32 protein-coding genes, 1 rRNA gene and 3 pseudogenes (1 of these 36 cut by a window edge) are annotated in these 41,685 nt (G+C 49.2%); 19 read left to right on the top strand and 17 right to left on the bottom strand.

What is annotated here, in order from left to right:
• The 5 genes from rrf to D6024_RS20160 form a co-directional block, all read left to right on the top strand.
• Positions 1 to 79: ribosomal RNA gene (rrf, locus tag D6024_RS27720) — 5S ribosomal RNA — on the top strand; the annotation flags it as partial.
• A 141-nt stretch (positions 80 to 220) separates the two neighbouring features.
• Positions 221 to 1,144 carry a sugar phosphate isomerase/epimerase family protein gene (locus D6024_RS20175; RefSeq protein WP_121356563.1) on the top strand — a complete coding sequence of 308 codons (924 nt, stop codon included), beginning with the start codon at positions 221 to 223 and terminating at the stop codon, positions 1,142 to 1,144.
• Positions 1,145 to 1,245: 101 nt separating this feature from the next.
• Positions 1,246 to 2,946 (top strand): GMC oxidoreductase, encoded by a 1,701-nt coding sequence (locus tag D6024_RS20170; RefSeq protein WP_121356562.1) that lies wholly within the window; start codon positions 1,246 to 1,248, stop codon positions 2,944 to 2,946.
• 321 nt (positions 2,947 to 3,267) lie between these two features.
• Positions 3,268 to 3,648 (top strand): hypothetical protein, encoded by a 381-nt coding sequence (locus D6024_RS20165; RefSeq protein WP_121356561.1) that lies wholly within the window; start codon positions 3,268 to 3,270, stop codon positions 3,646 to 3,648.
• Between the two features lie 240 nt (positions 3,649 to 3,888).
• Positions 3,889 to 4,644, top strand: coding sequence for a 3-keto-disaccharide hydrolase (locus tag D6024_RS20160; protein WP_205573331.1), 756 nt, complete (start codon positions 3,889 to 3,891; stop codon positions 4,642 to 4,644).
• Positions 4,645 to 4,660: 16 nt separating this feature from the next.
• Here the strand turns inward: D6024_RS20160 and D6024_RS20155 are convergent, their stop codons facing one another.
• Entirely contained in the window at positions 4,661 to 4,903 is a 243-nt protein-coding gene (locus D6024_RS20155; protein WP_121356559.1) for a hypothetical protein, read from the bottom strand.
• 162 nt (positions 4,904 to 5,065) lie between these two features.
• Here D6024_RS20155 and D6024_RS20150 point away from each other — a divergent pair, with 162 nt between their 5' ends.
• Entirely contained in the window at positions 5,066 to 5,920 is an 855-nt protein-coding gene (locus D6024_RS20150; protein ID WP_121356558.1) for a phytanoyl-CoA dioxygenase family protein, read from the top strand.
• Positions 5,921 to 5,976: 56 nt separating this feature from the next.
• On the opposite strand, the gene D6024_RS20145 is transcribed toward D6024_RS20150, so the two are convergent.
• From D6024_RS20145 to D6024_RS20125, 5 genes are all read right to left on the bottom strand, one after another.
• Entirely contained in the window at positions 5,977 to 6,780 is an 804-nt protein-coding gene (locus D6024_RS20145; protein WP_121356578.1) for an SIMPL domain-containing protein, read from the bottom strand.
• Between the two features lie 209 nt (positions 6,781 to 6,989).
• Positions 6,990 to 8,396 carry a c-type cytochrome domain-containing protein gene (locus D6024_RS20140; protein WP_121356557.1) on the bottom strand — a complete coding sequence of 469 codons (1,407 nt, stop codon included), beginning with the start codon at positions 8,394 to 8,396 and terminating at the stop codon, positions 6,990 to 6,992.
• 17 nt (positions 8,397 to 8,413) lie between these two features.
• Positions 8,414 to 9,346, bottom strand: a complete 933-nt coding sequence (locus D6024_RS20135) for a sugar phosphate isomerase/epimerase family protein (protein ID WP_121356556.1) — start codon at positions 9,344 to 9,346, stop codon at positions 8,414 to 8,416.
• A 17-nt stretch (positions 9,347 to 9,363) separates the two neighbouring features.
• Complete coding sequence (locus D6024_RS20130) at positions 9,364 to 10,872, bottom strand: DUF1501 domain-containing protein (RefSeq protein ID WP_121356555.1); 1,509 nt, start codon at positions 10,870 to 10,872, stop codon at positions 9,364 to 9,366.
• Positions 10,873 to 10,887: 15 nt separating this feature from the next.
• Positions 10,888 to 13,656 (bottom strand): DUF1553 domain-containing protein, encoded by a 2,769-nt coding sequence (locus D6024_RS20125; protein WP_121356554.1) that lies wholly within the window; start codon positions 13,654 to 13,656, stop codon positions 10,888 to 10,890.
• A 488-nt stretch (positions 13,657 to 14,144) separates the two neighbouring features.
• Between D6024_RS20125 and D6024_RS20120 the strand changes: the two genes are divergently transcribed.
• From D6024_RS20120 to D6024_RS20110, 3 genes are all read left to right on the top strand, one after another.
• Positions 14,145 to 17,285, top strand: a complete 3,141-nt coding sequence (locus D6024_RS20120; RefSeq protein WP_240410102.1) for a SusC/RagA family TonB-linked outer membrane protein — start codon at positions 14,145 to 14,147, stop codon at positions 17,283 to 17,285.
• 19 nt (positions 17,286 to 17,304) lie between these two features.
• Positions 17,305 to 19,101 (top strand): RagB/SusD family nutrient uptake outer membrane protein, encoded by a 1,797-nt coding sequence (locus D6024_RS20115; RefSeq protein ID WP_121356553.1) that lies wholly within the window; start codon positions 17,305 to 17,307, stop codon positions 19,099 to 19,101.
• Positions 19,102 to 19,267: 166 nt separating this feature from the next.
• Positions 19,268 to 21,676 carry a DUF4982 domain-containing protein gene (locus D6024_RS20110; protein ID WP_121356576.1) on the top strand — a complete coding sequence of 803 codons (2,409 nt, stop codon included), beginning with the start codon at positions 19,268 to 19,270 and terminating at the stop codon, positions 21,674 to 21,676.
• Positions 21,677 to 22,037: 361 nt separating this feature from the next.
• Here D6024_RS20110 and D6024_RS20105 read toward each other — a convergent pair whose 3' ends face one another.
• Positions 22,038 to 22,742: an NUDIX hydrolase gene (locus D6024_RS20105; RefSeq protein ID WP_121356575.1), complete on the bottom strand. Its 705-nt coding sequence runs from the start codon at positions 22,740 to 22,742 to the stop codon at positions 22,038 to 22,040.
• A 1,076-nt stretch (positions 22,743 to 23,818) separates the two neighbouring features.
• Here D6024_RS20105 and D6024_RS20095 point away from each other — a divergent pair.
• The gene (locus D6024_RS20095) at positions 23,819 to 24,070 is read left to right on the top strand and encodes a hypothetical protein (RefSeq protein ID WP_121356551.1); all 252 of its coding nucleotides are present in this window, start codon (positions 23,819 to 23,821) and stop codon (positions 24,068 to 24,070) included.
• 97 nt (positions 24,071 to 24,167) lie between these two features.
• Here D6024_RS20095 and D6024_RS20090 read toward each other — a convergent pair whose 3' ends face one another.
• From D6024_RS20090 to D6024_RS27465, 4 genes are all read right to left on the bottom strand, one after another.
• Entirely contained in the window at positions 24,168 to 24,431 is a 264-nt protein-coding gene (locus D6024_RS20090) for a hypothetical protein (RefSeq protein WP_162944901.1), read from the bottom strand.
• A gap of 290 nt (positions 24,432 to 24,721) precedes the next feature.
• A complete protein-coding gene (locus D6024_RS20085; protein ID WP_121356549.1) occupies positions 24,722 to 25,036 on the bottom strand; it encodes an ArsR/SmtB family transcription factor in 315 nt (104 codons plus the stop codon).
• A 75-nt stretch (positions 25,037 to 25,111) separates the two neighbouring features.
• A complete protein-coding gene (locus tag D6024_RS20080) occupies positions 25,112 to 25,504 on the bottom strand; it encodes a hypothetical protein (RefSeq protein WP_121356548.1) in 393 nt (130 codons plus the stop codon).
• Between the two features lie 310 nt (positions 25,505 to 25,814).
• Positions 25,815 to 25,946, bottom strand: coding sequence for a hypothetical protein (locus tag D6024_RS27465; protein WP_262670735.1), 132 nt, complete (start codon positions 25,944 to 25,946; stop codon positions 25,815 to 25,817).
• A 2-nt stretch (positions 25,947 to 25,948) separates the two neighbouring features.
• On the opposite strand from D6024_RS27465, the gene D6024_RS20075 reads away from it, so the two are divergent.
• The 6 genes and pseudogenes from D6024_RS20075 to D6024_RS27325 form a co-directional block, all read left to right on the top strand.
• The gene (locus D6024_RS20075) at positions 25,949 to 28,543 is read left to right on the top strand and encodes a BamA/TamA family outer membrane protein (RefSeq protein ID WP_121356547.1); all 2,595 of its coding nucleotides are present in this window, start codon (positions 25,949 to 25,951) and stop codon (positions 28,541 to 28,543) included.
• Between the two features lie 289 nt (positions 28,544 to 28,832).
• Positions 28,833 to 29,036, top strand: a pseudogene (locus D6024_RS27335) (family 43 glycosylhydrolase); the annotation flags it as partial.
• Positions 29,021 to 29,776 (top strand): family 43 glycosylhydrolase, encoded by a 756-nt coding sequence (locus tag D6024_RS27330; protein ID WP_317125279.1) that lies wholly within the window; start codon positions 29,021 to 29,023, stop codon positions 29,774 to 29,776. The pseudogene D6024_RS27335 and the gene D6024_RS27330, both read left to right, overlap by 16 nt.
• A 396-nt stretch (positions 29,777 to 30,172) precedes the next feature.
• The gene (locus D6024_RS20065; protein WP_121356546.1) at positions 30,173 to 32,209 is read left to right on the top strand and encodes a glycoside hydrolase family 127 protein; all 2,037 of its coding nucleotides are present in this window, start codon (positions 30,173 to 30,175) and stop codon (positions 32,207 to 32,209) included.
• 22 nt (positions 32,210 to 32,231) lie between these two features.
• Positions 32,232 to 32,288, top strand: a pseudogene (locus D6024_RS27635) (hypothetical protein); the annotation flags it as partial.
• A 44-nt stretch (positions 32,289 to 32,332) separates the two neighbouring features.
• A pseudogene (locus D6024_RS27325) lies at positions 32,333 to 32,497 on the top strand (L-arabinose isomerase); the annotation flags it as partial.
• 405 nt (positions 32,498 to 32,902) lie between these two features.
• On the opposite strand, the gene D6024_RS20055 reads toward D6024_RS27325, so the two are convergent.
• From D6024_RS20055 to ligD, 4 genes are all read right to left on the bottom strand, one after another.
• A complete protein-coding gene (locus D6024_RS20055) occupies positions 32,903 to 33,751 on the bottom strand; it encodes an SRPBCC family protein (protein ID WP_121356545.1) in 849 nt (282 codons plus the stop codon).
• A 177-nt stretch (positions 33,752 to 33,928) separates the two neighbouring features.
• Positions 33,929 to 35,161: a pyridoxal phosphate-dependent aminotransferase gene (locus D6024_RS20050; RefSeq protein ID WP_121356544.1), complete on the bottom strand. Its 1,233-nt coding sequence runs from the start codon at positions 35,159 to 35,161 to the stop codon at positions 33,929 to 33,931.
• Positions 35,162 to 35,213: 52 nt separating this feature from the next.
• Positions 35,214 to 36,098, bottom strand: coding sequence for an SMP-30/gluconolactonase/LRE family protein (locus D6024_RS20045; RefSeq protein ID WP_121356543.1), 885 nt, complete (start codon positions 36,096 to 36,098; stop codon positions 35,214 to 35,216).
• A gap of 2 nt (positions 36,099 to 36,100) precedes the next feature.
• Positions 36,101 to 38,833 (bottom strand): DNA ligase D, encoded by a 2,733-nt coding sequence (ligD, locus tag D6024_RS20040; RefSeq protein ID WP_121356542.1) that lies wholly within the window; start codon positions 38,831 to 38,833, stop codon positions 36,101 to 36,103.
• A 78-nt stretch (positions 38,834 to 38,911) separates the two neighbouring features.
• On the opposite strand from ligD, the gene D6024_RS20035 reads away from it, so the two are divergent.
• Positions 38,912 to 39,115 carry a hypothetical protein gene (locus D6024_RS20035; RefSeq protein WP_121356541.1) on the top strand — a complete coding sequence of 68 codons (204 nt, stop codon included), beginning with the start codon at positions 38,912 to 38,914 and terminating at the stop codon, positions 39,113 to 39,115.
• Between the two features lie 92 nt (positions 39,116 to 39,207).
• Here D6024_RS20035 and ku read toward each other — a convergent pair whose 3' ends face one another.
• Entirely contained in the window at positions 39,208 to 39,990 is a 783-nt protein-coding gene (gene ku, locus D6024_RS20030) for a non-homologous end joining protein Ku (protein ID WP_121356540.1), read from the bottom strand.
• Positions 39,991 to 40,000: 10 nt separating this feature from the next.
• Positions 40,001 to 40,495: a pyridoxamine 5'-phosphate oxidase family protein gene (locus D6024_RS20025; RefSeq protein ID WP_121356539.1), complete on the bottom strand. Its 495-nt coding sequence runs from the start codon at positions 40,493 to 40,495 to the stop codon at positions 40,001 to 40,003.
• Between the two features lie 216 nt (positions 40,496 to 40,711).
• Between D6024_RS20025 and D6024_RS20020 the strand changes: the two genes are divergently transcribed.
• Positions 40,712 to 41,338 (top strand): YciE/YciF ferroxidase family protein, encoded by a 627-nt coding sequence (locus D6024_RS20020; protein ID WP_121356538.1) that lies wholly within the window; start codon positions 40,712 to 40,714, stop codon positions 41,336 to 41,338.
• A gap of 94 nt (positions 41,339 to 41,432) precedes the next feature.
• Positions 41,433 to 41,685, top strand: the 5' portion of a protein-coding gene (locus tag D6024_RS20015) for a low affinity iron permease family protein (RefSeq protein WP_240410101.1). The gene runs 287 nt beyond the window's last position; 253 of the gene's 540 nt are visible here — the first part of the coding sequence; it begins with the start codon at positions 41,433 to 41,435; the stop codon falls past the right edge of the window.

Raw genomic sequence — 41,685 nt, 5'->3', positions numbered from 1 at the left:
CCATTCCGAACAGAGAAGTTAAGCCCCTCATGGCCGATGGTACTGCACCACAATGCGGGAGAGTAGGTAACTGCCATATTTATTAAAAAAAAGCCTTTCAGAAATGAAAGGCTTTTTTTATGCACATCACCGAAAAATGAAAAGGAAGGGTGACTTTCTTTGCCTCGCATTCAAAGGTCATTCTGTATCTTGGTTGGACTTTAAATAGTCACATTCCGCAATGAACCCCATTTCCCGTAAACAGTTTCTGCAGAATTCTTCATTTTTTTTAGCAGCGTTGGCTGCAGGTCCAGTTCTTGGCTTTAGTAGAAAACCAGAGCCTGTTTTAGCTTTTTCCACATTGGGTTGCCCCGACTGGTCTTTTCAGCAGATTACTGATTTTGCTGCACAACATGGCTACAAAGGCATTGAAGTGAGAGGCATTCGCCGCCAAATGGATTTGCCACTCTGTGAAGAATTTCGTTCAGAAGAAGCGAGGAAGAAAACGCTTGCAATCATGAAACAGAAAGGCTTGCTTTTTGTGAATTTAGGTTCTTCCACAACATTGCACTTTCGCGAAGGAACTGAACGGCAAAAGAATTTGGCAGATGGAAAACGTTTCATCGATCTTGCCAACCAACTCGATTGCCCTTACGTAAGAGTGTTTCCGAATAATTTTCCAAAAGAGCAGGAAAAAAACGAGACCATAGATTTAATAAGTAAAGGATTGTTGGAGCTAGGCGATTATGCCAGGGATAAAAAAGTAACGGTGCTCCTGGAAACCCATGGTGATGCGGTCAGGGTAGACGATCTGGTAACCATCATGCAAGCTGCTAAACATTCGAATGTTGGTTTGATTTGGGATGTGGCAAACATGTGGACGATCACCAAAGAGCCGCCGGATGAAGCCTACAGACAATTAAAAAATTATATCAGGCACACGCATATCAAGGACGCCAAACTGATAGATGGCAAAATCCAATACACGTTTCTCGGAGAAGGCGACGTTCCTATTTTTGAAGCGATCGATGCACTGGCAAAAGGTGGTTATAAAGGGCATTACAGCTTTGAATGGGAAAAGCTGTGGCACCCGGAAATTGCCGAGCCGGAAATCGCATTCGCCGACTACCCCGTTAAAATGAAAAACCATTTCAACAGTCGGTAGAATGGTTAGTTTGTGGTTTACAGCTAAACTATTTTTTTACAACAAAGCCAAACGAAAGGAGCAGCTAATATCCTTCTATAAATACCTTAAATTATTTTTCGATGCCTGGCGACTCAACACGCATCAATATAAAAGCAAGGAAGCAAAATACCTATGACGCTATAGTTGTTGGTTCGGGTATCAGTGGCGGCTGGGCAGCCAAAGAATTATGTGAAAAAGGGCTGAAGGTATTACTACTTGACAGGGGCCGCAACGTGACCCATGGCGAGTATCCCACTGCTACCAAAGCGCCATGGGAATTCCTGCACCGACTGAACTTAAGTGAAGCAGATAAAAAGCAAAACTTTATACAGAGCCGCCATTACTCTTACCGCGAGGACAACAAACATTTCTACATTAACGACAGCGAGAATCCTTACGAAGAGATCAAGCGTTTCGACTGGATACGCGGTGACATTGTAGGCGGCCGTTCGCTGCTTTGGGCAAGGGCCTGCTATCGATGGAGCGATCTTGATTTTGAAGCCAACCTGAAAGACGGTCATGGCGTAGATTGGCCAATCCGGTATAAAGACATCGCTCCATGGTACGACTATGTCGAGTCCTTTATTGGCGTCAGCGGTAACAGGGACGGCATATCTGTGATCCCGGATGGGCAGTTTCAACCTCCATTTGAAATGAACTGCGTGGAAAAGCATTTCAAAGTGCAGGTGGAAAAATCCTTTCAAGACCGGAACGTGATTATAGGCCGAACCGCCAACCTAACCAAGCCAGTGAAAGGCCGTGGGCAGTGCCAGGCCCGTGATCTTTGCCACCGCGGCTGCCCTTACGGCGCTTATTTCAGCACCAATGCCAGCACCATTCCGGCCGCTTACGATACGGGCAATCTTACCGTACGGCCGCATTCGCTGGTGAACCGGGTACTGTACGATGAGCAAAAGCAAAAAGCAAGTGGTGTTGAAATCATCGATACGGCGACCAAACAAACCGAGGAGTTTTATGCAAAGCTTATTTTCCTCAATGCTTCCACGGTAGCCACTGCTTCCATCTTATTGAATTCAATCTCTTCCCGTTTTGCAACCGGGCTTGGGAACGGCAGCGACCAGGTGGGCCGCAACCTGATGGATCACCACAAAGGACTTACGTTTTCGGCGCAGGTCGATGGTTTCGAAGACAGTTATTACTATGGCCGCCGGCCTACCAACATTTACATTCCACGCTTTCGAAATGTGGCAGCTCAGCACCCGGGTTTTGTTCGTGGTTATCATTTTGGTGGCAACGCCTACCGTTCGCGGCATCAAAGCGACATTCCGGTTGGCGCAGCGCTGAAAGAAACCTTATCTGAATTAGGGCACTGGCAAATGAGCCTGTATGCCTTTGGCGAATGTTTGCCGTACCAGGAGAACCGCATCACCTTGAACAAAGACAAAAAAGACCAATGGGGGCGTCCGCTGATTGCCGTCGACTGTGCGTTTAAAGAAAACGAGAAAGCCATGCATGCAGATGTGGTGGAAACAGGCAAAGAGATACTGGACGCGTCTGGCTTCAAAAACGTTTCCGTCAGGGGGAGTATTTCGTTTCCCGGCAATGCCAACCACGAAATGGGAATTGCCCGCATGGGAAACGATCCCGGTACCTCGGTACTGAACAGGTTCAATCAAATGCACGAAGTGCCCAACGTCTTTATTACAGATGGATCCTGTATGACGTCAGGATCTTGCGTCAATCCCTCTCTTACCTATATGGCATTGATCGCCAGGGCCTGTGATCATGCCGTCAGGGAAATGAAGAAGATGAACCTGTGAACGCTAGGCATGCAATCCCTTCCTGTAACCCGATTGTTGGCAATGTTGATCTTCATGAATTCCAACGCAAACAGCAAGACAGTTCTGCTTCAAAAACGATGTCAAGTCCTTCCATTTTCTGCGCAGATTTAGTTCCTACTTATTGAAAGGCACTGTTCGCTTTCCTCCCATTTTGCCGGCAAACAAATACGGCACAATTTGTGGCTTTACAAACTATAGCCAGCGATCTTTTTGCTGCATTTATTGCAGCGATCTCCACCACATTACCGCCCCGGTTATTAAGAGGTATTATTTTATTGATAAACCTTTAAATATTGAACGATGGAAGAAAAGAATAGAAAAAACAGAATCGAAGAGCGCAGAACAGCTGACCAGGACGATCCAATGACAACAAGGGAGGTTATTCGTGAGGTGCAGGGCAATCCGGATATGGATTTGAATGATTTAAAGGACACTGATCAACAGACAAGTAGCAGCGGTGAAAGTGGTCCCGGTGCGTTTGGTACCGACAGAACAAAAGGGATGAATTACACACCCAATGACGCATCGGGTGTTCGCAGTGGCGGCTTCGCCGATATGGATGACCAGGCAGCCGGCGGCGCCGGGCATAATTCGGGTTTCCGGCATGGAATGGGTTCGGACCTCCATCCAAAGAAAGGTGTTACAGGAAGTGATTATGATGGGCAAAATCCCACCTCCTAGGTCACCTGCGAGGCGATAATTGATAGACACTTTGAAAGCAGTTCCTTGCCCGTAAGCATACGGGACAAGGAACTGCTTTTTTATGAATCGTTTCGTTGATGACAGCGGTTCTATGGTGCCTTATCCTTTACCGTCACCTCATTATGCGAAAACAAAATACCCGTATTTTACCTCTGCAATCTTATTCGCCTGTAAGAACTGTTTTGCTGCCGGTTGCAGATAGAATTCTAAAACGTTGATATGAACAGAATGTACTCAGGTACTTTGTCTGGTATGCTTTGCCTCGTCCTGCTATCCGCGTTCAACTCAGGGCCGAGTGAAGTTATAAAGGAAAAAGAAAGCAGGAGCGTTGGTCTCGAAAAGACGGTTTCGAATACCGCTGCACAGGGCTGGCGGCCATTATTCAACGGAAAGGACCTCACCGGCTGGAAGCACGTCGGCAAGGGCAGCATGTCGGTGGAGGATGGTCTTATCCGCGGCCACGGCGGCATGGGCCTGCTCTACTACACAGGCGAAAAATTCAGCAACTGCACCATTCGCGTGGTGTACAAAATGCAAAAGGAAAACAGTAATTCCGGCGTGTTCATTCGTATCCCGATCGAGCCCAGGGAAGAATGGATGCCGGTGTTTTACGGCTACGAAGTGCAGATCGACAACAATCCCGAAGCATCAAACGAAGACGATACCCACGCCACCGGCTGTCTCTACTCAATGACGAAAGCGTTATCCAGACCCGGTAAGCCCGGACCGCAGTGGAACACGATGGAGATCACACTGGATGGTCTTCGCACCATTGTAACTGTTAATGGCGTTAAAGTCACGGATTACAAAGAAGGCGACCCGGTACCGGAGCGCAAATTTGACTTCGAACCTTTTCGCGGTCCCCGTCCGCTTGCCGGATTTATCGGCCTTCAGAATCATGGCGAGGATGATGTGGTGTACTTCAAAGAAGTATCGGTTAAGCCGCTCGCCGGCAATAAAGCTAAAGGGAGATAATTGCCATCGCTATCGCTTATTTTACGATGCTCTCAATCGCTTCTGCAATGGCTTTTAAAAGATCGGTTGGAACAGAACCGGCCGTTTTCTCCGGGTCAACAATCGCCCGGTAATTTCGCTCTTCGTCGGGCTCAAACGCCACGTCTATGCCATTGACATTGACCAAAATGCGATGGGTGTAGCCAAGCTGTTGCAGCTGCGCCGGGAAAAGCCGTTCTTCTCCGTTGAATAGAACCGGCAGGTCAAAAGGTTCGTCCATTCTTCCTGTTTCTTCAGTCGATGCAAATGCTTCGCCAGATGCTCGGAATGAGTCATTTTTTTTCACGAAAACAGACATTTACGGGCCGTTCAGAAGGCTTGAACATAAGCCGGAAAGTTGTAGTTTAGCCATCCTTAATTCACTTAACAAACTTCTTGCTATATGTCTTTTCAATTAACACCGGAACAGGTTTCTGCCTACCATCGTGATGGATTTGTCTTTGTGCGCAACTTCTGTTCGTCAGGGGAAATTGAGCGTTTGTACGGCACGGCACTCGAAGACGACGCCATGCGTAAAAATGCACTTGATTTGAATGATCAAAGTGGAAAAAAAACCAAACTCTCGCTTTGGTTCACACCGGGCAACGACGTGTTTGGCTACCTCACCCGCAGCGAAAAAATGGTTCACTCTGTGGGCCAGCTACTCGACAGCGATGCACCGGTCTGTCATTTTCACTCCAAGCTGATGCAAAAGGAGCCGCGGGTGGGCGGTGCCTGGGAGTGGCACCAGGACTATGGGTACTGGTACAAAAACCAGTTCATGTTTCCCGACCAACTGATTTCGGTGATGGTGGCGCTGACGCCAGCCAACAAGGAAAACGGCTGCCTGCAGGTGATTAAAGGTTCGCACAAATTAGGACGCGTCAATCACGGTTTTTCCGGCGAACAGGTAGGTGCCGATATGGTGATGGTGAACAATGCGCTTAAAACAATGGAACTGCTTTATTGCGATTTGCAGCCCGGCGATGCCCTGTTCTTTCATCCCAATCTTTTGCATCGTTCGGAAGCTAACTTATCCGATCAGCCGCGCTGGTCGATCATTTCCTGCTATTGCTCGCAATCCAATCTTGCCTACAATGAAACGTCGACGTCGTGGAAAACGCCTGTCTCCATTGTACCCGATGAGTCTATTTTGAATTGGGCCGCCGAGTCGCTTTCCAACGCCGATTTTCTGAAAAAGGAAAATGACCCGGCACTAAAAGAAACAGGGTGGGAGAAGGAAGTGGATGTGAAATAACATCCGCTTCACCGATGTGAAAACGGTGAAGAAACAAAGGGTTTGAATGATCAATTTCAGTTCGCGATCTCGTATTCAGAGATCACCTTCCGCTTAAATTCCAGGACCTCGGGGGAGATTTTGAAGCCTCTTCCACCGTAGGCTTTTGAATAGGTGTTGATCTGTTCGCCGGAAGAAAACGTTTCTTCATCACCGTTTGTGCCAACGGTGTTGCTCATATAGACCAGCTTTCCCAATTGCACATTGGCACGGCTGCAAAGTTTGTTGGCCGATTTCAGCGCATCATCATAAGCCAGGAGATCGGCTTCCCTGAACAAACTGTCGGATTTTGAATGCCCGAACTGTATGCCGGAAATGCTGTTGATCTTTGTTTCCAGCAGCTTGCCGGTAAGTTCTGTAAATTTCTCAATGTCGTTCAACACAAAGTCGATTGACTGCGAGGCCTGGTAGCCGGTAAATACCGGCCTTCTGCCATCGTAGTTGTAGTCTTTGTTGGCAGAAATGCTGCTGGTCTTGATGTCGTTTTCTTTGCTGCCATAGTGCTCCAGTATACTGACAACCGAATCGACTGTTCCCTGGGTCATCCGCACGGCATCAACCATTCTTGGCTGGGTAAAAGAAACGTTGAGGGTAAGGATAACCAGGTTTGGCTTGACCCTGATCTTGCCTTCACCGGCCACTTTGATCGTTTCTTTTTTTGTTTCTGCAGGGTTGCAACAGGCAAGGAAAACCAGCGCCGCAAAAAACAGGCAGGTTGTAAAATAAGGGGGACGTTGACCGACGTTTTTTCTTTTTAAATAGCCTGTTTTCGTAAACGGGGAACTGTGAAGTAAGCAGTGGGGAGCAATTGGTTGGTGCATGTGGTTTTTTAGGTGAGATGCATTGCTTTTTTTATTCCATAGATTTTCCAAAATTGTTTGTTCAATTTTCTGCATCTCTGGTAAAAGTGTTTTCGGCTTCAAAAGTCCTGGGCACTGTTTCGTCGACGCTTTTTGGATAAAGCTCCCTTCTTAACACTCCCGAGGTTTTTAAAACCCGCAGTGCCCGAACTCTTGAAAAACAGCCGGTCTTATTTTACCTGTGGTTTGCTAAGTCTTGTCGTATCGCTTTCGAGGAAGGGAATCGAATAGCCACCAATGTCGATCAGCGCTTTGGAAAAGCGCTTGCGCAGCAGGGCCGTATCTTCTTTTCCAATACCGGTTCCATACAGGTAAAGCGACTGCAGTTTTTTCAACGAATCCAGTTGTGAAACGCCGGCCGCCGTCACCTTCGTGCCGACCAGCGATAACACCTGGAGATTGTGTAACCCGTTCAGCAACGCCAATCCTTTGTCCGTAATGGCCGTGTTGTTCAGGTAAAGCAAGGTGAGATTTGTGCATCCGCTAATGGTGGCCAACGCTTTATCGGAAATTTTTGTGTCACTTAGTTTTAGCCAGACCAGTTGCTTCTTCAGCGGCAGCAATAAGTTTACCTGTTCATCCGTCAGGTTCGGAGCAGTCACGAAATTGGCCTGCAGGTAATTACTCTCCTGCGCTACCGGCACCACTACCACACCTGCTTCCCTCAGTGCCCGAATGGCATTTTCATCTCCCTTTTCAACCGACGCTGCCGGCACAGTAGCGGGAGCTTTGGGCTGCAGATGGTTGCTTTGCAAGGCCAGCAAAACAGGCTTCAGCTTTTCGGGTTGCGGCAGGTCCTTAACCTTTTTTGTAAAATCGGCACCCTGGTCAATCCACCAGTGGATCAGGGCAAGTTCCCTTTCGTTTACCTGTGGCTTTGCCTTCGGCGGCATGTGGTGTTCGTCTTCCCGTGGCAACAAAAGGCGCTTGACCATTTCACTTTGGTCGGATTTGCCTGCCAGGATAATTTCGCCGTCTTTTCCACCCTTCATCAGCAATTGTGGATCATCCATGCGAAGGCCGCCTTTCTGCCTGCGGGCCGAATGGCAACTATAGCATTTGGTTTGCAGCACGGGCTGAATGACGTCGTTGTATACGTTTGCTTCCTGGATGTTGGCGATCGGTTTTCTTTTGGGAAGTGTATCGCTAATGGGTTCCAGGCTTGCGGTTAAATAATCGCTACCGTGAGTCAGTGAACCTCCAAGGTGTCCTGTAAGAATGATCAGCATGAGCAGAGAGATGGAGGTGGCTTTCGTGACCATGTCATTTTTCTTCACCAAAATCCGTTGCATGAAGAGGAGAGATGCCGCTGCCACACCAATGCCCATCCACATATGCCAGCTCACCAGGTCGTCGTCATAATCGCCGCTTCCCGAAAGTAAAAAGCCGGTTATGCACGACAGGATAGCCGAGAACGTGCCGATCAGCAGAACAATCTTGATAACCGGCTCGGAAACGTTGTATTTGGGATAGGCCGAAAGCCATTGAAGTAAAATACCAATCAGCAGGATGCCGATGGGCAAGTGTACCAAAACGGGATGAAAGCGTCCGATGAATTCAGTGACGGTGAGCAGCACAAAAACTGGTTTAGGATTCAGGATGCATAACGCTTGCGCAAGGTATGCATCATATAGGCATTGATCGCCCACTGGTCGGCCAGTGGCTGGCGGGTATAGGGCGTGGTGGGCATATAATCGGGCGGACCAAACTCCGTTAGAATCGTCAGACGGCCGCCGCTTGCTTTTTTTCGTTCGACAATTTTATCCCACCAGTCGAAATGCGCTTTTACAGCCGCTTCCCATTCCGGCGCTCTCGGATCATTCACCTGCGGGCCTTCCGGATGCCCAATGCGGGCATGAATGTGTTCGGTATGGGCCAGCGCCAGCGCAATGTTTTCCGGCTGGTCCTGCAGCAGCGATTCGCTGACGTTGCACCAGTGCGATACGTCGAACGTGATCTTGAGGTCAGGATTTTTTTGCAGGTATTGTTTTGCTACAGGTGCCGCAAACAGCATGCGTGAGCGATGTGTTTCGTGGCAGATAAGAATGCCTGTTTGTTTTGCCAGCGTAGTGGTGTGATCTATAAATGCCTGGTTTTCGTCCACGCTAAAAAAATCCTTACCGGAGTGGCAGTTGATATAAAGGGGCCGTTGAATCTTGTTGGTCGCAGCGGCATCAATCATTTTTTTGAAATAGGGAAGGTGTTCCTCGAAGGTGCTGTGATAAGCACCTACCAAAAAGCCCACCTCGAGGTTATATTTTTTTAAGGCGGCAAACAGTTCATCCTGGCCTTTTTGTTCCATCGGCCACCAGATCTCGATGCCGTCGTAACCTTCTTTTTTTACCTTATTGCAATACGCATCTAGCGTGCCTTCAAACCCCCAGTTGGTAGCCAGGATTTTCAGGTCAAAATTTTTATTTTCCATATTCGTTGACATAGGCGTGGCAAACGTATTAAAAGATGAAAGAAAGAATGCAGAAGATGCCGATACGGTTGTCTTGATAAATTTTCGTCGGGTATTGTGCATGTTGTTTTTCGCTTGGGTTACGTGATGATTTCTTCAATGACCTTTCCCGAAACATCCGTTAAACGGAACGGTCTGCCCTGGTATTGATAGGTGAATTTTTCGTGATCGAAGCCCAACTGGTTGAGCAGGGTTGCCTGGATATCATGTGGCGTGACCTTGCCGCTGATGGCGCTATAGCCGATTTCATCGGTCTCGCCGTACGTCACGCCTTTGCGGATGCCGCCACCCGCCATCCACATCGTAAACGCTTCCACGTGGTGATCGCGTCCTTTAAAAGGGTTTTGCTTGCCTTCGCGGTTTTCCATCATTGGCGTACGGCCAAACTCGCCGCCCCACACCACCAGTGTTTCTTCCAGCAGTCCACGTTGTTTCAGATCGAGGATCAGGGCCGTCATGGCGCGGTCTACTTCGCGGCATTTGTTGATGAAGCCAATGTCAATGGCAAGCGATGCATCGGTACCGTGGCTGTCCCAGCCCCAGTCGAAGATCTGTACAAAGCGGACGCCTTTTTCCACCAGTTTCCGGGCTAAAAGAATGTTGTTGGCCAGTGCTGCCTTGCCCGGTTTCGTCCCATAGAGGTCGTGAATGTATTGCGGTTCGTTGTTGATGTTCATCACTTCCGGAGCCGCGATCTGCATTTTGTAGGCCATTTCGTACTGCGAAATGCGGGAGAGAATTTCCGGGTCGTTGTATTCTTTGTACTCTTCTTCGTTCACCTTGTTGATGGCATCGATGGAGGCCTTGCGCAGGTCGCGGTCCATACCTGCCGGATCTTTGATGAACAGCACCGGGTCGCCTTCGCTGCGGCATTGCACGCCCTGGTAAACCGAAGGCAGGAAGCCGCTGCCCCACACGCTTTTGCCGGCATCAGGAAACTTACCACCGGAGGTCAGTACCACAAAGCCGGGAAGGTTTTGGTTTTCTGTTCCCAATCCATAGGTAACCCACGATCCGATGCTTGGTCTGCCCAATCGTGCGCCACCGGTTTGCATCAGCAGTTGCGCCGGCGCATGATTGAACTGGTCGGAACTGCAGGCTTTCAGAAAACTGATTTCGTCAACGATTTTGGAAAAATGCGGCAGGTGCTCGCTCACCCAGGCGCCGCTTTGCCCATACTGCGCAAACTTTGCCTGTGGTCCCAGCATCTTCGGTACACCACGGATAAAGGCAAACCGTTTTCCTTCGAGCAAAGAAGGCGGGCAATCCTGGCCATCCAGCTTCATCAGCTCCGGTTTGTAATCGAACATTTCCAGTTGCGAAGGAGCACCGGCCATGTGCAGGTAAATAACGCTTTTGGCCTTGCCGGGAAACATGGGCAGCTTGGGTGCCAGCGGGTGTGCCGGGTCGAAATCAACCGCTGCCGGCTTTCCCGCACCGAGACTACAGGATTGCAGCAGTGAGCCCAGGGCCAGTCCGCCAAAGCCCATCGCACATTCCTTCAGGAAATGGCGCCGCGTGTGCATGCGGATCATCGCTTCCTCTGCCTCTTTCACCAACCGCTGGTTATGGATTTCTTTTTGCGTCATGCAAGCGTTTTGACATTAATTTTTGGTAATGACTTCATCCAGGTTCAACAGGGCATTTGCCGTTACGACCAGTGCGGCCGTTTCGGGATTGTTATGCGAGTCGTTCACGCCAATCATCTCGCAGGTTTTCACCGGGTCGCTTTTAAATTTGGAATACGCTGCGGTATAAAGCATTTGCAACGCTGCCAGCTTCGCCGCATTGATTGGCCTGAACAAAAGCAATTCGTAGCCCTTGCTGATCGCTGTCTTTACATCGCCTGTTTTTGCTTCCTGTTGCATCCGGTAAGCCAGTTTTCGCGACAGGTCAAGATAGGCGGAATCGTTCAGCGTAACCAGCGCCTGCAGCGGTGTATTGGTTCGAATTCTGCGCGACACACACACTTCTCTTCCCACCGCATCGAACGTAATCATCGAAGGATAAGGGGCTGTACGTTTCCAGTATGTGTAGAGTGCCCGCCGATACTGTTCTTCACCCTCGCTTCGTTTCCAGTACTCGCCATTCCAGGGCGACATCCAAATGCCTTCGGGCTGCCAGGGCATGTTGCTGGGGCCATAAAGTTTTTTACTCAGCACGCCACTGGCCGCGAGTGCCTGATCGCGAACCTGCTCTGCCGATAAACGGACACGCATGCCGCGTTCGAAATATTTATTGGTAGCATCTTTTTCCAATGCTTCTTTGCTCACTTTCGAATCCTGCCGGTACGTCGCGGAAAGAACGATTTCTTTCAACAGCTTTTTTACACTCCAATTGAAATCGTACATGAACTGCCAGGCAAGAAAATCCAGTAATTCTTTATGCGTGGGTTCGGCCCCCTTCGTGCCCATGTCTTCCAATGTTTCCACCAAACCGGTTCCAAACAATTGCTCCCATAAGCGGTTCACCATTGTTCGTGCGGTCAGCGGATTTTTCTTGTCGGTAAGCCAATACGCAAGGCCCAGGCGATTTTTTGGTGCGTTAGACGGAAACGGGTTCAGTGATTTTGGTACGCCGGCTTCCACTTCTTTTCCCTTCACGAGCCAGTTGCCCGCTACAAAAACATTCGTTTTACGGTGAAGGGATGAAGGATTGTCCACCATGATCGGCGTGGTGGGCACATCTTTCGTGAGCAAGGTCCACCAGGTTTGCCGGATCGAGTCATAGCCCGCTTTTTCCTTCCCGGGAAAGTTTTTTGTGAAGTAAAACCAGTCAAATAACATCCCGTTATCCGTTGGTTTTTTCAGGGTTGGGTTGATGTAGGCAAAGTAGAGGTCATGGGTGCCTTTTTGTGCAGGAATATCGATGCGCTGTATCTGCCATCCCTTTGTTTGCGGAACCGAAATGGTTTTTACAACCGGGCCGTTCGGCTGATCCAATCGAATCGTCCACACACCACCGGGAGCAAAACTCATGTACCGGACCAACAACTGGTCGGCATCCTCCAGGTCAACCTGTGAAAGCCGTGCGGATGCCCTGTTGCGAAAAGCCAGCCATTTGGTATCACTCAATTCACTGTTCACAAACTGGTCGGCGCGAATGGAATTGATCGCAGGCTGCCATGTTTTTAGAAACCGGGAGATTTCTTTTGCCTTTTCGCTGTAATTGTTTTGCTGCAACCAATGCACGACCGTTTTGATTTTTGCACTGTCCTCTGCAGAATAGTGGCGAAGAAGCGGATAGTCGGCATTGGTGTCTTCATCCCGCGTGTCGTTGAAAAAGGCCATGAATTGGTAATATTCCTCGTGGGTAAACGGATCGTAGGGATGGCTGTGACATTGCACGCAGGCAAAGGTGGTGCCCAGTAAACTTTGCCAGGTTGTATTCACACGGTCGATGACGGCTGCCGTTCTGAATTCTTCATTATCGGTGCCGCCTTCATCATTTGTCATCGTGTTGCGATGAAAGGCGGTGGCAATGAATTGTTCGTCGGTGGCATCGGGCAAAAGATCGCCGGCCAGTTGTTCGATGAGAAACTGGTTATACGGTTTGTCTTCGTTAAATGCTTTGATCAGCCAGTCGCGGTAACGCCAGATGCTGCGGCCTGCATCGCGTTCGTAACCCTTGGTATCAGCATAGCGGGCCAGGTCAAGCCAAACAGCGGTCCAGCGTTCGCCATAGGCAGGCGATGCGAGTAAGGCATCGACCAATCGTTCGTATGCCTGTTCATGATTGTCCTGTAAAAATTGCTGCGCCAGTTGCGGAGAAGGAGGGAGGCCGGTCAGGTCAAGACTAACCCGCCGGAGAAGCGTTGCTTTGTCAGCTTCCGGCGATGGCTCCAGCTTGTGTTCTTCACGTTTTTCTGCAATAAAATAATCAATGTCGTTTTTTGCCCAGGCTTTTTTCCCTGAAGAAAAAAGTCCCAGTAAAGAAGTCGTCGGGTTGGGCACCTCCACTTTTTGCACTGGTGCATAAGCCCAATGCACACCCCACGTTGCTCCCTGCCTGATCCACTGCGTCAAAGTTGCAATTTCATCCTTGCTAAGTGGCTCGTGCTGGTACGGCATGCGTTCCTCGGGATCCGTTAACCGGAGCCGCCGGATCATCTCGCTTTGGTCGGGCTTTCCGGGTACGATTCCATAATGACCCGACTTCAATTTCGCCACGGCTTCTTCACGGAACAAAAGACTAAAGCCACCTTGCTTTTTCACGCCGCCATGGCAGCTGATGCAACTCCTGTTCAGGATCGGTTTGACCTGTGTATTGAAGTCGACTGCAGGCCGGTGTGTACTGAAAACGGCAAGGGCACCAAGGGCCAGCAAGGTGATCGGTAGGATAATCGTTTTTCGGTTGGCAAGCAAATGTTTCATGTCTGAATTGCAGTGGCGCAGAAGTAGGGAATGTACTAAAAATACAAGAAATGCTTTTCCGGCAGTGTTTAAAACTTTTTACAAAAAATTTTGGTTATCTAAATTGGAGCGTTTAGTTTTATTAAGTGTAAAATCGACGTTTATTGTGGGTGATTGCCTGATTGTTTGACTTTTTAAACTGCTGTATGGAAAGGACAACTGTAACACCATTCAACGATTGCATTCCATTTCGATTCTTATCTGTTCCCCTAAAACATTGTTGATTATCCGTTACGCTGTCTGAGCAGTTCGCCTCGGCCGGTTTGCTGTGTCTTTTCGGATTCAAAGAAGACGGCCGTGGTTGTTGTAAACATTGATGATTGCAATGCTTTGTTATGCAGAAAAACCAAACCCAAGCGTCCATACGTCCACCGACCTAACGATTTGTTTTTCCTTTCGGGAACGGTCGGTTCAACCTCTATTTTCTTTCTTCAAAATCACCTATTCATATGAATCATTTCCACACACAACAAAACCAGTTTTTGCTCCGGCGCCTGCACCGGCAAACCGCTTTGCGGGCTATGTTCCTGCTTTGCTTTGCAGCCACCTCTATGCTGCTGTTTGCACAGCAAACCATTCGCGGTAAAATTACCGGCGAAGGTGGTACGGCCATCCCGGGTGCCACAGTGCAGGTAAAGGGAACCGCAACGGCCACACAAACGGATGCCGGCGGACAGTTTACCATAACAGCGCCGGGCAATGCGACCCTGGTCGTTTCCTCGGTGGGCTTCGAACCACAGGAAATCAAAGTCAACAACCGCTCCAGCGTGAATGTTGAAATGCGTTCCACGTCCGCTGAATTGCAGCAGGTCGTTGTCGTTGGTTACGGAACGCAGCGAAAAGCAACTTTAACCGGGTCGGTAACAGCCGTAAAAGGTTCCGAAATCACCAAGTCGCCGACCATCAATGTGAGCAACAGCCTTGCCGGACGCTTGCCAGGATTGGTGACTGTTACACCGAGTGGCGAGCCGGGTTATGATGGCACAGTGCTGCGCATCCGAGGCATCAACACCCTTGGCAACAACGACCCGCTGGTGGTGGTAGATGGTGTTCCCGGCCGATCATTAGAGCGCCTCGATCCAAACACGATTGAAAGTATAACAGTGTTGAAAGATGCATCGGCCGCCATCTATGGAGCACAGGCTGCCAACGGTGTAATCCTTGTTACCACCAAGCGGGGAAAGGTCGGCAAACCCACGATTACCGCTTCTTTCAACCAGGCTTATAGCCGTCCCACCCGCCTCCCGAAGATGGCCGATGCCGCCACCTATGCCATTATGCTGAACGAAATCAACGATTACGCAGGCCGTGCGCCGAAATTTTCTAACGAGGAAATCCAGAAATACCGCTCCGGTGTTGATCCCTGGCGCTATCCCAACACGGATTGGTTCAGCGAGGTGCTACGCCCCTGGTCGGGACAAAACCAGGCCAATGTCTCCATCAACGGAGGCTCGGAGGCAATGCGGTATTTTGTTTCACTGACAAAGCGTTCGCAGGAGGGTTTTTATTACAACAGCGGAACCAAGTTTGGCCAATACGACCTGCGTACCAACCTTGATGGCAATATCAACAAGAACATTAGCTTCGGCTTCGATGTTGCCGGCCGCATGGAGGACCGCAACTTTCCCACCCGCTCTGCCGGAAGCATTTTCCGTATGGTCATGCGGGGCAAGCCCAACGAGATCGCCTACTGGCCCAATGGTCTTCCGGGTCCCGATATTGAATATGGCGACAACCCGGTGGTGGTGAGCACAAAGGCCACTGGATATGATCACGATAAGCGCTATGTGGTAAACACCAACGGCCGGATCAACATCAAGGTGCCGCAGGTGCCTGGTCTTTCACTGACCGGTAATGCGGCAATTGATAAGACCTTCCAGTTTCACAAGCTCTGGCAAACGCCATGGACGCTGTACTCATGGGATGGAACCACGGTTGACCAGGCCGGCAACCCTGTTGTAAAACCGGCATCGAAAGGTTTTGCCAGCCCTGCGCTTACAGAAGAAATGAATGACCGTCAAAACATCTTACTGAACGGCCTTGTGAATTACGAGCACCGTTTTGCTGGTGGCCACAATGGAAAAATCCTTTTTGGTGCGGAACGTATTTCTGGCAACGGTGATTACTTCAGTGCGTACCGCCGTAACTTCCAGACAGCTGTTATTGACCAATTGAGCTTTGGTGCTCAAGACCAATTCATGTCAAACAGCGGGACAGCTTACCACCAGGCACGCCTGAACTATTTTGGTCGTGTGAACTACGACTTCAGAGAAAAGTTCCTGGCAGAATTTGTTTGGCGTTACCAGGCCTCTTACATCTTTGAGAAGAGTCACCGTTGGGGCTTCTTCCCGGGGGTGTCGCTGGGATATAAAATTTCAAATGAAGATTTCTTCCGCAACAATGTTTCATTCATCAACGACCTGAAATTGCGGGCTTCCTGGGGAAGAACAGGTAATGATCAAATTCCTGAATGGAACTATCTCACCACGTATGCAGAAGGTGGCATGCGGGCACAGTCCTGGAACCCACCGCTGCCGTTTATCACCAATGGCAGCACGGAAAACAAAACCTTGTATGAAGTGCAGGTGCCCAATCCCATGGCAACCTGGGAGTCGGCCGATCAGCGCAACGTTGGCTTTGATGCACAACTCCTAAAGGGGCGCCTCTCCGTAACCGCCGATTATTTTGTGTACAAGCGTTCGGACATCCTGATCAAGCGCCGCAATTCCATTCCGGGTACGGCAGGCTTTGAAGCACCGGCCGAAAACATCGGCAAAACATCCAACCGCGGTTTTGACTTTTCCATTAACTACAACAACAATGCGGGCAAGCTGTCTTATACCGTTGGCTTTAATGGCGGTTATCAAAAGAACCGCATTGATTTTTGGGACGAGGCCGATGGTGTTCCTGCCAATCAAAAAACCACGGGCTATCCGATTGGAAGCAGCCTTTATTACAAAGCCATCGGCATCTTTCACACGCAGGCCGATGTTGAAAAATACCCGCATTGGAGCAATGCCCGCCCGGGAGACGTGATCTTTGAAGATCTTTCCGGTCCAGATGGGAAACCTGACGGCAAGATTGACGGTTGGGACCGGATTCGCATTTACCGCAGCGATATTCCCCGCTTCACCGGCGGCATTACGGGTAACCTGCAATACCTCGGTTTTGAACTGTCGCTGCTGATCCAAGGCGCTGCAGGTGCTGTCCGTTACATCAGCACCGAGTCGGGCGAGATTGGAAATTTCCTGCAGTCGTTTGCTGAAAACCGCTGGACAAAAGATAACCCCAATGCCTCGGGACCCCGCACCTTTAACAGGGGAAACGAGTACTGGGTAGGACAAGGCAATACCAACTGGCTGCAAAGCACCGATTACATCCGCCTGAAGAACATTGAGCTTGGCTACAACCTGCCCGCTTCTTTGTTAAGCAAGGCCGGTATGCAAGGCCTCCGGGTGTATGTAAATGCTTACAACCTGCTGACGTACAGCCCCAAGTTCAAGGACTTTGATCCTGAATTGGGCACGGGCAGCGGTCAGGGTTACCCCCTGCAAAAAACCATCAACCTGGGTGCTTCTGTAACATTCTAAAAACACAACTTTGTCAATCATGAAACGTATCATTTCCTGGATTTTTTTGGCAGCGATTGTGTCAAGCGCTGCTTCGTGTAAAAAAGATTTTTTGGATATTGCGCCGCTGGACAGGTATTCCGACGAGCAGGTGTGGAAAGACCCCGCGCTGGCGCAAACGTTTGTCAACAACATCTACCTCGGCATACCGCATGGCTTCAGCAACATCATGATGTCTTCGATGGTGGATGAAACAAGTTATAATGCCGATTTTGGGACCAGCAACGTCACCAAAAGCCTGCTCACGCCATCCGATATTGGCATTTTTGACCAGGGTTTCTGGACTGCCAACCGCCAGCGCGGCGTGCAATGGAACGCGGTGTACAAGTTTGTCCGTGCGGCCAACTTATTCTTCGAAAAAATTGAGGCTTCACCCATTGCCGATGCGGATAAAAACCGACTGAAAGGGGAAGCTTATTTTCTCCGGGCTTACCTGTATTCAAACCTGGTGTCCATGTACGGTGGCGTTCCCATCATTAAAAAAACATTCGGCCTTGGTGAGGATTATTTTGTTGCCCGTAACTCGTTTGATGATTGTATAAAATTTATTGTCTCCGACCTTGACGAAGCCGCAAATCTGTTGCCGCTGACACAAAGCGGTGTTAACAAAGGCCGTGCAACCAAAGGCGCCGCCCTGGCCCTGAAGTCAAGAATGTTGTTGTTGGCAGCCTCTGATCTTTACAACACCGGCAGTGCCTGGGCCGGTGGCTATGCCCACAAAGAATTGATCGGTTACGTTGGTGGCGACCGTACAGCACGCTGGCAGGCAGCAAGAGATGCGGCAAAAGCGGTGATTGACCTGAAGCTTTATGATCTGTACAAACCCGATCCGGCAAATGCGGCCGAAGCTACCAAAAACTATGGTGACATCTTCCTGCAGAAAGAAACAACGGAAGACATTTTTGTCCGCTATTTCACGGCAAAAATTGACGAAAACTGGGACGGCTATAACCCGGGCCTGTACAACAACCCGAACGGCTGGCATGGCTGGGGTAGCAACACGCCGATCGGCCAGCATGTGGATGCCTACGAAATGGCGGATGGCTCCAAGTTTGACTGGAATAATCCCGCTCATAAAGCAAAGCCTTACGAGAACCGGGATCCGCGTTTTTATGCATCTATCAACTTCGATGGCGCCAAATGGAGGCCGCGTCCTTCCGATGCCGCCGGCCGCGACCCGGTTGGCATTGTGCAAACAGGTTATTATGAAAAGCCTGACGGTACATTGATCCCCGGTTTGGATACACGAAACAGCCCGCTGGAAGACTGGAACGGTACGTACACCGGTTACTACATGCGCAAGTTCATCGACCCTTCCATCAATGCACAGTATGACAAACAGGAGCAGCCATGGCGCTACATCCGCTATGCAGAAATTCTGTTGAACTATGCCGAAGCTTCCCTGGCTTTGGGTGATGAAGTAGAGGCAAGAAAATACATCAACATGATCCGGAAGCGGGCCGGCATGCCGGCTGTAACCGAATCCGGTGCTGCGCTGGTTGAGCGTTACCGCAACGAACGCCGCATTGAACTGGCGTTTGAGGATCAGCGTTTCAGTGATGTGCGCCGCTGGATGATTGCGCCGCAAGCCTATCAGAATGCGCAAGGTATCAGCATCCGGTACAAAGTGGATGCAGCCGGTAACGTCATTTCCGCACCTGTTTACACGGTGATCAATGCACAGGACAGGGCCTGGAATCCACGGTTCTATTTCCTGCCGATTACGATGGATGAAATGAACAGGAACAAGAACCTGATTCAAAACCCGTTGTATTAACAGTTTTAAACGATAAAGTAAGCTGCCGCAAAGCAGCTTACTTTTTTTATGAGGTAAACCAAACAACAAAACAATCCATTGATATTACCTGCAGTGTATGATAAAAATGTTTCGTGGCTTTTTCTTTTGCTTGGTACGTAATGGTTTTGCCAAAAATCACTATCAGATGAACAAGAAATTTCTCATCGTTTTCCTGCTGCAGATCCCTATCAGCACGTTTGCACAAAACACAAACGGCACGTTTCTTTTCGACAACGACTGGCGCTTTTACCGCGGTGGTGCACAGGGTGCCGAAAGCCCTTCTTTTGTCGACAAAAACTGGCGCAGGATAGATCTTCCACACGATTGGAGTATTGAAGACCTGCCCGGTACTTCCTCGCCTTTCAGTCCGGCTGCCATCAGCCAGGTGAGTGGAGGATTTACCACGGGAGGAACAGGATGGTATCGCAAAACATTTCGCGTGCCGGCGGCGCAGAAAGGCAGGCGGACGATCATCCAGTTTGATGGCGTGTACATGAACGCCGATGTATGGATCAATGGCAAAAGCCTGGGAACGCATCCCTATGGATATACGTCGTTTTGGTACGACATTTCTGACCAGTTGAACGTTGATGGCAAAAATGTGCTGGCCGTGAAAGTGCGCAACGAGGGGGAAAACAGCCGTTGGTACAGTGGTTCGGGAATCTACCGGCACGTATGGCTGATTGTGACCAACCCGGTGCACCTGGCCCACTGGAACACCTTCGTGAATACGCCGCAGGTAACAGAAAATTCTGCCGCTATCAATATAAAAACAACCGTTCGCAATGACGGTGAGGCGGATGCCGCGGCAACGGTCGTCACGCGGATCATCGATCCAAAAGGGACGGAAGTTGCACGGGCCGAGACCAAACGCTCTGTGGGCAAAAAACAATTTACTGAGGTGGTACAGGATGTTTCCGTCAATCGCCCGCAACGCTGGTCGATTGACACGCCAAACCTTTACAAAGCGGTTATAGAGGTTCAAACCGGAACTGGAATAACAGATCGCACCGAAACGGCCTTTGGTATCCGATCCCTTTCGTTCGATGCAAAAAACGGTTTTCAACTAAACGGTCATCCCCTGAAGATCAAAGGCGGTTGTGTGCATCACGACAACGGGCCTTTGGGCGCAAGAGCTTACGACAGGGCAGAAGAACGCAGGGTGGAGCTGCTCAAGGCCGCCGGTTACAATGCCATTCGTTCGGCGCACAATCCGCCATCACCAGCCTTCCTGGACGCCTGCGACCGGTTGGGCATGCTGGTGATCGATGAAACGTTTGATATGTGGAGCGAAGGAAAAAATCCTGCAGACTACCATCTTTTTTTCAAGGACTGGTGGCAGCGCGACGTGGAAAGCATGGTGCTGCGGGACCGCAATCATCCGTCTGTTTTCCTGTGGAGTATTGGAAATGAAATTCCCGAAAGGGGACGGCCGGAAGGCGTGCAAACTGCACAAATGCTGACCGGTTACATCAAAAAGCTGGACCCGACAAGGGCAGTAACGTCGGCGGTAAACGGGCTTCAGCCGGATAAGGACCCTTATTTCGCTGCCCTCGATGTAGCGGGCTATAATTATGCGTTTGGTGGCGATCACAATACCAACAGTTTGCACGAAGTGGATCATGAGCGGGTACCGCAGCGGATCATCGTTGGCACAGAATCCTACCCGCTGGAAGCCTTTGGCGCCTGGATGGAAGTCGTAGATCACCCGTACGTGATTGGTGATTTTGTATGGACAGCCTTTGACTATATCGGTGAAGCGTCGATTGGCTGGCGGGGGTATTTCCAATACGCTAATTTTTACCCTTGGAATCTTGCCTATTGCGGCGATATCGATATCTGCGGCTGGAAGCGTGCGCAGTCCTATTACCGCGATGCCTTGTGGAAAGAAAACCAGGTTTCCCTTTTCGTAAAACCGCCGCAGCCATCGTTCGAGCCAAATCCAAACCGCGAATCCTGGAGCAAATGGCATTGGGACGATGTAGTAGCCGACTGGAACTGGAAGGGTTATGAAGGCAAGCCACTGCAGGTGAACGTGTACTCTTCCTGCGACGAGGTAGAATTGTTTTTAAATGGAACGTCGATAGGCCGGAAACGGACCGACCGCTCAACCAGATACATGGCAGTGTTTGATGTTCCTTACAAGGCTGGCGTATTGAAAGCGATCGGCTACCGAAATGGGCAGCAGGTAAAGACAATGGATTTGAGCACTGCAGCAACACCGGACCGAATAAAGCTGACGGCGGACCGCACAAAACTGGTGGCCAACAACCAGGACCTAGCCTATATAACTGTTGAATTGCTGGATAGTAAAGGGAAACGGAATCCGAAAGCAACCAACCTGGTTCAGTTTACTCTCAGCGGGCCCGGAAAAATTGTGGGTATTGGCAATGCCAATCCGGTTAGCCTCGAAAGCTACCAGCAACCGAAACGGAAAGCATGGCAGGGCCGGTGCCTGGTTGTGGTAAAAACGGAGAAATCCAAAGGCACAATCAGCCTGACTGCAAAGGCAGCCGGCTTGCCACTGGCCACAATTGCCCTTCAATCCAATTGAGATAGGAGAAGACGCTTCTGCCGTTTCGCTTCGGTAGCCTGTTGGGGATTGCGATATTGGGACTGCGTGATAGCAGAAATATCCTAGAATCTTCCTGTCAAATGGGTAACAACGATAGATCGTAATGTGAAGAACGGAACGGAAAGGAAAAAAGAATGCCTGCTGTGGAAACAGCAGGCATTGACTGCTTTAAGAAAACTGCTTCATGAGAAAAGTCTCTGTAAGTTTAAATATACGGCTTTCAAATAAAAATGTCAATTCTACAGTTAAATTTTTCCGAACGAAAAGCGTGTCCAACGGTTTCCGTTGCAATCGTTCAGGCAAAACGAGGGCTTTCCCTTTTAGTCTTGTGTGAAAACGGTTAAAGAAATTTGTCGGCCTTCGGAACAAAATTCAGGAAAGCCGCCTGCTTTACCTTGTATTTGCGTTTGTCGAGCTTGTAATAAAACGCTCCCTTTTTGGATGTGGACTTGTCTTTTGCCGCCTGCTTAACAAAAAGGCCGGTCGACAACAGTTTACGGGTGAAGTTCCGGTTGTCAAAAACCGTATCATAAACGCCTTCGTACAGGTTCTGGAGTTGTGGAATCGTGAATTTGTCGGGCAACAGTTCAAAAAGAATTGGATGAAGTGCCGCCTTGTAGCGGAGTTGTTTTTGCGCCAGCGCGACCATTTCATCGTGGTCGAAAATCAGCTTTGGTTTTTGCGAAAGCAAGAACCACTCGGCATGGTATTGATCGGAGATTTGTTTTTCGTATTTATGAATATCGATTAGGGCAAAATAGGCGACGGAAATCGTTCGCTCTTCGGGGTCGCGGTTAACTGCACTGAAGGCATTTAGTTGTTCGAGGTAGACGCCTTCGAGGCCCGTCAACTGTTTCAGGATCCGGTTGGCCGCCTCGTCAAGCGTTTCATTGGGAAGCAAAAAGCCTCCCATCAGGCTCCACTTGTTTTTTGCCGGCGCAAAACCTCTTTTAATAAGCAGCAGTTTGATGTCATTTCCATCAAATCCGAAAATGATACAGTCGATGGCAACCAGTATTGGGGAATGTTCGGCGTAATTTGTCATGAGAGAATAGGCGCTTGTCGGGTAAAGAAAATTCAATGTTCAGCCAATGTTGTAAACATAAGTAAACGTTGCAAAGAAGACATCATTCTTTGAAAAAATACATTCTTTTTGTCAAATAATCCTACAGGTTGTCGTTTTTGGATAACAAACAACGGCACTGGCCATGTTGTAATACATGACTTTATTCAGGCACCTGGTTTTTGGCACACGGAAAATGAAATTGAGCGATTGGCATTTCGGGGATTGGAGAAATTGCTTGGTGATTCAAATCGAACAGAATGGCCGGAAGCCGCACAGTTGGACAGCCTTTAAATATGCAGCCTGTTCTCTCCGAAACCATTCGGACGCTGACCTCCAGGCTCCACGACGGATTATAGAAGTTGGTGGAGGTGATTGCTGCTTTGAAAGCGGGGCCATCATTCAACCTGCGGGGGCGTAAAAACACGTTTCTAAAAGGAAATTATACAGGCGATTAAACTTTTTTGCTGCTTGCCCTTCTTATTCCGTTAGAAGCCCGTTTTTTGTGTCGTTGCCCCGTGAAAACGTTTAAGCCCGCTTCATATATAGTTTCTGACCCTGTAAAAGCGGCAACCATTTATTCATTCCGTAGCCATTCGAAAAGATTAACCCAGTCTGTCTATGACTGAATGTCCCCTCTCTGCCAGGGGACTTTTTTTTACAATTGTATGTGCAAATTTTTTTATAGCCGCGCAGCCTTTGCAAAACGGGTCGTATGGCCTTGGGTGGAAGGTAAAGGATAATCTTTTCAATTAAATTTCATCAACTAAAAATTCAATGTGAAAAAAATGATCGCGGTTAAGCAACTTTTATTCTTTTTTACAACGAACAAACAATACCTTTGTCTTATCTTATAAGCAGTTAGTTTTGGTTGCGCCCTTTGTTTCTACAAAGGGCTTTTTTTATTCCCCGAAATATCTGTCAAATTTTTTTCTTTCTTCATTTGTTATTCATTAAACAAAAACATTATCTTTAAAAACTTATTGTTGTTTATCAACCTTTTCTGTGTATCGAACGCAGGGTCCGTGGCTTCCGTGAAGACTTGCTAAACGTGAAAAATGACAATTGAACAATTTCGTGCGGTATCGCACAACGTGCAGGAAGTGCTCCTGAAACTCCGTGGGATACTCTTATTAAACCAGCAGGTCGAAGACATCCAATTGCTGCTTTACCAGGTAGATGGCTTTTATGTGAAAGTGACCTGTACAACTCCCAATCGCATCCGGTTGATCAAATCCTGCACACTCCAGGAAATCGATGATTTTCTGGCTTCTATCGACATCAGCAGCATCACCAAATTGGTGAGGTGATAAAAATAGACTTGTTCCGGTGAAAGTAATTTGCTTATGAGATCTCTCCAGTAGAAGGCGACGAATGCGTCGCCTTTTTTATGGCTTCTAAACGGGATTATTGCGTAGATGATCCGGAAACGACTTCCGCACCAAATTTTTCTATGGCTTGGGAGATTTCTTTTTCCGAGCAGTTGCAGGTGATTGTACAATTTCGCAGGTTGATTTCAACGTCCTGGGCCTTAATTCCCTGTTTAAAGTCCCAAAGCTGTTTGCTTGACTTAAACTTGAGTGTTACCTTTTGCATGGTGAGACCTGTTTGCGGACGTTCTTGAAAATGGTTTGAACAAGCAGAAGAAAAATTATTTTTTCCGTTGTTCAAACCATAGGCAAAAAGTATCGCATAAAAATAACCTTCTCCAATAACAAATGCAACAGCCGGCTGCCGGCTGGTTAGGGTAGTACTGTTTTCGAAATTAGATAAGGCTGTTGTCGGTTCAATTGGTCACCTACAAATAAGCCCTTTTTGCCGATTGTCGAATTTGGAGTAATAGAAAATGACGGCCAGATAGAAACAATGGCCAATAAGAAGGTATTGCCATGCGATGGCAAATGGGCTTTCTGCAACGATTTACTCGTTCGGTGATCGGAAAAAAAGCGACCGCTTGCGGATCATTTTTTTGTGAGCTGTGCGGCTACCTTGTGAAGCTTTTCTATTTCCTGGTAGTTGACACTGTAAAAAATACTTTTCCCTTCTCTTTCTGAATTAACCAGCTTTGCCCTCCGCAGAATGGCAAGGTGTTGCGAGGCAACCGATTGTTCTATGCGAAGTTTGACATAAATGTTGGTCACCATCATGCGTCCATTCTTATGGAGAAGCTGCAGGATTTGCTGGCGAAGTTTATGGTTAATGGCCCTGTAATGAAGGGCTGCTTTTTGGAGAATCAATGTCTCAATATCCAGTGGCGTCGGATTGTTCGCTTTCATAAACAGTACGTTTTCGGGCTGTAAATAAAAGCGGCATTTTTTAATATTACAAATCTTTCTGTATCACTACGAAAATTACCTGGCTGCCGGCTGTTTGTAATTGGCCGGTCCACAATCTTTCAACCTAAGAAACAGTGCCGCTCCATCGTCCGATAAAAGACATCCAGCAATGGTCCAGATGGTAGTCTTTCCGTTACAATTTTTATTCAACATCGCATTCGCCGTGCACGTTGGATTTGCTTTACCGGGTTTTTTCTTCCGGGTTGCAATAGCTGGGGATATTGATGGCGAACGTTGTTGACGAATTTTCCTTTTTGCAGTTACCATTTTTATTGCCGACACGGGAGCCGTTGCCTGAAGACCTGTGGGTTCGTTTTCGTTTTGCTTGTGGGATTCAGCATGGTAAACCGTATGGCTAAGTGCACTGATGGCGGTGACAGCCATCGCCTGAAATGCTTTTGCAGGCATAAACTATAGGTTTAAGTGACAGAACTACGGTCGTTTTTTGACCCTGACGCTGATGGTTGTTAACCCGGCTATTGATAAAAATCCTGAAGTCGTCCGCCGCTTGTTTTCTGTCGTGCTCTGTCCCTATAGGCAGATGGCGGAAAAAAATTAATTAGCAGGGTAGCAAGGACAGAAGGGGTAAAGCCGTTTGTCTCCAGAGATTGAAAACGTGCATATCGCGGTGCGTCGTTGGCAGGTGGCATTACGATCTGCATTCATCCGTGTCGATTATCGCAAATTAGTGTAACTTAAAGCAACATACAGGTGATCGTTAGAACTGCTGCAAGTGTCCTGTCGCTTTCCTGTCCAGAAACACACCATCGCTTCGCTTCCGCACTTCATGGAAAACTGTCGTCTTCACCAACTGCCCCGTGCAAAACGTCACCGAGACCAAACTCAACATGTATGAAACGAATTTTGCACCCGGAATCTTTTTACCGTAGTCAATGTTTTCTCCTCGTCTTTTTTTTCGTTTTATTCTCTTTGCCGGCAGTCGCGCAACAAAACCCTCCTTTCGAAACCAGAGTTGTCGCCATTGCGCCTTCTTATGACAGCGTGGGCAGTTTTCATCGATTTTGGCTGGGCACAGGTTACCGGAAAATATGGGCCGCCCCGGTACCGTTAAAAATACTTTACCTGGGTAAAGAAAAAGGTGGCCTGACGCCACTGGAACTGGGCGGCGGTTTTCAAACCCGGTCGCTCCGCCTGCGGGACGCAAGCAGTAAGCAATGGGTATTGCGCAGCGTGCAGAAATATCCCGAGCGCCGGCTTCCCGACTATTTGCGTAACACCATTGCACAACGAATTCTCCAGGACCAGGTTGTGACCGTCCATCCTTTCGGTGCACTTACAGTACCAACATTTGCAAATGCACTTGGCCTGGTCCATACCAACCCGCAGATTGTTTATGTGGCCGACGATCCTGCACTGGGACAGTACCGGTCTGAATTTGGCAACGGCGTGTTCCTGTTCGAAGAACGAGGCGCTATCGATACGTTTCGCACCATCAATACCGAACAGGTGCAAATGGAGGTTGAGACCGACAACCGGTCACGGATCAACCAGCGCATGGTGTTGCGGGCACGTTTGCTCGATTTTTTGCTTGGCGACTGGGACCGCCACGAGGGACAGTGGCGATGGGAAGCCAGAAAACAGGGCGGCGAAATTATTTTCAGCCCGGTGCCCTTCGACCGGGATTACGTGTTTTACAATACCAGCGGCGTCCTTCCGTGGCTGGTATCGCAGCAGTACCAAAACTCCCGCTTCCAGGGCTTCGACAACCATATCCGGAACATCGCTATTTACAACTTCAATAACCGGTATTTCGACCGTTATTTTTTGACGGCCTTAACCGCCAATGAGTGGAACGAAGAGATCGAGTTCGTACAAAAAAAACTCACCGACGATGTACTGGAAACTGCTGTCCGGCAAATGCCGGAAAACGTGTATGCACTAACGGGGCAGCATATCATTGAAACGCTGAAAAACCGGCGTAACAATCTTAAAGAGGATGCGCTGACCTATTACCGCTTCCTGGCAAATACCGTTGATATACCGGCAACAGCGGGCCCGGAACAAGTGGCTGTTGAGCATAAACCCGGTGGTAATGTTCTTGTGACGATAGCTTCGGCCGGAAATGCAGAAGCTGTTTTATATCGGCGGGAATTTGATCCTGCCGTAACAAAGGAGATTCGTCTGTATGGGTTGGGTGGGGATGACTCGTTCCGGGTGGAGGGAAGTGAATCCTCTCCAATCAAAGTGCGAATGATTGGCGGCGACGGTAACGACCATTTTGAGGTCAATGCCGGAGATCCGAATAAACACCGGCTGCTGATCTACGACCGCAGCGACCAGGAAAATAGTTATGCAGGCCCTGCTTTGATTCGAACGGCCGCTGATACAAATGTCAACCGCTTTGACCGCCGTAGTTTCCGCTACAACCGGTCGATGCCTTTTTTCTCCCTTTTTTACAACATCGACCAGCGTGCGATGATGAGTCTTGGCTGGATCTGGCAAAAAAATGGTTTTCGCAAAGAACCATATGCGTCGCGTCATCAGCTCGTTGGCGGTTACTCACCTTCGCGTGGCTCGTTTGCCTTTAGCTACGAAGCCGACTGGCGCCATGTGTTTGGCAAGAGCGGTCTCAATTTCAAAATCGTATCGGTGGGCCCGAGAAACCTGCAGAATTTTTTTGGCACAGGTAACGAAACGTATTTTCCGGCCGGGAACAATAACGGAAAAAATATCCTGTATTATCGCAACCTGATCGACATCGTACATGCAGACTTGCGGGTGAAGCGTTATATGACTCAGCATATTGCCTGGAGCGCTGGCTTGGCGGCACAGTACTATTACAGTTCGCCGGACAATAACAAGTCGCGGTTTTTGAGTGAATACAACCGCACACATCCCGATGAAAAAGTCTTTACCAACCGGGTGCACGCTGGCATCGGCGCAGGGCTGGAAGTGGATACGCGACGTAACTCTCTTTTGCCGGCCAACGGCATTCATTGGATTACCGACCTGCGTGCAATGACGCAACTGCGGGGTGACAGCAGAACCTTTGGTGCGCTGCAAACCGATCTGAGTTTTTATACCCGTTTGCGCAAGGATTCCGGTATTGTACTGGTCAACCGGGTAGGTGCCGGCACAACCGCAGGCGACCCGCTTTTTTACCAAATGATGCAGTTGGGCGGTATGCGCATGCTTCGTGGGTTTAATACGTCCCGCTTTACCGGCCGGTCCATGCTGTTTCACAATGCTGAATTGCGGGTGAAGCTTTTTGATTTCACATCCTACCTGTTTCCCGGCTCTTTTGGAATCGTCGGCTTTAATGATGTGGGACGTGTATGGATGCCGAATGAGTCGTCCACCAAATGGCATGATGGCTATGGCGGCGGTATTTACATTTTGCCTGCTAACGTGCTCCTGATCCGGGCCATGGTGGGCCATTCCGAAGAAACAACGCAGTTTTATTTCAACTTCCTGTTCGGCTTATAGACACATGTGTTGCGGCACATGAGTGGCTTGCGTGGCCAGGACAATGAGGAATCATTCCTGCTAATGAAATATTCCAGGTTGGATACAAACCCGGCGATACTTCCCTGACTGAAATGGTGAAGAAATACATCTTTGTGTCTTAGCGTACAGTCAACCGGCTGAATGCATATCTGATCTGTGATCGATTAAAATTTAAAACGTGATAAAGCGGCTGGTGACCTGTTTTTTTCTTCTTTGGAATCTTGCGCTCTTGGCGCAGGGTCCACTACCTGCCGGAACTGTCTTGCCAATGGGGCAAGTGCCTGTTCACGACCCGGTCATGATCAACGAGGGAAGCACCTTTTATCTTTTTTGTACCGGGTTTGGGATCGCGGTATGGTCGTCGAAGGACTTGCAAAACTGGAAGAAGGAAGAGCCGGTTTTTGGCAGGGCACCGCAATGGGCGGTCGACACCATTCCGAATTTTAAAGGTCATATCTGGGCGCCGGACATCAGTTTTCACAATGGGCAATACTATCTCTATTATTCCGTTTCCGCGTTCGGAAAAAAACATCGGCCATTGGTGTCGCTACCAACAAAACCCTGGATTCTGCTTCACCGGATTTCTGTTGGGTCGATCATGGCCGTGTCATTCAATTTTATCCAGGTAAAACACCCTGGAATGCGATTGATCCGAACCTGGTGGTGGACGAGAAAGGGCTCGGATACCTGGTATTTGGCTCTTTTTGGGATGGTTTGAAACTGGTGAAGCTTACCCGGGATTTTCTTCTGCCGGCTGAAGAAATAGACAACATTCCAACAGTGGCCAGCCGTAAAAAAGATATTTCAGGAAAAAAAGCAGTGGCCGACAACCATTCCGCGAATGCTGGGGACAATGCCATTGAGGCACCATTCATTTTCAAAAAGGGCGCTTATTTTTATTTTTTTGCTTCCATCGATTACTGCTGCAGGGGAGAAAAGAGTACGTACAAAGTGATCATCGGTCGTTCAAAAAAACTGCAGGGCCCCTATGTTGACAAAGACGGCGTGGCCTTGCGTAACGGTGGAGGGTCTGTTTTTTTGCAGGGTGACAAAAACTGGTACGGTGTCGGTCACAACGGAGTATTTTCCGCCGGTGGCAAAGACTATATCGTTTACCACGGTTACGATCCGGCTGATGGCGGGAAGTCCAAACTGCGCATCCGGAAATTAACCTGGGATGCAAAAGGATGGCCGGTGACAGGTGACCTATAATTGGAAACCCAGCGCTTTCCCGGTTCATCCAACCATTCTTTGATCCGTACAACCATCCTTGAACCCGTGGAAACGGGCATGCTTTCTCCAAATTCCTATTCACCCTGCAAGCACTAAAAGCGCCAGGGCAAGGGGAAGCTCGGAATGGGTCAGTGTTTTTGAATGGGAAAACGACACTCTCGGACCAGGACGGAATTACATAATAATCGTTAGTTTCACGTTTATTCTTATGGCGTCGCAAAAAAGATGTTCCTGGTTTGGATAGCAGCTGCTGTTCAACAACCCAAACCCGAACCTCAAGCACAATGTGAATACACCTGGCGCTGTTAAAAACGAAGGCTTGGAAACAAGAAAATTCAACTTGCTATTATTCTGAAATGAAATAAAGATTTGCTTATGAAAAAGTTTTTTTTATTGGTTTGTCTGACTGCTTCCACCGCCATATTTGCCCAGCAAAAAGATTATGGCATCCAGGCGGTGAACTTTACCAGGGTTAAGCTTACGGATCAGTTTTGGTTGCCCCGTCTCAAAACCAACCATGCCGTCACTATTCCTGCTTCGTTCGAACGCTGCCAGAACACCGGCCGTGTAAAGAATTTTGAAATGGCCGCCGCACGGAGCGGGAGCTTTTGCACCAAGTTCCCATTCGACGATACCGATATCTACAAAACCATTGAAGGCGCTTCCTTCTCGCTGGCTCTTTTCCCCGATAAAAAGCTCGAAGCCTATATGGATACACTGATCCGGAAAGTTGGTGCGGCACAGGAGCCCGACGGATACCTCTACACGTCCCGCACCATTGACCCTGCACATCCGCATGCATGGTCGGGCAAAGAGCGATGGGAAAAGGAGCGGGATATGAGCCACGAGTTGTACAATTCCGGCCACCTGTACGAGGCAGCCGCGGCACACTATTATGCCACCGGCAAAAAATCCCTGCTCAACATTGCGCTGAAAAATGCCGACCTGGTCTGTTCTGTATTTGGCCCCGGCAAACGCCATGTTGCACCGGGCCACGAAATTGTGGAAATGGGCCTGGTAAAACTGTATCGCATTACCGGTAAAAAAGAATACCTCGAAACCGCAAAAGATTTCATCGAGGCACGTGGCCATTACGATGGCTATGACACCAAAAACAAGGACCCGTTTCGCAACGGTTCGTACTGGCAGGACAACAAGCCCGTGACCGGGCAGGATGAAGCCGTTGGGCATGCGGTGCGTGCCGGCTATCTCTATTCCGGCGTGGCTGATGTCGCCGCTCTCACCGGCGATCGGGAAATGGTACAGGCCATCGACCGCATTTGGGAAAACATGGTGTCAAAAAAGTTTTATGTCAACGGTGGCGTTGGTGCGGTGCCGGGTGGCGAACGCTTTGGCGATAATTATGAATTGCCCAATGCAACGGCCTACAATGAAACCTGTGCCGCCATTGCCAACGTGTTTTGGAATCACCGCATGTTTCTTTTGCACGGTGATGCCAGGTACATCGATGTACTCGAAAGAAGTCTTTACAATGGTTTGCTTTCGGGGCTCGGTCTTGATGGAAAGAGTTTTTTTTACAGCAATGCCATGGAAGTGAAGAACAGCTATACGCATCCTGCATTGGAACGAAGCCGTGCCGGTTGGTTTGAGTGCTCCTGCTGTCCTACCAATCTTGTGCGTTTGCTGCCGTCTGTGCCGGGGTATATGTATGCGCAGGAAGGTGACAATGTTTATGTCAATCTTTTTGCTAGCAGCACAACGGAAATAATTGTGCACAACAAGCCGGTTTCTATTGTGCAGCAAAACAATTATCCCTGGGATGGTGCATTGACCTTTGTGGTTTCTCCCCAATCGGCGGATCCGTTCAATTTGCTGCTACGTATTCCGGGATGGGCACAGGATCAGGTCGTGCCGTCTGATCTTTATCAGTTTGCTGGTGCGGCATCTGGCAAGGTGGCCATCCGGATCAATGGACAGCCGGTTGACTATACGATCCAAAAAGGTTATGCAGTGCTCAACCGCAAATGGAAAAACGGCGATGTGGTGAAGGTCGATTTGCCGATGGAAGTAAGAACGGTGACGGCAAATGAAAAGCTGGCCGCAGACGCGGGGAAAGTGGCGGTTGAACGCGGTCCGCTGGTTTACTGTGCCGAGGCCATTGACAACGGCGGCAGGGCCGCCAACATTCTTTTACCCGCTTCTGCCAGGTATAACCAGGAAGTAAAACCGGAAATGCTAAACGGGGTGGTTGTGATCAGGACAGTAGCTCCTGTAGTACAGGTAAGCAGCGATAAAACCAGTGTGGCTACTAGTGCCAGGCCGGTTACGCTAATCCCTTATTATGCCTGGGCCAACCGCGGTGAAGGAGAAATGACCGTATGGTTTCCGCAACAGGTACAGGACATCGACATCATTACCCGCAGTAACAATACGTCGACTTCCCAGAAATAAATTTTGACAAAACGCTATTGTCATGGAAGATTTAAAGCGATTGGAGGTATGGTTTGTCACGGGGAGCCAGCACCTTTATGGAGAAGAGACACTCAGGCAGGTGGTGGCGGCAAAGCCGGCCGGGTGCGCCTGGTGTTCAATGTCGCCGGTGGCCCGGCCATCATCAATGCCTTGCTCATGGACATGGGCAACCGTTTCCGCCTGCTGGTCAGCGAAGTGGAGGCCGTAGCGCCGCAGCACGACCTGCCTAAACTGCCCGCAGCACGGGTGCTTTGGAAACCGCTGCCGGATATGAAGACCGGCTGTGCGGCCTGGATCCTGGCTGGCGGTGCCCACCACACCTGCCAGGATCCAGGCGATCGCCGCCACCCACCTGGGAGACTTTGCCGACATGGCCGGCATCGAACATGTGAAGATCGGCCGCGACACGGACCTCTACCGCTTCAAACAGGAACTCCGCTGGAACGACCTGTATTACCAACTCAAAACCTCTTAAATCCAACCACCATGGCGAAGGAAGGACTAGCCTGATCCTATTGCTACTGTATTTTCCAAAGCAAGCGAAAAGTAGCGCAGGGAAGATGTAAGCGATGGTTTAGCATGTACAGGTTTTAGCCGGGAAAAATTCAAGCCTTCCATAAAATAAAAGGCGGCCGAAACTTTCAGCCGCCTTTTTATTTACCAATCAAAAAATCAGATGCCATCACCATTGGTGGTTCCGGATATTCTGCTGCTTCCCTGTTCCACGCTTTCCTTTTCGGTGCGAAGAATATTTGGGTTGTCGTTCCGGTTGCTGCCACCAGCAGTCGATACATTGGACGAAGAAACATGCTTGGTCTCAATGTAGTCTTTGAAATTCATAATATCCTGCCGCACCATTTTTTCCAGTACGGGATTCAGGGCTTTCGCGATACCTGCTCCCAGTTCGCCGGCCGGTGCATGATACGTGATGACGATATCCAGCTCTGTTCCTTCGCCGCCCAGGGCATCCCGGAAGGTAACCTTACCGGCATTGTTCACCATCGAATTGGGGATCGACTGCCAGCCGATAAGCGAACCTTCTTCCTCTTTTACAATTTCGGCGTTCCATTTTATTTTGCCGATACCACCCGGAACATCGGCTTCCCAGTGCGAGTGCTTGGTGTCAATCTCCGTTACACTCGACAGGTGTTTCATGAAAAGAGGTAGGTTTTCAAGCTTGCGCCAGAAAGCATAGACTTCTTCTTTCGGCTTGTTTACAATGAGACCCGTGCGGATGTTAATCGCCGGTGTGTGGCTGACATCCTTGGTTTTGCCCAGGCTGGAATAAACCGGGCAATGACCCGATACGCCGCGGTAAAGCAAGGCGCCTCCCAACATTGTGCGCAGAAGACCGCGGATGGGATGACGGGTCAGGTTATTCAGGCCGGACGAGAGCAGGAATGCGCCCAGTCCAACCGAGATCATTCGTTCATTTTGACCGACGTTGACAACGCCGCCCGCTTCATTCGGCTGAAACTCATTTTCAGCATGCCAGCTACCATAATTTTCTGTATTCGCCATGTTGCTATTTTTTTAGTAATGAAAGAATTGCCTTTGGCTCTAGAAGATTTTGCAATTATTATGCCCTTGCTTCGTTGAAAATCGGGTTGGACACATTGGGTAAAAAGCAAACAAAAAACCCCGGCAAAATGACCGGGGTTGGAATTCTATCAATCGCTTCTGCGCATTCACTATTGCTTATTGCACAGTGCTCATTACTTTCTCTGTCTGGACAATCTCCGTTCTTCCGGGATATTGCTCCAGTGCTTTTTCCAGGCAATCCATCGCTTCGCCGAGGTCCTGCACATTCAGCACATAGGCAAGGCGCACTTCATCTTTCCCGAGACCCGGTGTGCCATAAAAGCCGGTTGCCGGTGCCAGCATCACCGTTTTTCCCTCATAGGAAAACGATTCCAGCAGCCATTGGCAGAAAGCGTCCGAATCGTCGATCGGCAGTTTGGCCATAGCGTAAAATGCACCACCCGGATTCGGGCAAAAGACACCGGGCATGGCATTCAGCCGGCTGACCAAAAGGTTACGCCTTTCCAGGTATTCCGCTTTCGGCTTGTCGAAATAAGAAGCCGGGAGATCCACCGCAGCTTCGCCCATGATCTGCGCAAGGCCCGGAGGACTGAGCCTGGCCTGTGCAAATTTCATGGCCGTATCGTAGACCGCTTTGTTTTTGGTGACAAAGGCACCCAATCGTGCCCCACAAGCGCTGTAACGTTTGCTGATCGTATCCATCACGATGACGTTTTCGTCCATGCCGTCGAGATGCATGGCGCTAACAGCTTCGCCGGTATAGCTAAACTCACGGTAGGCTTCATCGGAGAAAAGAAACAGGTTGTATTTTATGCAAATGGTCTTCAGGTCTTCCATTTCCTGTCGGCTGTATAAATAGCCCGTGGGATTGTTGGGACTGCAGATCACGATCGCTTTTGTTCGCGGGGTAATGACCTTTTCGAAATCTGCGATCGGCGGCAGTGCAAAACCGTTCTCGATACGAGACGTGATGGGCACGACGGTTACTCCCGCCTGTACGGCAAAGCCGTTGTAATTGGCGTAATAAGGCTCGGGAATAACGACTTCATCGCCCGGGTTAAGGCAGGCAAAAAAGCCAAACATAATGGCTTCCGAACCGCCGGTGGTGATCAGGATCTGGTCGTAGGCCACATCGATGCCAACTGATTTGTAATAATGCACCAGCTTGCGGCGGTAGCTTTCGTTACCGGCACTATGGCTGTATTCCAGCACCGGGATATCTGCTTTGCGAACGGCGTCCAGGATCGACGGAGGCGTTTCAATGTCAGGCTGACCAATGTTGAGGTGAAAAACCTTGATGCCTTTCTTTTTTGCCGCTTCGGCGTAAGGTACCAATTTACGGATGGGAGAGGGTGGCATCTGCTGCCCACGGTTACTGATTTGTAGCATGGGCTCAAAATTAGGAAGGATTTGTCAGACAACACTTTCCCCGAAAAGAAGACTAGCGCAACAGGTTTTTTATCCGGTACACACGTTCTCTTCCGGTTACAAAAAGATCTTTCCGTTCCGCACCGCCAAAGCAATGGTTGGCCGGGACCGTTGGAAACTGAATCAGGGCAAGGCGCCTGCCTTCGTTGTTCAACACAAGAATTCCGTCTTTGTTGCTTAGGTAAACGTTTCCTTTCGGATCGCACTTGATACCGTCGCTGTTTTCCTCGGCCAGGATTTTTTGGAACTGCAGTGTCTCCAGATCGTAAACAGAAATAAATTTTTCCACGGGCTTGTTGGAGCAGATGTAAAGCTGCCGGCCGTCGGGTGTGATGCAAACGCCGTTGGGGTACTGGTATTTGTCGCAAATGAGCGAAAGCTCTCCCTTGTCAAAGCAATAAACGCCACCAAGCGGTTGAAATTTTGCGGGGTTCAGTTGCCCGTTTTTCAGTCCATATGGTGGATCGGAGAAAAAGACACGGCCCCTTCTGTCTACGATGATGTCGTTGGGACTATTGAATGGTCTGCCGAGGTAGTTCGTGATAAACGGTTCCAGTTGACCGTCCTTCCATCTGGCCACCATGTGGCTGCCATGCCGGCACACAAGTAAAGCGCCTTCCAGGTCATGGGCCAGCCCGTTAGACCCTACCTGGTCGGGCTTCAGATCTTCATCCGCGGGATCAGCGGTTCCACTCTGCGAAATAAAACTTTCTTTTTTCTGGCCGGGCACCATTTTGTACACGATGTTGGCGGTAATGTCGCTGAAAACATAATGACCCTCGCTTTCCCAAACCGGGCCTTCGGTGAACTGGCAATCAGCAACGAGTGTTTCAATGTCAATGTCCGTGTGAATCGCCTGGTGTGCGGCTTCGTCAAAAATTTGAATGGATGGATGCATAGCTATTGGCTGAGGCCCTGTAATTTTTTTAGAACTTTTTCCAAATCTATTCCTTTTTGCAGCACGGGAGCAAACAGATCGCCTTCGGTTTTTACACGGTCGAAAATGTTCCGGGCATTCCAGGTTGTAGGAGTCAGTCCTTTTTTTACTTCGCTCCAGTCCAGCGGTGTCGATACAGGTACGCCGGGTTTGGGCCGAAGCGAGTATGGCGCAGCGGCTGTTTGGGTTTCTTTGTTTTGTAAAAAATCCAGGTAAATTTTCCCTTTGCGTTTCGCCGGCGACCGCTCCATACTGGTTAGCTCGGGAAGCTCGGTGTTGACAATTGAAACCAGGATTTCGGCCAGTTGTTTCGATTGTTCAAAATCGTATTTCGCACCCAGCGGTATGTAAACGTGCATGCCCGTAGAGCCGGATGTTTTTACACAACCGCTGGCACCCACGCTGTCGAGAACACGTTTTACAACGTTTGCCACGTCCACCACTTCATCAAACGAATTGCTTTTGTCCGGGTCAAGGTCAATCAGGCACCAGTCGGGCTGCAGCGAATGTTGCTTGCGGGAATGCCAGGGATTGATCTCAATGCAGCCAAGGTTGGCCATGTAGATCAGTGACGCTTCATTACTGCAAACAAGGTATTCGATTGTTTCGTTAGTCGACTCGCTGAATTCTTCAAAGGTTTCGATCCAGTTCGGTACTTTTCCCCGCACGTCTTTTTGGAAAAAATTGGGCGCTGCAATGCCGTTCGGATGCCGGTTGAGCGACTGTGGCCTGTCGAGCAGGTAGGGCAAAATGAACGGTGCCATCTGCAGGTAATAGTTCACGACATCGCCTTTGCGAAAACCCTCCCTTGTCCAGTAAAGTTTTGACAGGTTGGTGAGTTTTATTTCGTGCCCGTCCAACGGCAATACTTGCTCACTATCGGTGTCTGGGTCAGCTTTCAGGCCGGACGTTTTTTGGGTCCTGCTGCGTTTTTGTGCAGTCTTCGCTGTTTTTTTTGGAGCCGCTTTTTTCTTTGCAGGCGCTGCTTTTTTCGCGGTGGTTTTACTCTTGGCCATGGTTGTGCTTTTTTCAAACGTGACGTCTTTTGCTTTTTTATCATCCCGCAATCCCATAAAAATTGCATGGCGGGCCTGCCGGTCGGTTGTCCATTCCGTGAATTTAATTTCACAAACCAACTGTGGCTTTACCCAGGTTGCCGGCATATTGGTTTTCGGTGTTTTTGCAAACGGCGAATCAGGCGTTTTCAGGGGTTGCAATCGTTTGTAAATCTGCTCGAGGCTTTGGGTGTTGAAACCGCTGCCGGTATGGCCCACATAAACCAGTTCGTTCCCCTCGTAAACACCCAGCAAAAGAGAGCCGAAAAACTTTCTTGTTCGCCGGGGTTCCGTGTAGCCGGCAATGATCACTTCCTGGCGGCGAGCCACTTTTATTTTTACCCAGTCGGGTGTCCGGGTGTCGAATTGATAAACGCTGTCGGCCCTTTTTGCCATGATGCCTTCGAGACCCTGGCGCAGGGCGGCATCAAAAAAATGTTTTCCCTTGCCCACCACGTGATCGCTGTAGCGAATGACCTCGTGTTCGGCAGGAATGATCTCCCGCAGGATTTTTTTCCGTTGGTGTAGTGGAATCCTGGTGATGTCAAGGCCGTTCAGCCATAGGATATCGAATACAAAATATTGCAGGTGCACGGGAGTGTTTTGCCAGTTTTGCAGGAGCTGGAAATTGGCCAGCCCGTTTTCCGTCACGGCAACAATTTCCCCGTCCAGCACCGCGTTTAGCTTCAGGCCGGCCAGCGCACCGGCTACCGGGGCATATTTTTGTGTAAATGTTTTCAGGTTGCGGGACACCAGTTCCACATTCTTCTCGTCGCAATATGCCAAGGCACGGTAGCCATCCCATTTAATCTCAAAAATCCAGTCCTTGTTGTCGAACGGTTCGTCAACAAGTGTCGCCAGCATGGGAAGGATTTTTTGTGGCATTTCCGCCGGCTCGGCAAGCGCTGCGTAGCCATTCAAAAGTGCTTTGGTTTTGGGCGAAAGTTTTTGCTGTTTTGTTTTTTTTGCCGCGACTTTCACCGGTGGGGGAGGCGTTGCTTTTTTTGCAGCCTGCGCTGCCTTTGTTTTTGATTCCTTCGGGTGATTGACAGTGGTGCCATGGGCAAGCGCCACTTCTACCAGGGTCTTCCCGGTCTTTACCGATACTTCGTTTTGTGTAATATCGGCCGTACCACTCCATTCGTCTTTCTTTTTAATCAGCATCCACGTGTTCTCACCACGGCCCTTCATCCGCACAAGTGTGTATTCACCCTGCAATTTTTGGCCATGCAAAACAAAACTGATTTTCCCCTGATTCAATTGTTGCAGCAACAAAGCTTCCTGCTCCTTTCTTGAACTGCCCTCTGCGTTGGCAGGAACATAGGTTCCTTCATCCCACACGATCACCGTTCCACCACCGTATTCGCCTGCAGGAATGACACCTTCAAAATTGCGATAGGAAAACGGGTGGTCTTCCACCATCATGGCTAACCGTTTATCAGCCGGGTTACAAGAGGGGCCTTTGGGCACTGCCCAGCTCTTGAGCACGCCTTCCATTTCCAGGCGAAAATCGTAGTGCACGCTTGACGCATCGTGCTTTTGTACAACAAAACGCAACTGCCCTTTTTCGTGCTGTGGTTTCCCTTTCGGCTCTGCCGTTTTTTTGAAATCCCGTTTCTGGTTGTAAAGCGATAGGCTCATACACTGAAACGGTGAAAAATTAGTGCCATTTGTGTTGCAGGATGTGGCACGGATTTGCGGCTGTGTTACAGAAACGCTATGGACGATAAAAGAAAAAAGCGCAATGCGGAAAAAGCGCAGGAACAACCCGGTTCAATGTCTTCTTACAACAACCGCCTTGGCAACAGGGAAGGAAGTGTGGAAGAGGCAACCGGTGAGAACGATGGAAGCGAAGACAATCCGGCGGCCGGCAAGCAATCAGGGGAGAAAGCAACGGAGCGAACCGAGGGAAACAAAATGTAGAGAACTGCAGCCGCTGCCTGGGAATGCAACTAATCTTACCAACAGTTGATGGAGAACTTGCCGATGGCTGATTGCAGATTACAAATGTGCACCTACGCTCTTTTCTTTCCCTTGCTTAAACTTTCTTTGAGAATTTCCATGAGATCCCTGACTTCCGCCGGTATTTTCCTCGGCTCGGCGATGTGGATGTTTTTGCCGGCTGCTTTGGCTTTGATCACTTTTTTCAATTCGGCAATGTAGGTGTCTTTGTAGGCCGCCGGGTTAAAGGTTTCCGTTAGTTGGTTGATGAGTTTTGTGGCGAGCTGAATTTCCTTCGGCGTGATGCGTTCCGTCCCAGTTTTTACGTCGGGTAAGTCGCGAACTTCCTCGTGGTAACGAAGCTGGTTCAAAAGCAGCACGCCTTCATGATTTTTGAGGATACAAATGTGTGCACGGTTGCGGAGCATGAACTCGGCCACGCCAACCGTTTTGGTTTCGTCCAGTGCTTTTAGCAGGAGCTTGTAACTTTTCTCAGACCCTTTTGCCGGGACGATAAAATAGGGCTTCTCGTAATAGATCGGGTCCACTTCCTCTTCTTTTACAAACTGGAGGATGTCGATCGATTTGGCGATGTCCGGCCTGGCCTTTTCGAAATCCTCGTCGGTTACCACCACGTATTTTCCTTTGGCATACTGGAAGCCTTTTACAATGTCCTTATAAGCGACTTCCTCGCCGGTTTTGGAATCAATGCGGGCATACCGTATCGGGGCCATGTCGTCTTTGGACAACATATCGAAATCGATGTTGTCGTCCTGCACCGCACTTTGCAATTTCACCGGGATATTGACGAGGCCAAAACTGATGGCCCCCGACCAGATAGACCGTGCACCTTTCATATAACCAGATTTAAGAAGCTGGGAAATACGTGTTGTCGTGGCGGTAAGAGTTGTGGCGGAACCAGGTGGTCAGTGTGTGCCAGGCGCTTTGCCACCAGGATGTTTTGTGCAGCGAACTGGTTTGGTAGTAATCGGCCTTTTGGATTTTGACCTTCACCAGCGCCATGTTTCCCGTGGCCAGTTTCTTCACGTCCTCCGGCAGCGATACATAACCATTCATTTCTTCCGGATCGCTAACCATGAAGCCTTTGCCCACGACCTGCAGAAAATACCCAGCACCTTTTTTATAGAAGTCGAGTTTTACCGGGAACTCCCGGTCAAATTCACTCAATTGCTGTGTGGGTTTTTGAACAAAGAACCAGACGAATCCATATTCGTCAACTTTTAATGTAGATACAATGGATGTCGGTAGTTTGAGTACGGAGTCGCTCAAGTTGTAAAAAATTGCACTTCCAATCTCCTCTATCCGTTCCTGTAAGAAACTGAGTTGGTGATTTGCGTCCATAACGGTTTGTTTTTGTTTGTAATCAAAGAGAACGTACCGGAGATAGTCCAAATAGGATACCACAAAAAATCTATTATGAGCAGCTTACTGTCCGGCCTGCCTTTGTGTACAAAACTCTACAAAACCCTGGCAGTTGTCGCTACTTAAATTTACTCAATGGCATGCGATTTTATGCATGTTTCGTCGTAAAAATTTTTTCATTAAAACCCTTACGTTATGCCAAGAAATTCAGTAGCAAAACCGGCTTCACGGCAAACCGCGACAACTACTAAGACGGCTGGTAAATCCTCCGGGGCGGCGGCTACATCCCGACGCACCAACGGTGCTGCACAAAAGAGCGATGAGACGATGCTGAACGAATTGTTTTTAGATGAGCTGAAAGACATTTACTGGGCCGAAAAACACCTGACGAAGGCTTTGCCAAAGATGCGCAAGGCAGCCACCTCGCAGGAACTCGCCGCTGCCTTTGAAAACCACCTGGCCGAAACCGAGGGACAAATTAAGCGAATCGAAAGCGTTTTTGAGCTCCTGGGTATGGCAGCCAAAGCAAAGAAATGCGATGCCATGGAAGGGCTGGTGAAAGAGGCGCAAAGCCTGATGGAAGAATTACCCAAAGGTTCTATGGTGCGGGATGCAGGCATGATCATCGCCGCGCAGAAGGTGGAGCACTATGAAATAGCCGCCTACGGCAGCTTGGTACAACTGGCAAAAACAATGGGTAAAAACAACATCGCCAACCTGCTGTTAGCAACGCTGAACGAAGAAAAAAATGCCGACCAGTTACTGACCCAACTGGCTGAGAGCGGTATCAACGTGGGTGCAGAAAGCGAAGAAAACGAGTAAGAAAACCATTGTTTTTCGACAGATGGTTGCAACGCCTGAGAAAGCCGGATCAAATTTGGTCTGGCTTTTTCATTTATAGAGAAAATATCGCGATATGGACAAATACGGCCCCAGCCCGTCGACAGTAGAAAGGGCGCTTGGCATGAAACAGAAACAAAAAAAAGGCTTTAAGATCTGGTTTGAAAGAATGGCTGCTCGGATCACGAAGGTTGCCGGCTCTTCGACTTCTTTTTTGCTGGCCGTTCTGATCATTGTTGCCTGGGGGGTGACTGGACCCATTTTTCATTTCTCGGATACCTGGCAACTAGTCATTAATACAGGAACAACCATTGTCACGTTTTTAATGG

Source organism: Flavisolibacter nicotianae, assembly GCF_003628535.1.
Lineage (GTDB): Bacteria > Bacteroidota > Bacteroidia > Chitinophagales > Chitinophagaceae > Flavisolibacter > Flavisolibacter nicotianae.
This window is presented reverse-complemented; position numbering and strand designations above follow the sequence as displayed.

Excerpts from the sequence above, each read along its gene's own strand:
- D6024_RS20055 (WP_121356545.1), bottom strand. The coding sequence starts at position 33,751 with ATGGCGAATACAGAAAATTATGGTAGCTGGCATGCTGAAAATGAGTTT.
- D6024_RS27465 (WP_262670735.1), bottom strand. The coding sequence starts at position 25,946 with ATGTTGAGTTTGGTCTCGGTGACGTTTTGCACGGGGCAGTTGGTGAAG.
- D6024_RS20025 (WP_121356539.1), bottom strand. The coding sequence starts at position 40,495 with ATGGACGCAAATCACCAACTCAGTTTCTTACAGGAACGGATAGAGGAG.
- D6024_RS20145 (WP_121356578.1), bottom strand. The coding sequence starts at position 6,780 with ATGCACCAACCAATTGCTCCCCACTGCTTACTTCACAGTTCCCCGTTT.
- D6024_RS20115 (WP_121356553.1), top strand. The coding sequence starts at position 17,305 with ATGAAACGTATCATTTCCTGGATTTTTTTGGCAGCGATTGTGTCAAGC.
- D6024_RS20045 (WP_121356543.1), bottom strand. The coding sequence starts at position 36,098 with ATGCATCCATCCATTCAAATTTTTGACGAAGCCGCACACCAGGCGATT.
- D6024_RS20080 (WP_121356548.1), bottom strand. The coding sequence starts at position 25,504 with ATGCCTGCAAAAGCATTTCAGGCGATGGCTGTCACCGCCATCAGTGCA.
- D6024_RS20155 (WP_121356559.1), bottom strand. The coding sequence starts at position 4,903 with ATGGACGAACCTTTTGACCTGCCGGTTCTATTCAACGGAGAAGAACGG.
- D6024_RS20125 (WP_121356554.1), bottom strand. The coding sequence starts at position 13,656 with ATGAAACATTTGCTTGCCAACCGAAAAACGATTATCCTACCGATCACC.
- D6024_RS20020 (WP_121356538.1), top strand. The coding sequence starts at position 40,712 with ATGCCAAGAAATTCAGTAGCAAAACCGGCTTCACGGCAAACCGCGACA.
- D6024_RS20170 (WP_121356562.1), top strand. The coding sequence starts at position 1,246 with ATGCCTGGCGACTCAACACGCATCAATATAAAAGCAAGGAAGCAAAAT.
- D6024_RS20085 (WP_121356549.1), bottom strand. The coding sequence starts at position 25,036 with ATGAAAGCGAACAATCCGACGCCACTGGATATTGAGACATTGATTCTC.
- D6024_RS20075 (WP_121356547.1), top strand. The coding sequence starts at position 25,949 with ATGAAACGAATTTTGCACCCGGAATCTTTTTACCGTAGTCAATGTTTT.
- ligD (WP_121356542.1), bottom strand. The coding sequence starts at position 38,833 with ATGAGCCTATCGCTTTACAACCAGAAACGGGATTTCAAAAAAACGGCA.
- D6024_RS20065 (WP_121356546.1), top strand. The coding sequence starts at position 30,173 with ATGAAAAAGTTTTTTTTATTGGTTTGTCTGACTGCTTCCACCGCCATA.
- D6024_RS20095 (WP_121356551.1), top strand. The coding sequence starts at position 23,819 with ATGACAATTGAACAATTTCGTGCGGTATCGCACAACGTGCAGGAAGTG.
- D6024_RS20120 (WP_240410102.1), top strand. The coding sequence starts at position 14,145 with ATGAATCATTTCCACACACAACAAAACCAGTTTTTGCTCCGGCGCCTG.
- ku (WP_121356540.1), bottom strand. The coding sequence starts at position 39,990 with ATGAAAGGTGCACGGTCTATCTGGTCGGGGGCCATCAGTTTTGGCCTC.
- D6024_RS20175 (WP_121356563.1), top strand. The coding sequence starts at position 221 with ATGAACCCCATTTCCCGTAAACAGTTTCTGCAGAATTCTTCATTTTTT.
- D6024_RS20035 (WP_121356541.1), top strand. The coding sequence starts at position 38,912 with ATGGACGATAAAAGAAAAAAGCGCAATGCGGAAAAAGCGCAGGAACAA.
- D6024_RS20165 (WP_121356561.1), top strand. The coding sequence starts at position 3,268 with ATGGAAGAAAAGAATAGAAAAAACAGAATCGAAGAGCGCAGAACAGCT.
- D6024_RS20160 (WP_205573331.1), top strand. The coding sequence starts at position 3,889 with ATGAACAGAATGTACTCAGGTACTTTGTCTGGTATGCTTTGCCTCGTC.
- D6024_RS20105 (WP_121356575.1), bottom strand. The coding sequence starts at position 22,742 with ATGACAAATTACGCCGAACATTCCCCAATACTGGTTGCCATCGACTGT.
- D6024_RS20150 (WP_121356558.1), top strand. The coding sequence starts at position 5,066 with ATGTCTTTTCAATTAACACCGGAACAGGTTTCTGCCTACCATCGTGAT.
- D6024_RS20050 (WP_121356544.1), bottom strand. The coding sequence starts at position 35,161 with ATGCTACAAATCAGTAACCGTGGGCAGCAGATGCCACCCTCTCCCATC.
- D6024_RS20130 (WP_121356555.1), bottom strand. The coding sequence starts at position 10,872 with ATGACGCAAAAAGAAATCCATAACCAGCGGTTGGTGAAAGAGGCAGAG.
- D6024_RS20135 (WP_121356556.1), bottom strand. The coding sequence starts at position 9,346 with ATGCACAATACCCGACGAAAATTTATCAAGACAACCGTATCGGCATCT.
- D6024_RS20110 (WP_121356576.1), top strand. The coding sequence starts at position 19,268 with ATGAACAAGAAATTTCTCATCGTTTTCCTGCTGCAGATCCCTATCAGC.